General features: G+C 66.0%; 52 protein-coding genes and 1 pseudogene (2 of these 53 only partly in view). 30 read left to right on the top strand and 23 right to left on the bottom strand.

Going from position 1 to position 55,903, the window contains the following annotated elements:
* Both xdhA and AYJ57_RS17290 read right to left on the bottom strand, forming a co-directional pair.
* Nucleotides 1-945, bottom strand: partial view of a xanthine dehydrogenase small subunit gene (gene xdhA / locus AYJ57_RS17295; RefSeq protein WP_066108858.1) — the 5' portion only. 468 nt of this gene lie to the left of the window's left edge; 945 of the gene's 1,413 nt are visible here — the first part of the coding sequence; its start codon is at nt 943-945; its stop codon lies beyond the left edge, outside the window.
* Nucleotides 946-1,185: 240 nt separating this feature from the next.
* Nucleotides 1,186-2,070 carry an alpha/beta hydrolase gene (locus AYJ57_RS17290; protein WP_066108856.1) on the bottom strand — a complete coding sequence of 295 codons (885 nt, stop codon included), beginning with the start codon at nt 2,068-2,070 and terminating at the stop codon, nt 1,186-1,188.
* 239 nt (nt 2,071-2,309) lie between these two features.
* Here AYJ57_RS17290 and dnaE point away from each other — a divergent pair, with 239 nt between their 5' ends.
* On the top strand, nt 2,310-5,807 hold the full coding sequence (dnaE, locus tag AYJ57_RS17285) for a DNA polymerase III subunit alpha (protein ID WP_066108850.1): 3,498 nt from the start codon (nt 2,310-2,312) through the stop codon (nt 5,805-5,807).
* Between the two features lie 151 nt (nt 5,808-5,958).
* On the top strand, nt 5,959-6,732 hold the full coding sequence (locus AYJ57_RS17280; protein WP_066108848.1) for a hypothetical protein: 774 nt from the start codon (nt 5,959-5,961) through the stop codon (nt 6,730-6,732).
* 22 nt (nt 6,733-6,754) lie between these two features.
* Here AYJ57_RS17280 and AYJ57_RS17275 read toward each other — a convergent pair whose 3' ends face one another.
* Nucleotides 6,755-6,961 (bottom strand): SlyX family protein, encoded by a 207-nt coding sequence (locus AYJ57_RS17275; RefSeq protein ID WP_193789530.1) that lies wholly within the window; start codon nt 6,959-6,961, stop codon nt 6,755-6,757.
* Between the two features lie 300 nt (nt 6,962-7,261).
* Here AYJ57_RS17275 and AYJ57_RS25550 point away from each other — a divergent pair.
* A pseudogene (locus AYJ57_RS25550) lies at nt 7,262-7,975 on the top strand (IS5 family transposase).
* Between the two features lie 216 nt (nt 7,976-8,191).
* On the top strand, nt 8,192-9,280 hold the full coding sequence (locus AYJ57_RS17265) for a hypothetical protein (RefSeq protein WP_157374225.1): 1,089 nt from the start codon (nt 8,192-8,194) through the stop codon (nt 9,278-9,280).
* Between the two features lie 84 nt (nt 9,281-9,364).
* Here AYJ57_RS17265 and AYJ57_RS17260 read toward each other — a convergent pair whose 3' ends face one another.
* Nucleotides 9,365-11,032, bottom strand: a complete 1,668-nt coding sequence (locus AYJ57_RS17260) for a thiamine pyrophosphate-dependent enzyme (protein WP_066108841.1) — start codon at nt 11,030-11,032, stop codon at nt 9,365-9,367.
* Between the two features lie 305 nt (nt 11,033-11,337).
* Between AYJ57_RS17260 and AYJ57_RS17255 the strand changes: the two genes are divergently transcribed.
* The 9 genes from AYJ57_RS17255 to AYJ57_RS17215 all read left to right on the top strand — a co-directional run bounded on the left by AYJ57_RS17255 (nt 11,338) and on the right by AYJ57_RS17215 (nt 18,172).
* Nucleotides 11,338-11,709, top strand: coding sequence for a hypothetical protein (locus AYJ57_RS17255; protein ID WP_237220220.1), 372 nt, complete (start codon nt 11,338-11,340; stop codon nt 11,707-11,709).
* Nucleotides 11,706-12,080, top strand: coding sequence for a response regulator (locus AYJ57_RS17250; protein WP_066108838.1), 375 nt, complete (start codon nt 11,706-11,708; stop codon nt 12,078-12,080). Before AYJ57_RS17255 ends, AYJ57_RS17250 begins: the two co-directional genes overlap by 4 nt.
* Before the next feature lie 10 nt (nt 12,081-12,090).
* A complete protein-coding gene (locus AYJ57_RS17245) occupies nt 12,091-14,226 on the top strand; it encodes a chemotaxis protein CheA (protein ID WP_066108835.1) in 2,136 nt (711 codons plus the stop codon).
* Entirely contained in the window at nt 14,219-14,686 is a 468-nt protein-coding gene (locus AYJ57_RS17240) for a chemotaxis protein CheW (protein ID WP_066108833.1), read from the top strand. The genes AYJ57_RS17245 and AYJ57_RS17240 overlap by 8 nt, the downstream gene beginning before the upstream one ends.
* A complete protein-coding gene (locus tag AYJ57_RS17235) occupies nt 14,683-15,549 on the top strand; it encodes a CheR family methyltransferase (RefSeq protein WP_066108830.1) in 867 nt (288 codons plus the stop codon). The genes AYJ57_RS17240 and AYJ57_RS17235 overlap by 4 nt, the downstream gene beginning before the upstream one ends.
* A gap of 9 nt (nt 15,550-15,558) precedes the next feature.
* The gene (locus AYJ57_RS17230) at nt 15,559-15,945 is read left to right on the top strand and encodes a response regulator (RefSeq protein ID WP_066108828.1); all 387 of its coding nucleotides are present in this window, start codon (nt 15,559-15,561) and stop codon (nt 15,943-15,945) included.
* Nucleotides 15,946-15,947: 2 nt separating this feature from the next.
* Nucleotides 15,948-16,307, top strand: coding sequence for a chemotaxis protein (locus AYJ57_RS17225; protein ID WP_066108825.1), 360 nt, complete (start codon nt 15,948-15,950; stop codon nt 16,305-16,307).
* Nucleotides 16,308-16,616: 309 nt separating this feature from the next.
* Entirely contained in the window at nt 16,617-17,651 is a 1,035-nt protein-coding gene (locus tag AYJ57_RS17220) for a CheB methylesterase domain-containing protein (protein ID WP_066108823.1), read from the top strand.
* Entirely contained in the window at nt 17,648-18,172 is a 525-nt protein-coding gene (locus AYJ57_RS17215; RefSeq protein ID WP_066108821.1) for a chemotaxis protein CheD, read from the top strand. Before AYJ57_RS17220 ends, AYJ57_RS17215 begins: the two co-directional genes overlap by 4 nt.
* A 90-nt stretch (nt 18,173-18,262) precedes the next feature.
* Here AYJ57_RS17215 and AYJ57_RS17210 read toward each other — a convergent pair whose 3' ends face one another.
* The 4 genes from AYJ57_RS17210 to AYJ57_RS17195 all read right to left on the bottom strand — a co-directional run bounded on the left by AYJ57_RS17210 (nt 18,263) and on the right by AYJ57_RS17195 (nt 22,289).
* Nucleotides 18,263-18,985, bottom strand: coding sequence for a peptidase (locus AYJ57_RS17210; protein WP_066108816.1), 723 nt, complete (start codon nt 18,983-18,985; stop codon nt 18,263-18,265).
* Between the two features lie 91 nt (nt 18,986-19,076).
* Nucleotides 19,077-19,910 carry a transglutaminase family protein gene (locus AYJ57_RS17205; protein ID WP_066108814.1) on the bottom strand — a complete coding sequence of 278 codons (834 nt, stop codon included), beginning with the start codon at nt 19,908-19,910 and terminating at the stop codon, nt 19,077-19,079.
* Entirely contained in the window at nt 19,907-20,860 is a 954-nt protein-coding gene (locus AYJ57_RS17200; RefSeq protein ID WP_066108812.1) for an alpha-E domain-containing protein, read from the bottom strand. Before AYJ57_RS17200 ends, AYJ57_RS17205 begins: the two co-directional genes overlap by 4 nt.
* A gap of 4 nt (nt 20,861-20,864) precedes the next feature.
* Nucleotides 20,865-22,289: a circularly permuted type 2 ATP-grasp protein gene (locus AYJ57_RS17195; protein ID WP_066108810.1), complete on the bottom strand. Its 1,425-nt coding sequence runs from the start codon at nt 22,287-22,289 to the stop codon at nt 20,865-20,867.
* A 488-nt stretch (nt 22,290-22,777) separates the two neighbouring features.
* Between AYJ57_RS17195 and urtA the strand changes: the two genes are divergently transcribed.
* The 10 genes from urtA to AYJ57_RS17145 all read left to right on the top strand — a co-directional run bounded on the left by urtA (nt 22,778) and on the right by AYJ57_RS17145 (nt 35,319).
* Nucleotides 22,778-24,067: an urea ABC transporter substrate-binding protein gene (gene urtA / locus AYJ57_RS17190; protein WP_066108808.1), complete on the top strand. Its 1,290-nt coding sequence runs from the start codon at nt 22,778-22,780 to the stop codon at nt 24,065-24,067.
* Nucleotides 24,068-24,153: 86 nt separating this feature from the next.
* Nucleotides 24,154-26,112 carry an urea ABC transporter permease subunit UrtB gene (gene urtB / locus AYJ57_RS17185; protein WP_066108805.1) on the top strand — a complete coding sequence of 653 codons (1,959 nt, stop codon included), beginning with the start codon at nt 24,154-24,156 and terminating at the stop codon, nt 26,110-26,112.
* Between the two features lie 214 nt (nt 26,113-26,326).
* Nucleotides 26,327-27,562: an urea ABC transporter permease subunit UrtC gene (urtC, locus tag AYJ57_RS17180; protein ID WP_066108803.1), complete on the top strand. Its 1,236-nt coding sequence runs from the start codon at nt 26,327-26,329 to the stop codon at nt 27,560-27,562.
* Nucleotides 27,559-28,299: an urea ABC transporter ATP-binding protein UrtD gene (gene urtD, locus AYJ57_RS17175; protein ID WP_066108800.1), complete on the top strand. Its 741-nt coding sequence runs from the start codon at nt 27,559-27,561 to the stop codon at nt 28,297-28,299. The genes urtC and urtD overlap by 4 nt, the downstream gene beginning before the upstream one ends.
* 46 nt (nt 28,300-28,345) lie before the next feature.
* Nucleotides 28,346-29,041 carry an urea ABC transporter ATP-binding subunit UrtE gene (gene urtE / locus AYJ57_RS17170; RefSeq protein WP_066108798.1) on the top strand — a complete coding sequence of 232 codons (696 nt, stop codon included), beginning with the start codon at nt 28,346-28,348 and terminating at the stop codon, nt 29,039-29,041.
* Between the two features lie 255 nt (nt 29,042-29,296).
* The gene (locus tag AYJ57_RS17165) at nt 29,297-30,646 is read left to right on the top strand and encodes an ABC transporter substrate-binding protein (RefSeq protein ID WP_066108796.1); all 1,350 of its coding nucleotides are present in this window, start codon (nt 29,297-29,299) and stop codon (nt 30,644-30,646) included.
* A gap of 70 nt (nt 30,647-30,716) precedes the next feature.
* Nucleotides 30,717-31,979: a carbohydrate ABC transporter permease gene (locus AYJ57_RS17160; protein ID WP_066108793.1), complete on the top strand. Its 1,263-nt coding sequence runs from the start codon at nt 30,717-30,719 to the stop codon at nt 31,977-31,979.
* Between the two features lie 97 nt (nt 31,980-32,076).
* Nucleotides 32,077-33,297: a carbohydrate ABC transporter permease gene (locus AYJ57_RS17155; RefSeq protein ID WP_066108791.1), complete on the top strand. Its 1,221-nt coding sequence runs from the start codon at nt 32,077-32,079 to the stop codon at nt 33,295-33,297.
* Nucleotides 33,298-33,357: 60 nt separating this feature from the next.
* Nucleotides 33,358-34,383: an ABC transporter ATP-binding protein gene (locus AYJ57_RS17150; protein ID WP_066108788.1), complete on the top strand. Its 1,026-nt coding sequence runs from the start codon at nt 33,358-33,360 to the stop codon at nt 34,381-34,383.
* A 144-nt stretch (nt 34,384-34,527) separates the two neighbouring features.
* Complete coding sequence (locus tag AYJ57_RS17145) at nt 34,528-35,319, top strand: hypothetical protein (RefSeq protein ID WP_157374223.1); 792 nt, start codon at nt 34,528-34,530, stop codon at nt 35,317-35,319.
* A gap of 10 nt (nt 35,320-35,329) precedes the next feature.
* On the opposite strand, the gene AYJ57_RS17140 is transcribed toward AYJ57_RS17145, so the two are convergent.
* The 4 genes from AYJ57_RS17140 to AYJ57_RS17125 all read right to left on the bottom strand — a co-directional run bounded on the left by AYJ57_RS17140 (nt 35,330) and on the right by AYJ57_RS17125 (nt 39,346).
* Nucleotides 35,330-36,211, bottom strand: a complete 882-nt coding sequence (locus AYJ57_RS17140; protein ID WP_066108784.1) for an alpha/beta hydrolase — start codon at nt 36,209-36,211, stop codon at nt 35,330-35,332.
* A 118-nt stretch (nt 36,212-36,329) separates the two neighbouring features.
* A complete protein-coding gene (locus tag AYJ57_RS17135; protein ID WP_157374221.1) occupies nt 36,330-36,839 on the bottom strand; it encodes a protein-tyrosine phosphatase family protein in 510 nt (169 codons plus the stop codon).
* Nucleotides 36,840-36,843: 4 nt separating this feature from the next.
* The gene (gene ypfJ, locus AYJ57_RS17130; RefSeq protein ID WP_066108779.1) at nt 36,844-37,689 is read right to left on the bottom strand and encodes a KPN_02809 family neutral zinc metallopeptidase; all 846 of its coding nucleotides are present in this window, start codon (nt 37,687-37,689) and stop codon (nt 36,844-36,846) included.
* Nucleotides 37,690-37,804: 115 nt separating this feature from the next.
* Entirely contained in the window at nt 37,805-39,346 is a 1,542-nt protein-coding gene (locus AYJ57_RS17125) for an ankyrin repeat domain-containing protein (RefSeq protein ID WP_237220262.1), read from the bottom strand.
* Between the two features lie 313 nt (nt 39,347-39,659).
* Between AYJ57_RS17125 and AYJ57_RS17120 the strand changes: the two genes are divergently transcribed.
* The 5 genes from AYJ57_RS17120 (at nt 39,660) to AYJ57_RS17100 (ending at nt 44,152) form a co-directional block, all read left to right on the top strand.
* Nucleotides 39,660-41,489 carry a DNA polymerase III subunit gamma/tau gene (locus AYJ57_RS17120; protein WP_066108776.1) on the top strand — a complete coding sequence of 610 codons (1,830 nt, stop codon included), beginning with the start codon at nt 39,660-39,662 and terminating at the stop codon, nt 41,487-41,489.
* Between the two features lie 58 nt (nt 41,490-41,547).
* The gene (locus AYJ57_RS17115) at nt 41,548-41,928 is read left to right on the top strand and encodes a hypothetical protein (RefSeq protein WP_066108770.1); all 381 of its coding nucleotides are present in this window, start codon (nt 41,548-41,550) and stop codon (nt 41,926-41,928) included.
* Between the two features lie 178 nt (nt 41,929-42,106).
* A complete protein-coding gene (locus AYJ57_RS17110) occupies nt 42,107-42,451 on the top strand; it encodes a YbaB/EbfC family nucleoid-associated protein (RefSeq protein ID WP_066108765.1) in 345 nt (114 codons plus the stop codon).
* Nucleotides 42,452-42,555: 104 nt separating this feature from the next.
* Nucleotides 42,556-43,149, top strand: coding sequence for a recombination mediator RecR (gene recR, locus AYJ57_RS17105; RefSeq protein WP_066108763.1), 594 nt, complete (start codon nt 42,556-42,558; stop codon nt 43,147-43,149).
* A 79-nt stretch (nt 43,150-43,228) separates the two neighbouring features.
* Entirely contained in the window at nt 43,229-44,152 is a 924-nt protein-coding gene (locus AYJ57_RS17100; RefSeq protein WP_066108760.1) for a hypothetical protein, read from the top strand.
* 14 nt (nt 44,153-44,166) lie between these two features.
* On the opposite strand, the gene AYJ57_RS17095 is transcribed toward AYJ57_RS17100, so the two are convergent.
* Together AYJ57_RS17095 and AYJ57_RS17090 are read right to left on the bottom strand one after the other, a co-directional pair.
* Nucleotides 44,167-44,436: a hypothetical protein gene (locus AYJ57_RS17095; RefSeq protein WP_066108756.1), complete on the bottom strand. Its 270-nt coding sequence runs from the start codon at nt 44,434-44,436 to the stop codon at nt 44,167-44,169.
* A gap of 218 nt (nt 44,437-44,654) precedes the next feature.
* Nucleotides 44,655-45,425 carry a DUF1013 domain-containing protein gene (locus AYJ57_RS17090; protein ID WP_066108754.1) on the bottom strand — a complete coding sequence of 257 codons (771 nt, stop codon included), beginning with the start codon at nt 45,423-45,425 and terminating at the stop codon, nt 44,655-44,657.
* A 141-nt stretch (nt 45,426-45,566) separates the two neighbouring features.
* Here AYJ57_RS17090 and AYJ57_RS17085 point away from each other — a divergent pair, with 141 nt between their 5' ends.
* Nucleotides 45,567-46,208, top strand: a complete 642-nt coding sequence (locus tag AYJ57_RS17085; RefSeq protein ID WP_066108752.1) for a ribonuclease T2 family protein — start codon at nt 45,567-45,569, stop codon at nt 46,206-46,208.
* A 261-nt stretch (nt 46,209-46,469) separates the two neighbouring features.
* Here the strand turns inward: AYJ57_RS17085 and AYJ57_RS17080 are convergent, their stop codons facing one another.
* Nucleotides 46,470-47,117 (bottom strand): sulfotransferase family 2 domain-containing protein, encoded by a 648-nt coding sequence (locus AYJ57_RS17080; protein ID WP_066108749.1) that lies wholly within the window; start codon nt 47,115-47,117, stop codon nt 46,470-46,472.
* A gap of 243 nt (nt 47,118-47,360) precedes the next feature.
* Here AYJ57_RS17080 and AYJ57_RS17075 point away from each other — a divergent pair, with 243 nt between their 5' ends.
* The gene (locus AYJ57_RS17075) at nt 47,361-48,386 is read left to right on the top strand and encodes a hypothetical protein (protein WP_066108746.1); all 1,026 of its coding nucleotides are present in this window, start codon (nt 47,361-47,363) and stop codon (nt 48,384-48,386) included.
* Nucleotides 48,387-48,480: 94 nt separating this feature from the next.
* On the opposite strand, the gene AYJ57_RS17070 is transcribed toward AYJ57_RS17075, so the two are convergent.
* From AYJ57_RS17070 to mutY, 8 genes are all read right to left on the bottom strand, one after another.
* Nucleotides 48,481-49,794: an SPOR domain-containing protein gene (locus AYJ57_RS17070; protein WP_066108743.1), complete on the bottom strand. Its 1,314-nt coding sequence runs from the start codon at nt 49,792-49,794 to the stop codon at nt 48,481-48,483.
* Nucleotides 49,795-49,862: 68 nt separating this feature from the next.
* A complete protein-coding gene (gene upp / locus AYJ57_RS17065) occupies nt 49,863-50,492 on the bottom strand; it encodes a uracil phosphoribosyltransferase (RefSeq protein ID WP_066108741.1) in 630 nt (209 codons plus the stop codon).
* A complete protein-coding gene (locus AYJ57_RS17060) occupies nt 50,489-51,511 on the bottom strand; it encodes an adenosine deaminase (RefSeq protein ID WP_066108738.1) in 1,023 nt (340 codons plus the stop codon). Before AYJ57_RS17060 ends, upp begins: the two co-directional genes overlap by 4 nt.
* The gene (locus AYJ57_RS17055; protein WP_066108734.1) at nt 51,508-52,716 is read right to left on the bottom strand and encodes a phosphopentomutase; all 1,209 of its coding nucleotides are present in this window, start codon (nt 52,714-52,716) and stop codon (nt 51,508-51,510) included. The genes AYJ57_RS17060 and AYJ57_RS17055 overlap by 4 nt, the downstream gene beginning before the upstream one ends.
* Entirely contained in the window at nt 52,713-54,002 is a 1,290-nt protein-coding gene (locus AYJ57_RS17050; RefSeq protein ID WP_066108732.1) for a thymidine phosphorylase, read from the bottom strand. The genes AYJ57_RS17055 and AYJ57_RS17050 overlap by 4 nt, the downstream gene beginning before the upstream one ends.
* On the bottom strand, nt 54,002-54,394 hold the full coding sequence (locus AYJ57_RS17045) for a cytidine deaminase (protein ID WP_066108729.1): 393 nt from the start codon (nt 54,392-54,394) through the stop codon (nt 54,002-54,004). Before AYJ57_RS17045 ends, AYJ57_RS17050 begins: the two co-directional genes overlap by 1 nt.
* Before the next feature lie 146 nt (nt 54,395-54,540).
* Nucleotides 54,541-55,683: an alkane 1-monooxygenase gene (locus AYJ57_RS17040; protein WP_066110426.1), complete on the bottom strand. Its 1,143-nt coding sequence runs from the start codon at nt 55,681-55,683 to the stop codon at nt 54,541-54,543.
* 180 nt (nt 55,684-55,863) lie between these two features.
* A protein-coding gene (gene mutY, locus AYJ57_RS17035; protein WP_066110425.1) for an A/G-specific adenine glycosylase crosses the window boundary here: on the bottom strand, nt 55,864-55,903 show its 3' portion. It continues 1,007 nt past the right edge of the window; 40 of the gene's 1,047 nt are visible here — the last part of the coding sequence; its start codon lies off the right edge, out of view; the stop codon is at nt 55,864-55,866.

Below are 55,903 nucleotides of genomic sequence, written 5' to 3'. Positions count from 1 at the left end.
CAGATGCAGCGTGGCGCCCAGCGCGATGAGCACCGGCGGGTTGTCCCCGATGGGCGAGCCATTGGCGATATTGCCGCCGATGGTCGCCGCCGCCCGCACCTGCGCCGAGCCATAACGGCGCAGCATCTCGGCGTAGCTGGGGAAATGCTCTTTCATCAGCACCAGCACGCGGTCCATGGTGACCCCGGCGCCGATGCGGATCGTATCGTCGCTGACCTCGATCTGCTGCAGATCGGCGCAGCGGTGCAGGAAGATCACCTGATCAAGCTCGCGCAGCTTCTTGGTGACCCAGAGGCCGACGTCGGTGGCGCCCGCCACCAGTGTGGCATCGGGGGTCTGTTCGTAGAGGCGCGCCAGCTCGTCCGCGCTCTCGGGGGCTGCCACTGCCGGAGGGGGGCCGTCTGCCCCCCGCTCGGCGGTGCCGAGCCCCCCCGAGGATATTTGCGCCAAGAGGAAGTCCCGGTCGGCCATCCAATCCGGCACGGGCGCGCTTTCGGCGGCCTCGGCGGCGCGGATGATCGGCGCGTAGCCGGTGCAGCGGCAGAGGTTGCCCGCCAGCGCGTCATCATGCCCGGTATCGCCGTTGAGATGGGCGGTGGCCATGGAAACCACGAAACCCGGCGTGCAGAAGCCGCATTGCGAGCCGTGGTGATCGACCATCGCCTGCTGCACCGGGTGCGGCGTGCCATCGGGGCCCGCGATGCCCTCGACCGTGCGCAGCGCCTTGCCGTCGAGCTGCGGCAGGAAGAGGATGCAGGCGTTGACCGCACGCGAGCCCTGCGCGTCGGTGACCATCACCGTGCAGGCGCCGCAGTCGCCTTCGTTGCAGCCTTCCTTGGTGCCGCGCAGCCCGCGTTCTTCGCGCAGCCAGTCGAGCGCCGTGCGCGTCGGGCAGACGTCGCGCAGCACGACCTTTTCCCCGTTCAGAAGAAAGGAGATGTCCATGTTGATGACCTGCCGCCTTACCATGATCACATCCCCGCTGCGCGCTCTCGATGCGGCGTAGAAAGCGCGCGGATTATTATCGCTTTGGACGTAAGGCTAGGCGCGGCGCTTCGCGCTTGGCAAGGAAAAACTGCCCGTTTCGCAGGCAACGCCGCGCAAAGCTGCGTTGAATTCCCCCAGAAATCACGGTGATTTGCCGTATTCGCGGGCACTTTGCATAAATTTAAGGCTATGCGTTGATCAGGGGCGCATCAGAAACTCTGTGAGAGTGCGGATCGCCGAGGTCATGCCGAGGATCGAGTTGTGATCGCCCTGCTCGAGAAGGTCCAGCTGTGCTTTGGGCAGGGCCTGCGCGAGTTCGCGGGCGTCGGCGGATGGCGCGGCGAAATCATGCCGCGCATGCAGCACCAGCGCAGGCTCGGTCCGCGCGTCCACCAAAGAGCGCCACGGGGTGTCGGGCCGGTGGGGTCCGCAAAGCTGGCTCACCCGGCGCTCGAAGGCCGCGAGGCAGCGCCCCGAGATGCCATATTGCGAGGCCCCGAGCCGCATCAGCTTCATCAGGTCCACCGGCGTCGAGATCAGCGCGAACCGTGGGCAGGAAAATCCTTCGGCCATGGCGAAGAGCAGCCCGCTGGCCGAAACGCAATGCGCCGCAACCGCGTCATAGGGGCCGTGGCTGTCGCCACATTGGTGGATCGCCCGGACAATCTCGACCAACCCGCAGCGCGTGCGGCCTTCGCGCAGATGGCCGGGCAGCACCAGCAGATCGACTTGCGCCCCGCTGCGGCGCAGGCTGGCCACCAGCCGGACGAACTGCCGCGCGTGCCCGTCATGGCCCGGCACGATCAGCACCCGCCGTGTCGCAGCAGCCTTACCCGACGCAGGGTAGCGCAGCACCGCCATGTCTTTCCCGAGCGGCAGCAGCCGCGCCTCACTGCGGGTCTTTTCGGGATCGAGATAGGATGGGGAACTCATGTAACGGCCAGCAAGGAACCGTCCGGTCAGCCCCGGAAGCAGCCGCGCGGCCAGCGCTAGCGCCTGACGTCTGCGCCCAGTCACCGGCACATCGGGCGCGACGGCGGACGCTGGCTGCGCCTGCGCGCCCTGCACCTCGTAACCTGCCATCGCGTTCTTCACCGTCACTCGTCACTCACTGGGTATCGCGTCAAATTGATTGCGCCAACAGCGGCAGTGTCGCAAATCATTTCGCCCGAAATGAGGCGGGAAGTTTGCGCAAATGTGGGGTTGCATAACCGATTTGAGGCAACGCCTCTGGGAGCGCCTTTGGCACCACCCGGTCAAAGTTCGGCGTCGCGGCCACGGCGGCTCTTTCGCGCGGCGCACGGGCGCAATACTCTGCCGTCATGAGCGATCCCCGATTCATCCACCTCCGCGTCCATACCGAATACTCCCTGCTTGAAGGGGCCGTGCGGCTGAAGAAGCTGCCGGGCCTCTGCGAGGCCATGGAAATGCCCGCCGTGGCGGTGACGGACACCAACAACCTCTTTTCGGCGCTGGAGTTTTCGGTGACCGCCAGCGGCGCTGGCGTGCAGCCGATCATCGGCTGTCAGGTCGATCTGCGCTATGTCGAGCCGGTTCCGGGTGAAAAGCCCAAGAGCCCCGCCCCCATCGTGCTGCTGGCGCAGAACGAGCGCGGCTACGAGAACCTGATGAAGCTCAACTCCTGCCTCTACCTGCGCGGCGACGGGCAGGAGGCGCATGTGACGCTGGAGGAGCTCGAGACCTATGGCGCGGGGCTGATCTGCCTTTCGGGTGGCCCCGACGGCCCCATTGGCCGTCACCTGCGCGAGAACCACCGCGCCGCGGCGCAGACGCTGCTGACCCGGCTGCATCAGATTTACGACGACCGGCTTTATGTGGAGTTGCAGCGCCACCCCGGAGAGAACGGCCTGCCGCCAGAGGAACGCATCGCCGAGCGCGGCCATGTGGAGATGGCCTATGAGATGGGCCTGCCGCTGGTCGCCACCAACGACGTCTATTTCCCCAAGGCCGAGATGTATGAGGCGCATGACGCGCTGATCTGTATTTCCGAGGGGGCCTATGTCGACCAGCAAGAGCCGCGCCGCCGCCTGACGTCGCAGCACTACCTCAAGAGCCCGCAGGAGATGGCGACGCTTTTCGCCGACCTGCCCGAGGCCATCGAGAACACCGTCGAGATCGCCAAGCGCTGCGCCTTCATGGCCTATCGCCGCGATCCGATCTTGCCGAAGTTCGCCGACGACGAGGTCGAGGAACTGCGGCGGCAGGCCAATGAGGGCCTGCAGGCGCGTCTGGCGGTGATCCCGCATGCGGTCTCGGTCGAGGAATACCAGAAGCGGCTCGACTTCGAGCTTGGCATCATCGAGGGCATGGGCTTTCCCGGCTACTTCCTGATCGTTGCCGACTTCATCAAATGGTCCAAGGACAACGACATTCCCATCGGTCCGGGCCGCGGCTCGGGCGCGGGCTCGCTGGTTGCCTATGCGCTGACCATCACCGACCTCGACCCGCTGCGCTACTCGCTGCTGTTCGAGCGCTTCCTCAACCCCGAACGTGTGTCGATGCCCGACTTCGACATCGACTTCTGCATGGACCGGCGCGAGGAAACGATCCGCTACGTGCAGGAGAAATACGGGCGCGACAAAGTGGGGCAGATCATCACCTTCGGCGCGCTGCTGTCCAAGGCCGCCGTGCGCGACGTGGGCCGGGTGCTGCAGATGCCCTATGGGCAGGTCGACCGGCTGTCGAAGATGATCCCCGTAGAGGGCGTCAAACCCGTCTCTATCGAGAAGGCGCTGCAGGATGAGCCGCGGCTGCGTGAAGAGGCCCGCAACGAAGAGGTCGTCGACCGGCTGCTGACCTATGGCCAGCAGGTCGAGGGGCTGCTGCGGAACGCCTCGACCCACGCCGCGGGCGTGGTGATCGGCGACCGGCCGCTGGATCAGCTGGTGCCGCTCTATCAGGATCCGCGCTCGGACATGCCTGCCACCCAGTTCAACATGAAATGGGTGGAACAGGCGGGTCTGGTGAAGTTCGACTTCCTTGGCCTCAAGACGCTGACGGTGATCCAAAACGCGGTGAACCTGATCCTGAAGTCGGGGCGCCCGATCCATGTCGCCGCCGATGGCGCAGAGCTTTACGATCCGCCCGAGGGCGCGGAAAACCAGATGAACCTCATCCCGCTGGATGACGAGAAGACTTACGAGCTCTACTCGGCGGCCAAGACGGTGGCGGTGTTCCAGGTGGAAAGCTCGGGCATGATGGATGCCCTCAAGCGCATGAAGCCCACCTGTATCGAGGACATCGTGGCGCTCGTGGCGCTCTACCGCCCCGGCCCGATGGAGAACATCCCGGTCTATTGCGAAGTCAAGAACGGGCTGCGCGAGATCACCTCGGTGCACCCTTCGATCGACCACATCCTTGCCGAGACGCAGGGCATCATCGTCTATCAGGAACAGGTGATGCAGATCGCGCAGGAGATGGCGGGCTACTCGCTCGGCGGCGCCGACCTGCTGCGCCGCGCCATGGGCAAGAAGATCAAGGAGGCGATGGACGCCGAGCGTCCGAAATTCGAGAAGGGCGCGGCTGAGAACGGCGTCGACAAGAAGAAGGCCACCGAGGTCTTCGACCTTCTGGAGAAATTCGCCAACTACGGTTTCAACAAATCGCACGCGGCGGCCTATGCGGTGGTGTCCTACCAGACCGCTTGGCTGAAGGCGAACCACCCGGTGGAGTTCATGGCAGGCGTCATGAACTGCGATATCCACCTCACCGACAAGCTCGCCGTCTATTTCGACGAGACGAAGAACGGGCTGAAGCTGCCCTATGTGCCGCCCTGCATCAACCGCTCGCAGGCGAGCTTCGACGTGGTCGAGGGCGAGCTGGTCTATGCGCTTGGCGCGCTGAAGAACGTCGGCCTTGATGCCATGCGGCTGGTGGTCGAGGGGCGCGGCGATACCCCCTTCACCACGCTCTTTGACGTGGCGCGGCGGGTCGATCTGAAGCGCGTCGGCAAGCGCCCGATGGAGATGATGGCGCGCGCCGGTGTCTTCGATCAGCTCGACAAGAACCGCCGCCGGGTGTTCGACAGTCTCGATGCGCTGGTCGCCTATTCTGCCGCGATCCACGAGCAGAAGGCGTCGGCGCAGGTCTCGCTGTTCGGCGAGGCCGGGGATGACCTGCCGGAGCCGCGGCTTTCGCCGGTGCCCGACTGGCTGCCCGCAGAGCGGCTGTCGGAAGAGTTCAAGGCCATCGGCTTTTACCTCTCGGGCCACCCTCTTGACGATTACATGCCCGCGCTGAAGCGGCGCGACGTGATGACCCTCGAGGAGGCGACCAACAAGGCGCGCGGCGGTCCGTGCATCGCCAAGCTGGCGGGCGTCGTCGCCGGGCGGCAGGAGCGCAAATCGGCCAAGGGCAACCGCTTTGCCTTTGCGCAGTTGTCGGATCCCACGGGCGCCTATGAGGTGACGCTGTTCTCTGAGACGCTGGAGAAGAGCCGCGAGTTTCTCGAGACCGGCTCGAAGGTGGTGATCACCGTCGAGGCCACGATGGAGAGCGACCAGCTCAAGCTGCTGGCGCGCTCGGTGGGGCCGGTCGAGCAGGTGGTTGCGGGCGCAGGGGCGACTGGGCTGAAGATCTGGATCGAGGGCGCGGGCGCAATCAACCAGATCGCTTCGGTGCTGAGCCGCGCCGCCGAACAGATGCCCAAGGCCGGGCGCGGGCCGATCCGGCTCTGCCTTGCCGACAACGGGCTGCCCGGCGAGGTCGAGATGGACCTGCAGCAGGACTTCCCGGTGACGCCCGAGATCAAGGGCGCGGTGAAATCACTGGGCGGGGTGCTGGCGGTCGAGGACTTCTGAGCCCCGGCCCTCGGCGCAGCGCCGCCGATTTTCCGCGCGGCACAAAGGGTTTGTAGATTTGGCCCCGGCCAAAGGTTAAACGAAGGTTAACGTTTGCGGCGCCGTGATGGCCTCCGAAACACCTTCGCCAGACCTCAGCCGGGAGATCCTCTTGCACCGCCCTGCCCTGACTTCACGCTTCGGAGGCCTTGGCTGCGGCCTTGCACTGGCGGCGCTGGCCGCCTGCAGCGAGACGCGCGACGTGCCGCGCCTGTCCGAGGTCGAGCTGGCCGAGGACGCTGGGGAGAGCGCCGCGCTGCCTTCGGAGGCCGAACTGACCGAAGACGGTGGATTTCTGGAAAGCACACAGACCCCCGCGCGCCGCGCGCAAACGGCGCCGCAGGGCGGGCTGCTTGGCTGGCTCGGCGGCAGGGCCAGCGCTGCAAAGGCGGGCAGCGGGCCGGATGCGCAGCAGGTGCCCTTTGGCACCGCCCTGCCCTACGGCGAGATCGCGCGGGTCTGCGGCGTGCCGGGCCGGCAGCTTGGCGTTCCGGTGGCGCAATACCCCGAGAACCGCCGCGGCTATGTGCTTTATGACAGCCGCCCCGGCACCACCGCGGCGCGGGCGCTTTATATCACCGGCTTCGACGATGGCTGCGCGCGGCAGGTGACCGGCGCGCTGGCGCTCTTTGGCGCGCCGCAGTTGCATGAAGAACTGCGCTATGGGCTGGCGGGACAGACGCTGCCGAGCGGGCCGGTGGAGGGTGCCTATGAGACGGTGAAGGCCGAGGTCTGCCGCGTCTCCAGCGGCAAGCCCTGTGGCCGCGCGATGACCCGGCTGGCGCGCGATACCGCCTTCCTCAGCGTCTATCCGACCTTCGGCAGCGCCTCATATGTGAACATGCTGCTGCACGATGGGCAGGTGGTCGCGCTCGAACGGCACTGAGCCGCGCGGTGTTCAGTCGTGCTTAGTAGTGCGGCGGCCTTTCGTCGCCGATGACCACGCCGCCGCCACCGTCGGTCTCGCGCTCGGCCTCGCGTTCGAGCAGCATCTGCACCCGATATTGCAGCAGGGCGATGTCCTTGTCCTGCCGCGCCACGGTCTCGGACAGATCATCCACCGCGCGCAGAAGATGCGCGATGCGTTCCTGCAGGCTTTCCAGTTCTTGCGACATGGCAGCGCCTCCTTCGGCAAATGGTGGCGGTTTCCTTTCGGCTGCAGATAGGCAGAGAGACCGGCGGAGTCCATGGGCGGGAGGGGCAAGTCACGAAGAGGAAGGGGGCGGCACTTTGCCCCTGTGTGCGGCCGCAAGGCCGAGCAGCTTCGCCCGCGCTTTCGTCATTGCCACGTGGTTTTCCGCACAGGCTTTGGCTGAATGGCCCCGTGTATCGCGGAAGCCTTCTTCGCTAGGCTCGGGACCCACTGATTGCGGCGAAGGGGCACGACTCACCGTACGAAAACAGAGCGGTGATATGTGTCAAATCTCTTCTGGCTGAGCGATGCGCAGATGGCGCGACTGGAGCCATACCACCCGAAGTCCCACAGCAAGCCGCGCGTCGATGATCGGCGTGTCCTGAGTGGGATTATCTTAATCAACTGCAATGGGTTGCGCTGGCGATATGCGCCTAAGGATTATGCCCCCAACAACACGCTCTACAACCGCTGGAACCGTTGGGGGGACAAAGGCATTTTCGCGAAGACGATGACAGGACTCGCTGCCGGACATCGCAAGAAGAAGACCGTGATTATTGACGTTACCCAACCGAAGGCTCACCGAACGTCATCCGGTCTGGGCGCCCAAAAAGGGGGTCGCGGCGACGTGATTACGGACCAAGGGCGGGATGAACACGAAGCTGCAGGCCCTATGAAACAGGCAGGGGCGCGTCCCCTCAACCTGTTCGTCACGGCAGGACAGCTGAGCGACTACGTTGGTGCGCGGGCGCTTTGCGACAGGCATCCAGATGTCGATTCGCTGCTCGGGGCTCACGGCTATGAAGCCGATTGGGGCCAAGGAGAGTCGCAAGACACAAGTCAAAGGGATACGCGCCTTCGCCGCGTGCGCAAGCAGCGCAAGCACCCCGATCAAATGTTATTGGGGCCGGTATTAGCGCAGCAACCGGATTGAGATCATGATCCGCAGGCTCAAGGACTGGAGACGCGTTGCGCCCCGCTATGCCGATGCCCGTAAGTTCTCATTTCGGCCATCGCGCTCGTGGCAACCCTCATCTACTTGTTACGAATCCTGACCCTGACAGGCCAGCACGTGGAACGCTTGCCAACTCGAACGAGCTCACTTAACTTTCTCTGATAAGGCTCATTTTAGCCATCTCCACAGATTTGACTACTGCAACTTATTTTTCAGGACCCCCGTCCCGGCGGCGGCATTGTATCAACCGGAGTTTTCATGCGTCTGAGACTTTTTACCGATCCTGAATACGCCTCCCCCGTAAACCAAATGCACTGCGCGATGCTCATCCCCTTCCTCGGCAAAGAGGAATCGGCGTTCTGGTCCGAGGGCACCAATGTGTTCGACGCCTATAAGGCAAACGGGCCGGGCTATTTCGAACTTGCCGACACGATGGACGACGCACAATTTGCCGTGCTGCCCAGCACATGGCACCGCTACCTTGCCGATGGCACCACCGAAGTTGCCCTGCAATTTGCCCAAAAGGCCGCCGATGCGGGCAAGCAGGTCATCGTCTTTCACGAGCGCGACTTCGACTACAAGTTTCCCGCGCCCAACGCGCTTTTGTTCACGCCGACGGTTGAAGGAAAGCGCCGCTCGAATGAGTTTGGCCTTCCCGCATGGGTTCCCGATCACATGAGCGGCCCCGCCCCTCTGCGCGAGAAGCAGCAGAGCCCGTCGATCGGCTTTTGTGGCCAAGTCACGCGGCCCCGCGTCAAAACACGGGCGATCCAGTTCGCGCGCACCTCGCTCCCGCGACTGTCCGAGCGCCGGATGAGCGGTTATTCGGCGCCTCTGCGCAAGAGTTACCGCTACAAGTTTCTGCGCGCCAAAGCCGTTCAGACGCTGCTCGACACGCCGGGGATCGACACGCAGTTCCTATTGCGCGGCGACTTCTTCGCCGGTGCGAACAAGAAAACCAGCGCAGACGCCAAGACCGAGGCGCGACAGAGTGCGCTGGAGGTCTTCCTCGGCAACCTGCGCGATTGCGACTACAGCCTCTGCGTTCGCGGCGTGGGCAATTACTCCCTGCGCTTTTACGAGATCATGGCAGCCGGGCGGCCGCCGCTCTTCTTCGATACCGGCTGCGTGCTGCCCTACGACGGGTTGATCGACTGGCACAAAGAACTGGTCTGGGTCCCTGAAGATCAGCACGACCGCGCGGGCGAGATCCTTCTGGCCCATCACCGCGGACTCAGCGACGAGGCTTTCGTCGATCAGCAGAAAAGGGTGCGCGAGGTCTGGGAGGAGTGGCTGTCGCCTGACGGGTTCTTCCGCAACTTCTACCGCCACTTTCAGCCCAACTGAGCCCCGACTGAGGACTACGTGGATGCGCATGGAGCCCCGGCAGCGCGAGGCTCCATGCGGTTCTGCAGGCCCGAGCGCCGGGGCTCAGGCTTTGGCGGCCAGCCCCCCGGCACGGATTTCGCTGAGCGTACGATAGGGAGTCAGCGCTTCGGCGGCGATCTCCAGTTCCACAACGGCCCCATGCGGCGCGGCGCGGGCGCGCTCGAAGGCGGCGGCGAAATCTTCGGTGCTGCTCACCCGCTCACCATGCAGACCGTAGGCCCGCCCGAGCGCCGCGAAATCGGGATTGACGATCGAAGTGCCGCTGACCCGCTCGGGGAATTCGCGCTCCTGATGGGCGCGGATCGTCCCATAGGTGCCATTGTTGAGCACCAGCACGATCACCGCAGCCCCGGCCTGACGGGCCGCCGAAAGCTCTTGGCCGGTCATCTGGAAATCGCCGTCCCCGGCAAAGCAGATCACCGTGGATTCGGGCCGCGCCAGCTTTGCCGCCACCGCCGCAGGCACGCCGTAGCCCATGGCCCCCGACTGCGGCGACAACATCCGCATCCCCGGACGGAACCTGAAGAAGCGGGTCGGCCAGACGGTGAAATTGCCCGCGCCATTGGTCAGCACCAGATCGGTCCCCAAGACCTCGCGCATGTGGCGGCAGACGGCCACCATATCGACCGGTCCGGGCTGCGCCGGTGCTTTGTCGATGAAGGCGAGATAGGCCGCGCGCGCCTCGGACCGCCAAGCGGTCCATTTGCCCGAAACATGCGCGGGCAGCGCCTGCACGAAACGGCCGGGATCGGCATGAATGCCCAGAACCGGCTGATAAACCTTACCAATCTCGCGGTCCGAGCCGTGCACATGGATGACCTTCTGCCGCGGCTCGGGCACCTCGAGCAGCGTGTAGCCATCGGTCATATTCTCGCCGAAGCGCGTGCCCAGTGCGAGGATCACATCGGCGTCGCGCAGCAGCGCCTTGACCCCGGCGGTCATACCCACGCCTGCATCGCCGCAGAAGCAGGGCGAGGCGCTGTCGACCTGATCCTGATAGCGGAAAGAGGTGATGATCGGGATGTCGGAGGCCTCGGCAAAGCCCTGCAGCGCGGCGCGCGAGGGACCATCCCAATGCGCGCCCCCAAGCACGATGAGCGGCCGCTGGGCCTGTTGCAGCAACGACATGGTTTCAGCCATCGCGTCCGCCGAAGGCTCGGCAGGAAAGACCTTGGCCGAGCCGCTCAGCGCGGGCGTGTCGGTCTGCGCCATGAGCACATCCTCGGGCAGCGCCACGACCACCGGCCCGGGGCGCCCGGTGGTCGCCGTGATCCATGCGCGGGAGAGAATTTCGGGAATACGTTCAACCTGTTCGATCTCGGTCGCCCATTTCGCCATCGGGCCAAAGACCGCGCGATAGTCCAGTTCCTGAAACGCCTCGCGCTCCTTCATGTCCGTCGCCACCTGCCCCACCAGCAGGATCATCGGCACGCTGTCCTGCATCGCCGTATGCACGCCGATCGAGGCATTGGTCGCGCCGGGACCACGGGTGACCATGCAGATGCCCGGGCTGCCCGTGAGCTTGCCATGCGCCGCCGCCATGAAGGCCGCGCCCCCCTCCTGTCGGCAGAGCACGAAATCGAGCTTGCCGCCGGTGTCATGCATCGCGTCGAGCACCGCCAGATAGCTCTCCCCCGGCACCCCGAAGGCGCGTGTCGCCCCCAGCGCCATCAGGCATTCCACCACCAGTTCTCCACCGTTCCGCGTCATCGTCCCGCTCCCTGCCAGGCTGTGTTTGGAGATTTGTGCGCTCCCGGCCCGGCGGATGCAAGCACGGCCCCGCACAAAGCTGCCCGCCCAGTTTCCCCGCGCGCCAGAACGCTTTGTTAAGACCCGGCCTGTAGTTCTCGATCCTGTTCAGGGGCCCGTGCGGGCACCGGCAGGCCGTGCATCGGGGCAGCCCCCCCTTGCCACGTTGCACGCGCCATACCGGCCTGCACGGGCCCTTGGGCAAAGCTTTGGTGATCAGGCTGCGGGCGGCCCAGGCGCTCCCGTGGGAAAGGACCGAATTCGCGATGACAGAGCTTCACAGCCACGTGCTCGACCCCGCGCGCAACCGCAATGGCGAGGACCCGCTTGTTCCCTTCCTGCTCGGTGCGCGCCATGCTCCGGTCTCGATCTCCGTCCGCGATGTCCTGCGGCTCGATGCGCACCGGCTGCAGATCCTGCTCGTGGCACAGAAGCAATGGGCGGCGGAAAACCTGCCCTTCTCGCTGACCGAGATCACCGAATCCTTCCGCTCCGGGCTGGAGCGGCTCGGTCTCTCGCCCGGCCATTTCGATCCGCCGGGGCACCGCGCTGGCCCTGCCAGCGCCGAAACCACCACTTCCGATTTCGCCGACACATCCACCATGGCCAGCCCGACCGGCAAGGAGGCAGAGCAATGACGACCAAGGTCCTTGCGATCGACGACTCCCGCACGATCCGCAACTTGCTGCGCGTCTCGCTCGAAGGCGCGGGCTTCGAGTTCTATTCGGCCTGTGACGGCGTCGAAGGGGTCGAACAATTCTCCGAAGTCGAACCCGACGTGGTGATCACCGACATCAACATGCCCAATCTCGACGGGTTCGGGGTGATCGAAGAGCTGCGCAATGGCCCTAACCGCACCACCGTCCCGATCATCGTGCTGACCACCGAAAGCGGTGCCGATCTCAAGGCGCGGGCGCGCAGCGCAGGGGCGACCGGCTGGATCGTGAAACCTTTCGACGATGCGTCGCTGGTGTCGGTTCTGCGCCGGCTCACCGGGCATATGGCGTAGGAGCAAAACAATGTCGGGAAATTCGATCCGCGATACGTTCTTCGAGGAATGCGAGGAACTGCTCGAAGCGCTGGTGGAAGGGCTCTCCTCCATGGAGCAGGACCCGGATGACATGGATGTGGTCAATGCCGTCTTCCGCGCCGTGCACTCAATCAAGGGCGGCGCCGGGGCCTTCGCCCTCGACCGGTTGGTCAGCTTTGCGCACACCTTCGAGACGGTGATGGACAAGGTCCGCAGCCACGAGCTCAAAGTCACCGAAGAGCTGATGCATCTCTTCCACCGCTCTGGCGATCAGCTTGCCGATCTGGTCGAGGCGGCGCGCGACGAGCGCGAGCCCAATGCCGAGTCCGAGGCCACGATCCTCAAGGAGTTGGACAGCTACCTCGGCGAGGCCGACAAGGACGACAGCTTCAGCTTCGACGCCGTGACCCTCGCGTTCGAAGCAGCGCCGCTCGACCTCGCCGAGCCGTCCGAGGCGGTGCCCGACGCTGAGAGCGAGGGCGCGTCCCTGCGCCGCTTCCGGATCCACTTCAAGCCAATGCCGGCCCTCTACGCCAATGGCCACGAACCATTGCTGCTCTTTGACGCGCTGGCCGAGCTTGGCGAGGTACAGGTCACGGCGGACCTCTCGGGCCTGCCCGAATTCGACGCCTTCGATCCCAATGGCGCGGTGATGTCCTGGTCCATTCTGCTCGAAACCGCCGAGCCCGAGACGGTGCTCCACGAAATCTTCGAGTTTGTGGAATCCCTATGCGATCTCGACATCCGCGAGACTGACGGCGAAATGCCCGACACCCCCACGCCCGTCCAGTCCAGCGCTCCGTCCGAGGCTGGCCCAGCAGCTCCGCCCGCGCCGGATGCCCGCAACATCCCCGCAGACGCCCCCGAAGCACGGCTGGCCGAGGCGCGTGGCGAGGCGCGCGGACCAAGGCCCACGCTGCGGGTCGATCTCGAACGCGTCGACCGGCTGATCAACACCGTGGGCGAGCTAATCATCAATCAGGCAATGATCTCCCAGCGCATCGAAGAACTGGAACTGCCAGCAGTGGCGCATCTGACCAACGAGTTGGAAGCCTACAAGCTGCTGGCCCGCGACATTCAGGAAGGAGTGATGGCGATCCGCGCTCAGCCGGTGAAGCCGCTTTTCCAGCGCATGTCGCGCATTGTGCGCGAAGCTGCGGAGGCTACGGGCAAGAAGGCCCGGCTGGTGACCGTCGGCGATTCCACCGAAGTCGACAAGACCGTGATCGAAAGGCTCGCCGACCCGCTCACGCATATGGTGCGGAACGCGGTTGATCACGGGCTGGAAAAGGCCGACCGACGTGCAGAGGCGGGCAAAGAAGCGGTGGGTACCATCCGGCTCTCCGCGTCGCACCGATCGGGCAGCGTCTTCATAGAAATCGCCGACGATGGCGCAGGGCTCAATCGCGCCCGAATCCTCGAAAAGGCGATCGAGAAAGGGCTCATCGCGCCCGAGGCTGAATTGTCCGAAGCAGAGATCGACAACCTCCTCTTCCTGCCCGGCTTCTCCACCGCAAGCGAGGTTTCGAACCTCTCGGGGCGCGGCGTCGGAATGGACGTGGTGAAAAACGCGGTCGCTGCGCTCGGCGGACGGGTATCAATAGCCTCCACGCCGGGTGCGGGTACCACATTCACCATCGTTCTTCCCCTCACGCTGGCAGTTATGGACGGCTTCGTGATCTCCGTCGCCGATCAAACGATGGTCATCCCAATCGCCTCGATCATCGAAACCATCCGCCCAAGTCAGCGCGACTTGCACGCTGTCGGGACCAAGGGCGTGGTGATCCTTGTCCGTGGCGCCTATGTGCCTGTGGTCGATGTGGCGTTTAACCTCGGCCTCGCAGCCACGCGAAAAGCCGCGGGGGAAGGGGTACTGCTGCTTGTCAGCACCGAAAGCCAAGGCCTCACCGCGCTGAGGGTCGAGGCGATCCACGACCAGCGGCAAGTCGTCATAAAGAGCCTTGAGAGTAACTACGCCGCGATCCCCGGCGTTTCGGCCGCGACGATCCTCGGCGACGGCAAGATCGCCCTGATCCTCGACCCTGAAGAAGTGGTCAAATTGCAGCCCGCCGCCCCCTATTTCCCCGCGATCACCCCCCCGAAACTGGAGCTTCGCCATGCTTGACGCCGACGAGGGACCGACTGAGACGCAGTTCGAATTCATCACATTTTCTGCTGGAAACCAGAGTTTCTGTCTCGAGATCATGCAAATCCGCGAGATCCGCCGCTGGACCCCGGTCACCAAACTGCCGCACACGCCCGATGATGTGCTCGGCGTGATGAACTTGCGCGGCGCGGTCATCCCAATCTTTGACCTCTCCGCCCGCTTCGGGCTTGGCGAGACCCCGGACAATGAGCGCAATGTGGTCATCGTCGCGGCGGCGGGCGGCACAACGATCGGCCTGCTGGTGGAATCCGTCTCCGAGATCCTGTCGGTGGCAAAATCCTCGATACAGGAAACGCCGGACATGAAATCCGACGCCGCCAGACAAGCCATTCTCGGCGTGATTTCCGTCGGCGAAACCATGGTCCGTGTGGTCAATCTCGACGCGGTACTCGACCAAGACGGGGGGGCCGCCGCATGAGCCTCGCCGCGGCTGCCGAAATGCCGGAGGAGTTCTCTTTCTCCGACGCGGATTTCGAAGCGCTGGCACAACTTGCGCGGGCGGAATTTGGCCTCAGCCTCGCGGTCAGCAAGAAGCCATTGGTCTATTCTCGCCTCGCGCGGCGGCTGCGGGCACGTGGCTTGTCCTCATTTCGCGAGTATATGGCTCTTGTCGACCGCGCAGATGAGGCCGACGAACGGCTCGAACTTGTCTCGGCGCTCACCACCAATGTGACCAGCTTTTTCCGCGAGAAACATCATTTCGACACGCTGCGCGACGTGCTGCTCCCGGAACTCGCCAAACAGAACCGCATCCGCATTTGGTCAGCTGGCTGTTCCTCGGGGCCCGAACCTTTCTCAATCGCGATGACGCTGCTGGACGGGCTCCAATCGCTCCCTGCAGATCTACGAATTCTGGCCACCGACATCGATCCAGCAATTTTGCGCCGCGCACGGCGGGGCAGTTACCTGCGCGAAGATTGCGCGGCGGTGCCCAGCTCCTTTCAGAGCCGTTGGTTGATACCCACGCCCGGCGAGCCCGAGCAGGTCGAGATCAGTCAGGACCTGAAACGTTTGATCAGCTTTGCCGAACTCAACCTCATCTGCGACTGGCCATTCAAAGGACCCTTCGATGCGATCTTCTGCCGAAACGTCGCAATCTATTTCGATCAGGACACTCAACAGCGCCTCTGGACCCGATTTGCCACCATGCTGCGCGCGGGAGGGTTTCTGTTCATTGGCCACTCGGAACGGCTTTCCGGCCCTGCCACCAATGAGTTCGCGACCGCTGGCGTGACCACTTATCGCAAGCGCGCGCTGCCCGCACCGACGCAGCTGACTTAGGAGAACAAGATGAGTTTGAAGGATTCGCTGCGGATCATGGTGGTGGACGATATGGCCACAAGCCGCGGCCTCATCACCCAAGCCCTCGACGAGATTGGGATCAGCAATTACATCACCGAAAACGATGGCAGCAAGGCACTTGCCCGGCTCGCAGCGAGTCCTGTGCACTTGGTGCTTTCCGATTTCAATATGCCCAATATGGATGGACTTGGCCTGCTCAAAGCGGTGCGCCAGAACCGTGCGACCCAGAAAATCGGCTTCATTCTGGTGACCGGCAAACCAACCCCGGACATGGTGACGCAGGCCAAACAGTTGGGGCTCAACAATATGATAAAGAAGCCTTTTACGTCCATAGCCATGAAGCAATGCATCGAAAGCGTGGTGGGGCGGCTCTGAAAATGACCAGTGTCAGCGTTCCCCTCACCGCCCATGAGGCGACATGGCTTCTGTCACGGGAAATTCGCCGCCTGCAGCAACGGCTCGAGCGTCTCGAGCATGGGATGGAGCATCTCTATTCCGACAGTGCGGATGCGCGTCTCGGCTCCGTTGCGATCACCGCCTTTCAAGAGCTGGACGTGCTTGCGCAATCGACTGAGGCTTTGGCGGGCTATGTCGAACGGCTTGCTCGCCAGCTGGACAGTGAAACGACACTCGATCTTCAGGACGCGCTGAGCCGCATTCCCCTGCGCGAACTTGCAGGGAGGCTTGGCGGCACAAAGAACGAAGCACTGACGCCCAATGCTCCGGAAATGTTCTGATGGGTCAGCTCTATTCTGCACTCAGCCGCGAAGGCGCGTCACCCGAACCACTCTGGAATTTGCCGGACCCGGACAAGGTATCCGCGTGGAGAAAACCGGAAGCGACAGGGAAGGCTCGAGCATCGCCGCATACCCGCCCGGAACGCCGACACCGGCGATGCAAAATGCGGACGAATTTGGCTTCCGCGCGCGTTGGGATAGACGACAGGCGTCGCATGTATACCGGAGCGATACCTAGCTGACAGCGGGCGCAACTGCGTGTGACCGGCCGAAACGACCCACCTTTCGAGGCCATGGAGGCCGCAATCGATGCCGAAGATATCCCTGATCGTCGCCCATACCGATTTGGCTCTGCGTCGGCAGATCGCGGCGGGACTGCGCGGCGCGGAGGCCATCGATGTGATCTCTGAAACCCACGATCTGATGACGACATACACCGCCGTGGAAGAGCGTGAGCCCATGGCGGTTCTGATCGGCGAGGGGCTCGCCATGCTGCCTGAGTTTGAGGTCATGCGCGCGCTTTTCGCCACGCTCGACGTGCGCTGGCTGGTGATCAAGGCGTGCAGCGCCCCCCGCCCCGATGCTCCCGCCAGCCCATGGGACAAAAGGTCGGACCTTTTCGCCATCGACCCCGGCATTCTGCCCGACCAGTTGGCTGCCGAACTGCGCACGCTGACGCGCACCACGCGCCGACGTGGGGCCCCCGTGGCCCCGCCGCCCGTCGCTAGCGCAGGGCCGAGAGGCAATCGTTTCATCCTGCTTGGCGCCTCGACCGGCGGCGTCGACGCCTTGCTTACGGTGCTGTCGTCCTTTCCGCAGGACTGCCCGCCGACGTTTATCGTACAACATACGGGCGGCGGTTTTGGCGACAGCCTCACACGGCTTCTGGACAGGCAATGCGCCGCCGAGGTGCGCCCGGCGCGGGACGGCCAAAGGGTGGATCACGGGCAGGTGGTCATCGCGGCGGGCAGCCGCGCGCATCTGCATCTGGCAGGCGGCAAGCCGATGCGGATTGCGCTGCGCGCGGGCGAGCCGATCTCCGGCCACATGCCGTCGGTGGACGCGCTCTTTACCTCCGCCCTGCCCGGCGCGTCGCGGGCGGTGGCGGCGTTGCTCACCGGCATGGGGCGCGACGGCGCGCAGGGGCTCAAGGCGCTGCGCGAGGCGGGTGCGACCACCATCGCTCAGGACGAGGCGAGCTGCATCGTTTACGGCATGCCCCGCGCCGCGCGCGAGTTGGGCGCGGCGCAATCGACCTTGCCCCTCCCCGAGATCGGCCCCGCGCTTCTGCGCGCCTGCGCGGCGGATGCCCCCAGCCACTGTGGAAGGAGATCCGCGCCATGACCGAGAGTGCCGAAAAGCTGGTGAACGTCATCCAGGGCGAGTACCGGATTTCCTCCGCCCCAACCGAGGTTCTGTCGACGGTTCTGGGATCCTGCGTCGCCGTCTGCCTCACTGACCCCGAGGCCAGAGTGGGCGGGATGAACCATTTCCTCCTGCCGGAGCGTGCCGGGAAGGAAGGAGAGAACGTGCGCTACGGGGCGTATTCGATGGAACTTCTGATCAACGGGCTGCTGAAACGCGGGGCGCGCAAGGCACGGCTCACGGCGAAGCTCTTTGGGGGCGCCAATATGCTGAGCCAACTGCGCGACATTGGTGCCTCGAACGTGCGCTTTGCCAAGGAGTTTCTGCAGAACGAGGCGATCCCTCTGGCCTCGGAAAGCACCGGGGGAACGTCGGCGCGGCGCATCCGCTTTTGGGCGACGGACGGGCGCGTCCGGCAGTTCATCGTGCCCGGCGAGATCGAGGCGGTCGCGCCGATCACGCCGCCCAAGCCACCGCAGACGGAGATCACCCTGTTCTGAGAACCGGCGCACATGCAATCGCCCCCCGCTCCAGCCGGAACCCACGCTCCAGCCGGCACGCACCTAGGCCCGCCCCAACCGCGGCGAGGGTCAGACCGCGTCGATTTCCTGAAAGGCGTTGCGCAGCGCCTCGGACCAGTCGTGGCTCATCTTCTGAAACGCCTCATCGGTGGGCTCGATCCGCCGCCGAAGGGTGACCGCCAGCGCGTCGCGCTCGATCACCGCAAAATCAAGCGGCATGCCCACGCTGAGGTTCGAGCGCAGCGTCGAATCCATCGACAGCAGCACCGCCTTCTCGGCGTCGGCGAGCGTGGTCTCGGAGGAGATCACACGGTCGAGGATCGGCTTGCCGTATTTATGCTCGCCGATCTGCAGGAAGGGCGTGTCGGGCGTCGCTTCGATGAAATTGCCCTCGGGATAGACGAGGAACATGCGCATCGGTCCGCCCTTGCGCTGGCCGGCCACAATCATCGAGGCGGTGGCGTTCTGGTTCATCCGCTCCATCTTGCCCGACACCTCGGAGGTCACGTCAGACAGGGTGGCCCCAACGATCTCGGCCACCTGCAGCATGCCACTGGCGCGCAGGATGGAGCGTTCCGAGTCGGGGTCGTCATTGGCCTCGTTCAGGCGCGCGATGACGGTCTGGGTGATCGACAGCGATCCGGCGGTCATGATCCCGATCGCCCGCTCGCCGGGAGCCTCGAACAGGAACATTTTGCGGTAGGTCGCGATATTGTCGAGCCCCGCATTGGTGCGCGTGTCGGACAGCAGGACAACGCCCGCATCCAGCAGCAATCCGACGCAATATGTCATCTGTCCCTGAGTCCCTTGAAGGCTAGCAGCGCACTGATATAGCCCCACTACCCTAGCGTCGCAATCCTGAACGAACGGATAGGTCGCGCGCTTATTGCTGCTGCTGTTGCTGGCCCGCGGTCACCACGACCTCGACCTCCAACTCCTCCTCGGGCGTGCCGCCCTGCACGAGCCCTCGGATCGGCGCGGCGTCGAGCGCATCATAGCCCGAGCCGAGCCGCACGTAGCGGTCATCGGGGCAGCATTCATTGGCGGCGTCGAAGCCGACCCAGCCCAGTTCGGGCACCCAGATCTCGGCCCAGGCATGGCTGGCCTCATGCGGGCTGCCATCCTCGTTCGCCTGCAGATAACCGGTCACATAGCGCGCGGGCATATCCGCCGCATGCGCCACCGAGATCAGCGCATGGGCGTGGTCCTGACACACGCCGACGCCCCCCGCCAGCGCCTCGGCGGCGGTGGTATGCGGCTGCGTCTCGCCCGGTTTATAGGCAATGGCGCCCGAAACGGCGCGGCTCAGCGCATGGGCACGGTCGAGCGCGCTTGCGCCCTCCATCCCCTTCAGTGCCACGGCAGAGAGCATCTTCAGCTCGGCATCGGCTTCGACCTGCCGCGTCGGGCGCAGATAGGCCGAAGGCGGCACCCGCTCGCGATGATCGCGCAGAACGCCGAACAGATCGGTCGTCTCGACCTCGCCCAGCACTTCGACCGTCAGTTCAGTCAGCGGGCCACGCCATGTGGCAAGGCGGATCATGTCACCGCCGCCATCGACGAATTCCGCGCCGGTCTGCGCGCCTTCGGAGGTGACCTCCCACGACAGGATGCGTTGGCCCGCGCTCGACGCAGGCCAGAGTTTTTGCGACTGCACGATGCCGCGCACCGGCTGATCAAAGCGGTAACGGGTGATATGGCGGACGGAAAGTCTCATGCCGGCATCCCACTCAGGTAGACATTGTGCACGGTGGTCGCGACCTCGGCGTTGCGGGTCATGAACCGGGCAAGGAATTCGTGCAGCCCCTCTTCAAAGATATCGTCCACCGTCGCATTGCGCAAATCGTCCAGCAGCTTATGCGCCACCTCCTGCGCCTCGGTGCCGTTTTGGTAGTTCTCGGCCAGATCGTCGAGATGCTCGCAATACCATTGCACGCAGGCCCGCAGCGAGCGCGGGAAGCGCCGGTTGAGGATCAGCAGATGCGCGATCTTGGCGGCGGTGATCTCGCCCTGATAGCTCCAATTGAAGGCGCGCTGCGCTGTCATCGACTGCAGCAGCAGCGCCCATTGGCTCTGGTCGAGCCCCGAGCCGACGTAATTCACCGAAGGCAGCAGCACGTAGTATTTCACGTCGATCAGCCGGGCCGTGTTGTCAGCCCGCTCGATGGTCGTGCCGATGCCCATGAAGTCGTAACCGTCGTTGCGTAGCTGCGTCGACATGAAGGCGCCGCGGATCAACTGGCAGGCGCGCAGCGTCCATTCGCAAAGATCGGTGACCATCAGCTTGCTGCGCTCGGTGCGCTGAAGCTGTCTGAGTTCCTGAAACGACGAGTTGATCGCATCCCACGCAGGCGCGGTCAGCGCGGTGCGCACGACACGGGCATTCTCGCGCGCCGCGGCAAGGCAGGAGAACACCGAACTGGGGTTGTCGGCATCGAAGAACAGAAAGGTCTCGATATTGCGCTGATTGGTGTCCTTGTACTTCTCGATGAAGGGCTCGAGCGCACCCTTGGCCAGAAGCACGGCCTCCCAGTCGTTGCGATAGCCGCCGGTGGCGTTGGGCAGCAGCGCGTTGCGCGCGCCAACCTCCAGCAGGCGGGCGGTGGTTTCGGCGCGCTCGATGTAGCGCGCCATCCAGTAAAGGTGATCTGCAGTCCGGCTCAGCATGTCGTCACTCCGCCAATACCCAGGTGTCCTTGACCCCGCCGCCCTGCGACGAGTTCACCACGAGCGAGCCTTCGGTCAGCGCCACGCGGGTCAGGCCGCCGGGCACCAGCTCGATGTTCTCGCCGACAAGGCAATAGGGGCGCAGGTCGACGTGACGCGGCGCGATCCCCTCTTCGACGAACGTGGGACAGGCCGAGAGCGCCAGCGTCGGCTGGGCGATGTAATTCTCGGGGTTCTTGCGGATTTTCGCGGCAAAGGACTCGATGGTCGATTTGTCGGATTTCGGCCCGACAAGCATGCCATAGCCGCCCGAGCCATGCACTTCCTTGACCACAAGCTCCGACAGGTTCTCGAGCACGTATTTGCAGTCGTCTGCCTTGGCGCATTGCCATGTGGGCACGTTCTCGAGGATCGGTTCCTCGCCGAGATAAAAGCGGATCATCTCGGGCACATAGGTGTAGATCGCCTTGTCGTCGGCCACGCCCGCGCCGGGAGCCGAGCAGATGGTCACGCCGCCCGAGCGGTAGACGCTCATCAGCCCCGGCACGCCCAGCATGGAATCGGGCTTGAAGCACAGCGGATCGATGAAGGCATCGTCGATCCGGCGATAGATCACGTCGACCTTCTTGGGGCCCTCGGTGGTCTTCATCCAGACGAAATCGCCCTCGACGAACAGGTCCTGCCCTTCGACCAGTTCCACGCCCATCAGGTCGGCAAGGAAGCTGTGCTCGTAATAGGCCGAGTTGAACTGCCCCGGGGTGAGGATCACCACATTCGGCTCGCCTTGGCATTTCTGCGGCGCGACCGAAGCCAACGTCTTTTTCAGCAGGCCAGCATATCCATCGACCGGACGGATGCGGCTTTCCATGAACAGCTGCGGGAACATGCGCATCATGATCTCGCGGTTCTGCAGCATGTAGCTCACGCCCGAGGGCGTCCGGCAGTTGTCTTCCAGAACGTAGAACTGATCGGGTCCGGTGCGCACCAGATCGACGCCGACAATGTGGCTGAACACGCCGCGCGGCGGACGGAAGCCGATGGCCGCCTTCTCGAAGGCTTCGTTATTGGTGACCAGATGTTCGGGGATACGGCCGGCCCGGATGATTTCGCGGCGGTCGTAGACATCAGCCAGAAAGGCGTTCAGCGCCGCGGCCCGCTGCCGCACGCCGTGATCGAGTTTGCGCCACTCCAGCGCGGTCAGCACACGCGGGAACATGTCGAACGGGATCAGCCGCTCGGGGTCCCCGCCTTCGCCATAAACGGCAAAGGTGATCCCGACCCGCCTGAACAGCGCCTCGGCCTCGCTTTGTTTGAGGCTGCGCAGTTCGGCCGGCATGGACCGATACCATTTCTCCAGATTCTGATAGGCCGGGCGAACATCGTCGCCGCTCAACATCTCATTGAAAATCGCTGGCTTCGTGGCGCTCATAATAATCCCTTCGCTCTGAGGCTCACGTTCCATGTTTCGCGACCGGAGGAAAAGCCCCTCATGTCGAAAAACAATCTTGGCACCGATTTGGTTGCCCAAAAAAAGAGCGATTTCGCCATGTCGAATCCGATCTTGTGAGTATTCACCTCAGTTTAGCCGGAGTTTGCCGGAAAATGGCGCTGAATGCGCATTCATTGCGCACAAAAATTAGACACACATCAATCACGCCGCCTCGAAATTAATCACGGCGCCGTGAGCCGTGGCTCCCCAACGGAAAGCAAGTGGCGCGCTGCCCGGCCTTAGGTATCCGAAGGGGGCGCCGCAAAACGGCGCATCAGCAACGGGGAGCCGCGGCGGTCAAAGTCCGGAACAGGGCAGCCGCCAGCGGCACAACGATAATCGAAGCGGAGGAGGACCCGCCCAGATCACCGGCCACAAGAGCCGTTCCGTGCGGGGCCCGAAGAGACCGCTCTCTAGGGATGTAGAACATGATCAAAGCAATGAAATTTTCCAGCGTGGCAGCTCTTGCCATGATCTCGGCCGGTGCGGTTTCGGCGCAGGACGCCGACTGCCCGATCAAAGTGGGTGTGCTGCACTCGCTCTCCGGCACCATGGCAATTTCGGAAACCACGCTGAAAGACACCATGCTGATGCTGATCGACAAGCAGAACCAGGCCGGCGGCCTGCTGGGCTGCGAGCTTGAAGCCGTGGTGAAAGATCCCGCCTCCGATTGGCCGCTTTTTGCGGAAAAGGCGCGCGAGCTGATCTCCAACGACGAGGTCGACGTGATCTTCGGCTCCTGGACCTCGGCCTCGCGCAAGGCCGTGCTGCCGGTGATCGAAGAGCTCAACGCGCTCTACTTCTACCCCGTTCAGTACGAGGGCGAGGAAAGCTCGAAAAACGTCTTCTACACCGGCGCCGCCCCGAACCAGCAGGCGATCCCGGCCACCGATTACTTCCTCGACGAGCTTGGCGTCGAGAAGTTCGCTCTTCTGGGCACCGACTATGTCTATCCGCGCACCACGAACCGCATCCTCGAGGCTTACCTCAAGGATAAGGGCATCGCCGAGGAAGACATCTTCATCAACTACACCCCCTTCGGCCACTCCGACTGGTCGACCATCGTGTCCGACGTGGTCGCGCTTGGCGCTGACGGCAAGCAGGTCGGCGTGATCTCGACCATCAACGGTGACGCCAACATCGGCTTCTACAAGGAACTGGCGGCGCAGGGCGTCTCGGCGGACGACATCCCCGTGGTGGCCTTCTCGGTCGGTGAAGAAGAGCTTTCGGGCCTCGACACCTCGAACCTGGTCGGCCACCTCGCCGCGTGGAACTACTTCATGACCGCCGAAACCGACGCCAACGCCGAGTTCATCGACGAGTGGCACGCGTTCATCGGCGACGACAGCCGCGTCACCAACGACCCGATGGAAGCCCATTACATCGGCTTCAACATGTGGGTGAACGCGGTAGAAGCGGCCGAAACCACCGATGTCGACGCCGTGCGCGAGGCGATGTGGGGCCAAGAGTACCCGAACCTGACCGGCGGCACCGCTGTGATGGGCGTAAACCACCACCTGTCGAAGCCGGTGCTGATCGGCGAAATCCGCGCCGACGGCCAGTTCGACATCATCTCGGAAACCGATCCGGTTCCGGGCGATGCATGGACCGACTTCCTGCCCGACTCCGCGGTTCTGAAGTCCGATTGGAAAGATCTCGAGTGCGGTATGTACAACACCGAGACCGAAACCTGCGTGCAGATCCAGTCGAACTACTGATCTGAACTCCTCCCCGCGGGCGCGCCTCACTCTGCGCGCCCGCGCCTTCGTTCCGACTATTCCGTAGCTTTATCCGGGGGCCGTCCATGCCGCGCGCGCTTCTGCCTGCCCTTGCGCTCCTGCTTTGCCTGATCACCGCGCCGCTCGCGGCGCTGGCGCAGCAGACGGGCCTCACGGCAATCCTGCAGCAATATTCCGACGAGGTGGCCAAGCCCGGTCGTCAGACCGTCGGCGATCTCATCGGCGCGCTCGTCGGCTCCGGCGACCCCGCCGTTCCAGCCTTCCTGCAGGCCTGGGCCGACCGCGAGGTCTATCAGCGCGAAAGCGACGGGCAGTTCTATTATGCCACCAAGGACGGCGACGGCTTTGCGCTGACCGATGTGGCGACCGGCGAAAGCGCGGGCACCGCCCCTAGCGGCGAGCTGGATCAGATCCGCCCCAATGGCGGCGTGCGCCGGGTCATCGCCAGCGCGCTGGTGCAGTTCCAGCTGTCCGACCCCGAGATCTCCAACCGCATCGCCGCGCTCGACTCCATTGCCCGCAGCCCCTCCGCCGATCAGATCGAGCCGCTGCGCGCCTCCATCGAAACCGAGGAGGACCCCGGAGTTCTGGCCCGCAAGAAGCGTCTCGACGGGATGCTCACCGCCAGCTTCGGCGCCACGCCCGAGGCCCGCATCGCCGCCATCGAAGCGCTGTCTTCCGAGCTGAGCGTGGACGTGCGCGCGGTGCTCAACCAGATCCTCACCACCCGCTCCGGCGTCGCCGAGACCCTGCCCGAGGGGGCCAATATCGCCCGCGAGCTGACCCCCGGCGCGGACCTGACCGAGGCCGAGGCCTATGCCCGCCTCGTGAGCGCCGATCTGGCGCGGCCGGTGCAGAGCCGCGAGCAGATCAAAGCCGCGCTCACCGCCAATATCGACGGCGGCACCGTCGCGGGTGTGCCGGTGGGCCAGCTTGGCACCGAGGCCGGGCGCGAGCGCGCCTATGCCGCGCTGGCCGAGGCCGGCACCGTGCCGCCCCGCGTCACCGAAGAGGACCGCGAGACCGCCCTCGCCTCCCACGTATTCTATGAGGAATACACCGAAGCCGATCCGACCATCACCGCCGCCGCCGAGGACGCGCTGAAAAGCGTGCGCACCCGCGTCGGCATGTGGCAGGCGCTGGACTTTGGCCTCGACTCGCTGTCGCTCGCCTCGATCTACTTCCTCGCCGCCATCGGCCTTGCCATCACCTTCGGCGTCATGGGGGTCATCAACATGGCCCATGGCGAGTTCATCATGATGGGCGCCTATACCGGCTACGTGGTGCAGCAGATCATCCCCGATTACACGCTGTCGCTGATCGTCGCGCTGCCGCTGGCCTTCGTGATCACCTTCGCCGCGGGCGTTGCGATGGAGCGGCTGGTGATCCGCTGGCTCTATCACCGCCCGCTCGAGACGCTGCTCGCCACCTTCGGCATCTCCATCGCGCTGCAGCAGCTTGCGAAGAACATCTTCGGCACGCAGGCCCGCCCGCTCACCTCGCCGCATTGGCTCGACGGCGCGTGGATCATCAACGACGTCGCCGGCATCGCCAATATCCGCATCGCGATCTTCGTGCTGGCGCTGGTGTTCCTGTGCCTGATCCTGTTCATCCTGAACAAGACCCGCATCGGCCTCGAGGTCCGCGCGGTCACCCAGAACCCCGGCATGGCCGCCTCCATGGGCATCAACCCCGACAAGATCAACATGCTGACCTTCGGCCTCGGCTCGGGCATCGCCGGCATCGCGGGCATCGCCATCGGCCTGTATGCGCAGGTCACCTCGGAGATGGGCGCCAATTACATCGTGCAGAGCTTCATGACCGTGGTCGTGGGCGGCGTCGGCAATGTCTGGGGCACGCTCGCGGGCGCCGCGCTGATCGGCATCCTGCAAAAGGGCATCGAATGGATGAACCCCAGCAATACGCTGGCGGCGCAGACCTATATGATCCTCTTCATCATCCTCTTCATCCAGTTCCGGCCAAAGGGCATCGTCGCCCTCAAGGGCCGCGCGGCGGGAGATTGATCATGGACAAATCCCACAACTGTCTCACCTCTGGCCAGCGCCGGGCCGCCTCCGGCGGGAGTATTTGCGGAAAGATGAAAGCCCACATGCGCCCTGCTCTTCCTCTTGGCGAAAATATCCCGGGGGAGAGCCGCGCAGCGGCGCGGGGGCGGAGCCCCCAAACGGGGGACGGCGGGCGGAGTCTCCTCTCCCTCGCGACCAAAGGAGCCTTCGCATGACCAGCTTCTTCGCGCAGAACAAATCCGTCGCATGGTTCCTGCTGGCCCTCGCGCTGTTCGTTGTGCTGGTGACCGTGCTGGCACCTGCAACCGGCACCGGGTTCCTGTCGACCTCTTTCGTCAAGACGCTGGGCAAGACGCTGTGCCTGATGCTCGTCGCCGTGGCGATGGATGTGGTCTGGGGCTACACCGGCATCCTAAGCCTTGGGCATATGGCGTTCTTCGGGCTCGGCGGTTACATGATCGGCATGTGGCTGATGTACGCCCGGACCGAGCTGATCATCGCTGAAAGCCTCCGCGCCGCGCCGATCCCGCCCACCCCCGAAGAGATCCATGACGCCATCGGCCAGCAGATTTTCGGCGTGGTGGGCAGCGCCGATTTCCCGTGGCTCTGGGGTTTTGCCCATAGTCTGACGCTGCAACTGCTGCTCGTGGTGCTGGTGCCGGGCGTGCTGGCGCTGGTCTTTGGCTGGCTGGCGTTCCGCAGCCGGGTCACCGGGGTTTACCTGTCGATCCTGACGCAGGCCATGACGCTGGCGCTGTCGCTTTATCTCTTCCAGAACGAGGCCGGGCTGCGCGGCAACAACGGGCTATCGGGCCTGCAGAACCTGCCGGGACTCGACGCGGTGCCGCAGTCGACCATCTCGATCTGGTTCTTCTGGGCCTCGGCGGCGGCGCTCGGGTTTGGCTATCTGCTCTTTGCCTGGGTGGTCTCGGGCAAGATGGGATCGGTGATCCGCGGCATCCGCGACAATGAGAACCGGGTGCGCTTCCTCGGCTACCATGTGGAGAGCTACAAGCTCTTCATCTTCACGCTCACCGGCATCGTCTCGGGGCTCGCGGGCGCGCTCTATTATCCGCAGGCGGGCATCATCAACCCCGCCGAGATCGCCCCCATCGCCTCGATCTACCTCGCGGTCTGGGTCGCCATCGGCGGGCGCGGGCGGCTCTACGGCGCGGCGCTTGGCGCGGCTGTGGTGTCGCTGCTGTCGAGCTGGTTCACCGGCGGCGGCGCGCCCAACATCAATCTCGGCTTCTACACGATCAACTGGACCGACTGGTGGCTGGTGCTGCTGGGGCTCAGCTTCGTGGCGGTCACACTGCTGGCGCCCAAGGGCATCGGCGGGCTGTTCGACCTGTTCACCCGCCGCCATCCGGTGCCCGAACGGGTTGGTGACTTCGGGCCCGACATGGGCGCGCATCGCACCGTCGAGGGGGAGGAAGAGAAATGAAGACCCTGCTCGAGATGTCCGGCGTCTCCGTCAGCTTCGACGGCTTCAAGGCGATCAACAACCTCAGCTTCCGCATCGGCGAGCCGGAACTGCGCGCCATCATCGGCCCCAATGGGGCTGGCAAGACCACCTTCATGGACATCATTACCGGCAAGACCCGCCCCGACGAGGGCCGCGTGCTCTGGGGCGAGAAATCCGTGTCGCTGCTGAAGATGAGCGAAAGCCAGATCGCCCGCTCGGGCGTGGGACGCAAGTTTCAGAAGCCCACGGTGTTCGAGGCGCAGACCGTGCGCGAGAACCTCGCCATGGCGCTGAAGAATAAGCGCGGGCCTTTCGATGTGCTGTTCTACAGCAAGACCAAAGCCGGAGCGGAGCGGATCGAGAGCATCGCCGAGGAGATCGGCCTCACCGACCAGCTTGGCCGGGTCTCGGGCGAGCTCAGCCACGGACAGAAACAATGGCTCGAGATCGGCATGCTGCTGGCGCAGGACCCGCGGCTGCTGCTGGTTGACGAGCCCGCGGCGGGGATGACCCCCGCCGAGCGCGAGCACACCACCGACCTGCTGCGCCGCGCCGCGCAGAAACATGCGGTGGTGGTGGTCGAGCACGACATGGAATTCGTGCGGCGGCTGGATTGCAAGGTGACGGTGCTTTGTGAAGGCTCGGTGCTGGCCGAGGGCTCGCTGGACCATGTGACCGCCAATCAGGACGTCATCGACGTTTATCTGGGACGATGAAGACGCTCGCAGACCTGCGAGAGATTTGCGGATGGAGTGAGATGCCATGCTGAAAGTCGACAACCTCACCCTGCATTATGGGCAGAGCCAGATCCTCCACGGCATCAGCCTCGCGGCAGAGCCGGGCAAGGTCACCGCGGTGATGGGCACCAATGGCGTGGGCAAGACCTCGCTGCTTAAGGCCATCGCCGGGCGCCACCCCTACTCGGGCGGCGCGATCAGCCTCGACGGCAAGCCGCTCGATCACCTCAACGCCTATCAGGCGGCGCGCGCGGGCATCGCCTATGTGCCGCAGGGGCGCGAGATCTTCCCGCTGATGACCGTGCAGGAGAACCTCGAGTCGGGCTTTGCCTGTCTCGACCGCTCCGAGCGCGGCGTGCCGGCGCATATCTTCGAGCTGTTCCCGATCCTCAAGGACTTCCTACAGCGGCGCGGCGGCGATCTGTCGGGCGGCCAGCAGCAGCAGCTCGCCATCGCCCGCGCGCTGATCACCCGGCCCCGCGTGCTGCTTCTCGACGAGCCGACCGAGGGCATCCAGCCCAATATCATCCAGCAGATCGGCCGTGTCATCGCGCAGCTGCGCGATCAGGGCGACATGGCGGTGGTTCTGGTCGAGCAGTATTTCGATTTCACCTGGGGGCTGGCCGACAGTTTCTATGCGGTCACCCGGGGCGAAGTGTCGCTCTCTGGACAGTCCGGCGAGATCGATCGCGAGGCATTGCTCGAAAAAGTCTCTATCTGACCCAAAACCCCCCTAAGTTGCTGCGTTGCGGCGTCTTTTTTCCTTGCCTAAAGCGCTTTGAGCGCCAAGTCTCCGGGCAGGAGATTGTTGACATGCATACGTTGGTGAAGGGGTTTTTGAGGGAGGAGCATCTGCTGCGCCGCGGCGCGATTGCGCGCGAACGGCTCTCCCAAAGATTGCAAACCATATGCCCGGCTCACTTTTTCGGGCCGCCCCTTCTGCCCGCGGGTTAAAAACCGACAACAGGAGGACACCATGACATCCATCAAACGCCGGATTCTCGGCGGCACCGCTTTGGCGATGGTGCTGACCGCCGGAATGGCACAGGCCGACACGATCCGGTTCTGGACCATCGAAGAACAGCCCGAACGCCTTGCCAAGCAGGAAGCCATGGCAAAAGCCTTCACCGAAGAGACCGGCCATGAGGTCGAGGTCATCCCGGTCACCGAAAGCGAAATGGGCACCCGCGCCACCGCTGCCTATGCCGCCGGTGACATGCCCGATGTGATCTACCACCCGCTGTCCTACGCCCTGCCCTGGGCCGAAGCGGGCATTCTCGATCCCGACGCCGCCACAGACATCATCGAGGAGCTGGGCGGCGCCACTTTCGCCCCCGGCGCGCTGCAGATGGCCGAGTTCGACGGCGGTTTCGCCTCGGTCCCCGCCGACGGCTGGACGCAGATGATCATCTACCGCAAGGACCTCTTCGAAGAGGCCGGGCTCGAGCCGCCGACCAGCTATGCCGCAGTGGAAGCGGCGATCGAAAAGCTGCACAACCCGCCCGAGATGTACGGTTTCGTCGCCGCCACCAAGGTCGACGAGGCCTTCATGAGCCAGGTGCTGGAGCATGTCTTCCTCGCCAATGGCGTCTCTCCGGTGGGCTCCGACGGCTTTGCCGAGCTTGATGAAGCGGCAACCACCGAAGTTCTGGATTTCTACAAGGCGATCGCCAAGGCCTCGCCGCCGGGCGATCTCTACTGGGATCAGGCCCGCACGATCTATTTCTCGGGCAACACCGCGATGACCATCTGGTCGCCCTTCATCCTCGACGAGCTTGCGGGGCTGCGCGACAGCGCGCCGCCGACGATCACCGATGATCCGACCTCGGCGGAACTCGCTGGCAAGACCGGCATCGTCACCAACTTCTCGGGCCCCTCGAACCCCGATGGCGCCGCCTTTGCCGAGCTGAACTTCCTTGGCGTGACCGGCGATGCCAACACCGATGTCGCCGAGGAATTCGTCAGATTCTCGATGGACGCGGGCTATCTCGACACGCTGGCGATCGCGCCAGAGGGCAAATTCCCCGTCCGCCGCGGCACCGACGACGACCCCGAGATGTTCGTCACCGAATGGTCGAAACTGCCCGTCGGCGTCGACCGTCAGGCCTCGCTTGTCGATCTTTACGGTGAAGAGACCGTGGACGAGCTTGTTGCCGGCCTCGACGTGGCGCAGCGCTGGGGGGCCGATGTGGGCCAGATGGCGCTGGCCTCGAAGATGGTCAACAGCCAAGCGGTGAACCGCGTGGTCCGCGCCTATATCGACGATGAGATCGACGCCGCCGAGGCGGTCAGCCAGCTCAACGACGAGCTGAGCGCGATCCAGTAAACATCCCATATGGCGGGGCGCCCTTCCGGCGCCCCGCTTCCTTTTCCGACGTGCAAGACCGGAGGGTGCCATGACGGAACCCGTTCCACCTGACATGGCCCGCCCGCCCAAGGGCATGGGCCCCCTCGCCCGCCGCGAGGCGCGGCTGGCCTGGGGCCTGCTGTTCCCGACGCTCGCCGCAGTGGCGCTGGTGGTCATCCTGCCGCTGCTTGCGGTGTTCTGGATTGCCTTCAAGCCCATCGGCCTCGCCGAGCTGCGCCCACCCGCGCCGGTGGTGCGCGAGGACATCCGCGGCGATCTCGACGAGGGCGATCCGGACGCGTACCTGCGCTACCGGCTGCGCAACTCCTCGCAGGATCAGGCGATCACCGGCGTCACCCTGACCGACACATGGCCCGAAGGCCTGAATGCCACCGAGATGGACCCGCGCTGCACGCTCGAGGGCAGCACGCTGACCTGCGATCTCGGCGACTGGGAGGGCGGCTTCCGCGACCAGATCCGCATTCCCGTCGCCGCCGAGCCCTCCTATTTCGACGGCCCCGACGTGGAAGCCAGCGAGCCCGTCATCACCGGCCGCGCGAACAACGTGCTGACCTCCTTCTCCAGCTTCACGCTGGAAAACTTCGCCCGCATCTTCCAAGGCTCGGAGTTCTGGTCGGTGCTTGGCGTCACGCTTTTCTACACCGTCTTCGGCACCGCCGGCGCGCTGATCCTCGGGCTCTTCGCGGCGATGCTGCTCGACAAGAGCTTTCGCGGGCAAGGCATCCTGCGCGGGCTCTACCTCTTTCCCTATGTCGCGCCGGTGATCGCCGTGGCCTTCGCGTGGATCCTGCTGTTCGACCCTTACTCGGGCTCGGCCAATGCGCTTTTGATGCAGATGGGCGTGACCTCGCAGGCGATCAACTTCTTCGGCGAGCGGCCCTTGGCGCTGATCATGGTGACGCTCTTCGAGATCTGGCGCTACTTCCCGCTGTCGTTCCTCTTCATCCTCGCGCGGATGCAGTCGATCGACACCGACATGTATGAGGCCGCCGATATGGACGGCGCCTCACCCTTCCAGAAGTTCCGCTACCTGTCGCTGCCGCAGCTTCTGGGCATCCTGTCGGTGCTGTTCCTGCTGCGCTTCATCTGGACCTTCAACAAGTTCGACGACATCTTCCTGCTCACCGGCGGCAACGCCGGGACCCGGGTGCTGACGGTCAACGTCTACGAGCAGGCCTTTGCCCTGTCGAACATCGGCGCGGGGGCTGCGGTGGCGGTGGTGATCTTCCTGTCGCTGATCCTCTTCTCGCTGTTCTTCTTCCGCGTGATGAGCCGGGAGGAAGGGCTGTGATGTGTCGTAAAACGCCCATGCGAAGGGGCGCTGCCCCTCTTGGCCTTCGGCCAATTCACCCCGGGATATTTACGCCAAGAGGAAGCAGGGGGACGCCATGAAAGCGATGCGCTTTGGATATGTGACCGGGCCCGTGCTGGGAGCGCTCTGGTGCTTCGTCATCGCCACCACCGTGGCGGTCGCCATGAGCTTTGCCACCGGCGCCGGGTTCCGCCCGGTCTGGCTTTCGCTGCCGCTGGGGGCGCTGATGGGGCTGGCCTGTCTGCGCTGGGGCGGTGTGGCGCGGCCCGTGCTGCCCGCGGCGCTCGGCGCGGCGATGCTGGCGCTGGCGGCGCTAACCGGGCTCGCGCCGCTCGCCATCGCGCCAGAAGCCTCGGCCGCGGCGCGCTGGACCGGGCTCTTGGCGGCGGTTCTCTTTACCGCGCTGGGGCTGTGGAAGATCCTCGACAAGACCCCCGAGGGCGCGCTCACCCGCCATGTCTTCGAGGCGGCGGTGATCCGGTTCCTCACTGGCTTTGGCTATATCTTCTTCACCGCGATCGTGCTCATCCCGTTCTACGTGATGGTGATGACCTCGCTGAAGAACCAAGCCGCGCTGGTGCAGAACCCGCTCGATTTCTCACTCGACCTGAGCCAGGGCTGGGGCCTCTTCCGGTCTTACGTCGAACTGATGCGGGATTATAATTTCGGCTCGTATCTCTGGACGTCTTTCTACGTCTCGGTGCTGACGGTGCTGATCACCCTCGCCTTCGCCATCCCCGGTGCCTATGCCGTGGCGCGGCTGCGCTTCCGCGGGCAAAAGCTGTTCTCGCGCTCGATCCTGCTGATCTACATGGTGCCGATGATCGTGCTGGCGCTGCCGATCTACATCGCCTTTTCGATGACCGGGCTGCGCAACACCATCTTTGGCATCGTGCTGATCTACCCGGTCACCACCATCCCCGTGGCGCTCTACATGCTGCAGGGCTACTTCCGCGGCCTGCCTTCGGAGGTCGAGGAGGCCGGGCTGATGGACGGGCTGTCGCGGCTCAAGGTGATCTGGAAGATCACCCTGCCGCTGTCGCTGCCGGCGCTGGCCTCGGTGTCGCTTTATGTCTTCATGATCGCATGGAACGAGTTCCTGCTGGCCTTCATGCTGCTCGATGACCCGAACAAATTCACCCTGACCCGTGGCATCGCCTCGCTGAACTCTTCCGAGGTGCCGCGCCAGCATCTGATGGCGGGCTCGGTGATCGCCACCGTGCCGATCATGGTGCTGTTCCTCGGGCTCGAACGCTTCATGACCAAGGGGCTCACCGCCGGGTCGGTGAAAGGATGATCGCGCCGCAGGGCGCAGGCGCGGCGGCATCGCCCGCGCGCAGGTTTGGAAAGGACTGACATGGCTGGGATCGAACTGAACTCCGTCGAGAAATGGTACGGCGACGCGCAGGTGATCAAGGGCGTCGACCTTGCCATCGACGAGGGCGAATTCATCATCTTCGTCGGCCCCTCGGGCTGCGGGAAATCCACCCTGCTGCGGATGATCGCCGGGCTCGAGGAGACGTCGCGCGGGCAGATCGTCATCGGCGGGCGCGACGCCACCGCCGAGCCACCGGCGCAACGCGGGCTGGCGATGGTGTTCCAGAGCTACGCGCTCTACCCGCATATGTCGGTGCGCGAGAACATGGGCTTCTCGCTCAAGGCCGCGGGCGCCAGCAAGGACGAGATCACCTCCAAGGTCGATGAGGCGGCGCGGGTTCTGAAGCTCGAGCCGCTGCTGGAACGGCGGCCCAAGGACCTCTCGGGCGGCCAGCGCCAGCGCGTCGCCATCGGACGCTCGATCGTGCGCGACCCCACAGCCTTCCTCTTCGACGAGCCGCTGTCGAACCTCGACGCCGCGCTGCGGGTCGAGATGCGCTATGAGATCGCCAAACTGCATCAGGCGCTCGGCTCGACGATGATCTATGTCACCCATGATCAGGTCGAGGCGATGACGCTGGCCGACCGCATCGTGGTGCTGGAAGGGGGGCGGGTCAGTCAGGTCGGCAGCCCGCGCGAGCTTTACGAGCGGCCCGGCAATCTCTTCGTGGCGCAGTTCATCGGCTCGCCGAAGATGAACGTGTTTGCCGCGACGACGCCCGGTCTGCGCCTCGCCGCGCCGATGCCCGCAGGCGCCGAGCAGATCGGCATCCGCCCCGAGCATATCACCCTGACCGAACCCGGCAGCGGACAGATCGACGGCACGGTGGACGTGCTCGAATACCTCGGCGCCGACACCTATGTGATCGCCGATTGCGGCGAAGCGGGCAAGCTGACGGTGCGGGCGCAGGGCGACACCGGCCTCGCCCCCGGCGCGCGCTGCGGCCTCGCCTTCGATCCCGCGCAGATCCGTGCCTTCGATTCCGCGGGCCTCGCCCTGCGCTGAGCCGCCCGCTTCTTCTCTTTCAAAATACGCCGGGGGAGTCGCGCATCGCGCGGCGGGGGCAGCGCCCCCACCCTATGGCCACGCCGTGCAAAGGAGGGGGGTGCGCGGGCCCTCCCCTTCCACGACCGCGCCTTCCATGTCATTGTGAGCAAAGAGCCATTCCAGCCGAAAGCCGCGCCGATGCACCGGATCGCCTGCCTTGTTGCCCTGCTGACCCTGCCGCTGCTACCCGGCGGCGCTGCGCCCGTCGCGGCGCAGGTCTCGCCGCAGAACATCGACGCCGCGCAAAGCGCCGAGCGGCCTTTCCGCTGGCCCTCACGTCCCGGCTGGACCCCGGACCGGCCCCATCGCCCGGGCCGACCCGACTGGCCGCAGCGCCCCGGATGGTCCGGCGGCGGCTACGGCCCAGCCTATGGCGGGGGCTTTGGGCTGTCGCTCGATCTTGGCGCCAACCTGCCCGGCGCCGATGGATCGGTGCGCGAGCCGGTGATGACCATCGAGCGGGGCAGCCCGGCCGGAACCCGGCAGATCCGCAACTCTCCCGGCGCGCCAGTCGTCAGTGCGCCGCCCGCCACCGCCTCCCGCGTCACGCAGCCGCCGATGGTCGAGCGCGCCCCCGTGGCGACGCCGAGTACCGCGCCCGGCCAAGCCCTTCAGGGCGTGGGCGAGATGAATGGCGGCGGCGCGGCCTTGGGGCAGGTGCTCAGTTCCGACGGCGAGAATTACGTGCTGCTGCTGACCCTGCCCGAGACCCGCGTCACCTGTCTCGGCCAACTCGACGGCCCGCCCGCGATCTTCCCGAGCATGGGCTCGGCGCTGGCCTGCACCGACGGGGCGCAGGGCAACGCGCTCTTCGCCACGCCCGAGGAAGGCACCGGCAGCAGTGCCAGCTTCACGCTCGACGGCGGGCGCGGAGGGTATCTGGTGTTTCCCTGAGCAAGACCGCTCACGCCTCCGCCAGCGCGCAACAGCGCGGGAAGGACGCCGCGAAGGTCGCGCCGTGGCCCAGCCCTTTCAGCACCTCCAGTTGCACGCGCAGGTCGGGCCGCTGCGCCAACCGCTCGGCCATCGCCATCGTGTCGGGATTGGGCCGCGGCTCGGGCAGATCGGGCGTTCCCGAGCGGTGCTCATTGTCGCCGAGCATCATGAGAACCTCCGCCCTGCCACGCTCCAATTGCGGCGCCTCGGCGGCCATCGCCTGCAATGCGCCTCCGCCGAAGCCGGTGGATGGGCTGATCGGCATGTAGGCGCGGAAAGCCCCGGGCGCAGACAGCAGCGTCGCCAGCGCGAAAACACCGCCATAGGAGTGCCCCCACAAAGAGCGCCGCGCCGGATCGAGCGGGGCATGCGCCGCAAGCGCCGCGGCCAGCGGCCCCAGCAGGCGGGCGCGGAACGCCGCCTGCCCGCCAAACTCCCAATCTCGCCCGCGGCCATGTTTTGGCGTCTCGAGAGGTGTGGGCGTGTAGTCCCGGGCGCGCGCCGCGCCGTCGAAACCTTCTTCGATGGGATATCCGATGCCGACCACCGCCAGCCCCGGATGCGCTGTCAGCTGCGCCGCGCTCAAGCGGCTGAAGGCGGCGTTGCCGTCGAGCATCCACAGCGAGGGCCAGCCACCCGAGGGCGCCGCGCCGCGCGGCGCCGCGATGAACAGGCGATATCCCAGCCCTTCGGCGGTGACGTCAAATTGTGCAAGCGCGTGGCTGTTTGGCGGCGCGTCGAAAAGCGGAAAGCTGACCGGGGGCTGCCGCCGCTGCGCCAGCGCGGGGGTCGCAGCGAGCCCCGCAAGGGCGGTCAATGATGTGGTAAAGCGTCTGCGGCTGAGGTCCATGCGCCATCTCCTGAACGATCCGGGAAGGGTCGGGCTGGCGTGGGCTGGCTCCTTTACCTGCGATGTAGCCGGGCGCGGACGGCGTTGCAATGCGCTGGCGCAGCGGCGCTCTGCAGCTTCAGTCCATATGGCGCAGGAAGAGCGCCGCGCCGCGCGGCGCCTGCATGGCCCAGTCCATCTGCGCCTCGGTCTCCACCGCGCAGGGCCGCAGGTGGCGCAGCCGTGCCAGCGCCTCGTCCGGGGCCTCGCCCGCCTCGATCATCAGCCGCAGCGCCACCATCCCCGAGCGGCCGCAGCCACCGCGGCAATGCACCAGCACGCGCCCGCCCCCCGCCAGCGCCCGCAGCACCTGCGCGCTGACCTCCGGCCAGCGGGCGCGCATGCCCTCGGGCGGCGTGCCGAAGTCGGGGATCGGCAGATGCACCCAGCGCGTGCCGTGATCCTGCACCTGCGTGCCGAGCAGGCCCGCGCCCGCGGCCTGCAGTTCGGCCTCGGTGACGAGGGTGATCACCATCGCCGGGCGCCATTCGGTCACATGCGCCACATCCCCCGGCAAATTGCCCCCCGCCCCCGGCATCGGCGAGATGGCAAGGATGCCCTCCGAGACCGGGAGCGCGTAGATGATCATCGGCTCAGATGTCATCGCTCGAGAATGTGTCGCAGGCCGCGATGTTCCCGGCCTCATAGCCGCGCGCGAACCAGCCCGAGCGCTGCGCGCTGGTGCCATGGGTGAACGTATGCGGCTGCGGCACCCGCCCGGCGCGCTTCTGCAACAGATCGTCGCCGATCATCCGCGCGGCGTTCAGCGCCTCCTCCACGTCGCCCGGCTCGAGGATGCCATCCACATGGCTGCCCCAGACCCCCGACAGGCAGTCGGCCTGCAACTCCAGCCGCACGGTCAGCGCTTTGGCCTGCACCTCACTGGCCCGTTGGCGCAGCTTTTCGACCTCGGGCAGGATCCCCAGAAGGTTCTGCACATGGTGCGCCACCTCATGGGCGATCACATAGGCGGCGGCGAAATCGCCCTCGGCGCCAAGCCGCTGTTCCATCGTGGCGAAAAACTCGGTGTCGAGATAGGCCTGCTGATCCAGCGGGCAGTAGAACGGCCCGGTGGCCCCGCTTGCACCGCCGCAGGGCGAGGCGGTCTGGCCCGAGAACAGCACCAACACCGGCGGGCGGTAGTCGATCCCCGCCTGCTCTGGCAGAACCTGTCCCCAGACCTGCTCGGTGGTGGCGAGCACCTGCGCGGCAAACTCCCCGGCCAGCTGTTCCTGCGGCGTAAGCTCGCGCGGTTCGGACGAGGTCTGCATCGTGCTGTCGTTGAGCAGCGGCGTGACGTCGACACCGGCGAAATAGCCGATCGCCAGAACCACGAGCAGCGCAATACCGCCAAGCCCGCCGCCTACGGCAACGCGCCCGCCGCCGGACCGGCGGCGGTCTTCGACATTGCTGCTGCGGCGCACACCTCTCAGTCGCATGATAAAATTCCTTGTATGAAAAAATGCCTGCCGGCAGCGCCGATGATAGGCGCTGCCGGGGCTTTAGGGAACAAATTTCCCGCATATGGCGAGCCCTAAAGGCCGACCTTTCAGTTCAGACGAGCTGCCCGGGATGCGCCTCGGCCCACGCGGCCAGCGCCGCAGCCAGATCGCTCCGCCCGACCATCGCCAGCGCCTTGCGCGGCAGCGCGACGCCATGGTCCAGCAGCAGCGTCAGGCAGGCGAGGTGATCCCGTCCCGGCCCTTCCGGCGCATGGTCCGCACCATGCAGCAGCGCGCCGAGCAGCGTGCCGCCGTGGTGGTTCACATGGCCGAGGTCGGGCCGCAGCGACAGGAAATAGCCAAGCAGCTCTGGGTGACCGCCCCATGCCGCGGCCTGAACCGGCGGCACACCATCCAGCGCATCCGGCGCGTCATAGGGCAGGCCAAGCGCAACCAACGCCTTGATCTGTCCCAGCCGCTCCGGACGGTCCGCCAGATCGCGCATCAGCCCGTCATAGGCGGGCGGCAGCGCGGCAGGGTCGATGAAGGCACCGGGGGTGGTGCGCCCCTGCGCCGCCTCAGCCATCAACGCCTCTTCGCGAGACAGCGGCCTTTGCAGCCCGCGCGCCTCCAGCGCCTCGGCCAAGGGCGCGCAGCCCATCACCCGCGCATAGGCGTAGGGCGTGCTCCAGCGCCACTCGCGCGCCGGATCGGCCCCCGCCTCCAGCAGCAGATCGATCATCCGGCGGTCGCAGCCGCGCCGCGCGCCGTGGTGCAGGGCCGGGATCGGCGCGGCGGTGTCATTCGGGTCGGCCCCATGCGCAAGCAACAGCTGCACCGCCCCGTGGTCGTGAAAATCCAGCGCCCGCAGCAGCGCGTTTGTGCCCCGAGGATCGGCACCATGGTCCAGCAGCAGCGCCAGCCCTTCGCCGCCCCCCGGCTCCACCGAGTGATAGAGCGACTCGCCATCATTGGCCGAGGCCCCCTGCTCCAGCAGCCAGCCCGCCAATTCGATGTTCCGCCCGTGGCAGAGCGCCCCGTAGAGCGCCGAATGGCGTGCGCCGCCCGGCACTTCTTCGGCATCGTTGACATCGGCACCCTGAGCGACCAGCAGCCGGGCGATCTGCAGCGCGGCAGCCTTGGCCTCGGGCTGGCGCGTCTGCCAGCGTGAAAAGGCCAGATGCAGCAGCGCGCTGCGCGGACCGAAACGCGCGGTCGCCAAGTCCGGGCGCCCCGCCAGTGCCGCCTCGACAGAGGGCAGATCGCACAGCGCGCACTTCAGGCCGAAATGCCCCTCCGCAAGGTCCGGCGTCTCGGCCAACAGCCTCTCCACCACCGGCATCTGCCCGTGATAGAGCGCGATCTTCAGCCGCTGGATACGCGCCGCGCGGTCCAGCCCTTGGGTTTCCGCCGCAAGCTTGAGCTTGGGCCAGCTTTCAAAGCCGCGCTCACGCGCCACGACCTGCAGGAAATCGGCGCGTTTGAGCAGCCGGTCGTCGCCGCGCGGCGGTGCGTCGCGCAACCGTTCGCGCGCGGCGCGGTCGCCCGCTTCATAGGATTTATGCAGGCGGCGCGCCTCGCGGCGCAGATCGTCGATGGATGGGGTCGGCCCAGAAAAGGGGTCGGGAAAGAGCATGCCGGTGTCCTCCGTCATCGCCCGATGGTCCGCTGGTCCGGGCAGGAGTGAAACCGAATGATTTGAGATCGGCTCGCAAAGGCAGGTGCGGGCGCTTTCCGCGGACCGGGCGGCCCCCTGCCGGCGGGCCTGCCGCGGTCATAGCAGAGCGGTGGGGTTTGGGGAAGTGGGCACTACGGGCGGCAAGTTTGGGTGGCAAAGGACTGTGCAAGGAACTGTGGCGCGGGTCCGACGGATCGCGGCCTTGTGGACGCCCATCCCCGACGGCCCGCTTTACCTCCTCCCTCCCCCGCCTTACCTTGGCCGCGACCGAAGGAGCGCCACGGATTCCATGACTGACGACAGCCCCAAGTATCAGGTTCTCGCCCGCAAGTACCGCCCCGAGACCTTTGCCGATCTCGTCGGGCAGGATGCCATGGTGCGCACCCTGAAAAACGCCTTCAAGGCCGACCGCATCGCGCAGGCCTTCATCATGACCGGCATCCGCGGCACCGGGAAGACCACCACCGCCCGGATCATCGCCAAGGGCATGAACTGCGTCGGCCCCGACGGCACCGGCGGCCCCACCACAGAGCCCTGCGGCCAGTGCGAGCATTGCCGCGCGATCATGGAAGGCCGCCATGTGGACGTGCTGGAGATGGACGCGGCCTCCAACACCGGCGTCGGCGACATCCGCGAGATCATCGACAGCGTGCACTACCGGGCGGCCTCGGCGCGCTACAAGATTTACATTATCGACGAGGTGCACATGCTCTCGAACAGCGCGTTCAACGCGCTGCTCAAGACGCTGGAAGAGCCGCCCGCGCATGTGAAATTCATCTTCGCCACCACCGAGATCCGCAAGGTGCCGGTGACGGTGCTCTCGCGCTGCCAGCGGTTCGATCTGCGCCGCATCGAGCCCGAGGTGATGATCGACCTGCTCCGCAAGATCGCCAGCCGTGAAAGCGCCGAGATCACCGATGATGCGCTGGCGCTGATCACCCGTGCCGCCGAAGGCTCGGCGCGCGACGCCACGTCCCTGCTCGATCAGGCGATCAGCCACGGCGCGGGCGAGACCACCGCCGATCAGGTCCGCGCCATGCTCGGCCTCGCCGACCGTGGCCGCGTGATGGATCTCTTCGAGAAGATCATGCATGGCGACGCGCCGGGCGCGCTGACCGAACTGTCCGAGCAATATGCCGAAGGCGCCGACCCGATGGCGGTGCTGCGCGATCTGGCAGAGCTGACCCATTGGATCTCGGTGGTGAAGATCACCCCCGAGGCCGCCGAGGACCCCACCGTCGGCCCCGACGAGCGCGCCCGCGGCGCGGCGCTGGCGCAAAACCTCGGGATGCGCCCGCTCACCCGCATGTGGCAAATGCTGCTGAAAGCGCTCGAAGAGGTGGCGCAGGCGCCCAACGCGATGATGGCTGCCGAGATGGCGGTGATCCGGCTGACCCATGTGGCCGAGTTGCCTTCGCCCGAGGAACTGCTGCGCAAGCTGCAGGACACGCCCCCGCCGCCGCCTCCGGGCCCCGGCGGTGGTGGCTATGCCCATGCGCCCGCGGGCGGCTCTCCCGCGCAGGGCGGCAGCACGCAGGCCTATGGCAGCGCGGCGCAGCCCACCCATCCCGGCCCCGCCGGCCCCAGTGCGATTTCCGGCGCAATGTCGGGTGCGATGTCCGGCGCCATGTCTGGCACGAGTTACGGCAACGCCGTCCCCGCCGTGGCCCAGAACAATGCACTCGCCCGCTATCCCACCTTCGAGCATGTGCTCGAGCTGATCCGCGCCAACCGCGACGTGAAGCTGCTGGTCGAGGTCGAGGGCGGCGTGCGCCTTGCCGCCTATCAGCCGGGGCGCATCGAGTTCACCCCCGCCGCCAAGGCGTCGCCCGATCTGGCGCAGCGGCTCGGCACCGCGCTGCAGCGCTTCACCGGGGCGCGCTGGGGGGTCTCGCTGGTCAATGGCTGCGAGACGCCGACCATTGTCGAGAAACGCGATGCCGCCGAGCTGGCGCTGCGCGCGGAGGCCGAGCAGCACCCGCTGGTGCAAGCCGCCATTGCCGCCTTCCCCAAGGCCAAAATCGTCGAGATCCGCACCCCGGAGGCCGAGCAGCAGCAGGCCGCCGTCGAGGCTCTGCCCGAGGTCGAGGACGAATGGGATCCCTTCGAGGAAGACTGAGCCGGGAACATCCGCGGCGCTTCCGGGTTTGACCTTTGTCACACCCGGAGGACCCGCGATGAATTTCGACACCAGCAAAGCCACTGACCTCGCCCATAAGGCCAGCCTGCCCGCTCTACGCGCGCGCGTGAACGACGCGCTGCCCGCCAGCCGCCGCGAGCGCCTTGCCCCGATGCTCTTTGCCGGCGGCCTGCTGGCGATTGGCGCGGCTCTGCTGAAGGCCAAGCCGCGCATCGGCCATGTGCCCGAGCCGCGCCAGTTCGGCGACCTGCCGCGCCGCTCGAAGGCCCGCCGCGCGGCGCTCACCAGTCGTGATCACGTGGCCGCCTTCGCGCCCACCAATGTCACCGACTCGCTCGGTCGCTCGCTGATGATCGGCGGCGCCGCGCTGCTGCTCACCCGGCTGCTCGACGAGGCCGCGGGCCGCGACGGCAAGTAAGGATCGGCGCCCGCCACGCCGGTTGCCAAGATGCTTTCATCTTTCCGCAAATACTCACGGCGCGATGTCTCGAGCCCGCGCCCGCCCTTCATTGTTCCGCAAATACGCAAGCCCCGCCCTTGTCGCCTGCCGGTGTCATCCGTATCTAGAGAACCAAGCCTCAGACAGGAGAGATCAGATGTTCAAAGGATTGGGCGGTCTTGGCGATATGACCAAGATGATGAAGGCCGCGCAGGAGATGCAGGGCAAGATGGCCGAGCTGCAGGAAGGCCTGCACACCACGATGGTCACCGGCGAATCTGGCGCGGGCCTCGTCAAGGCGACCGCCACCGCCAAGGGCGAGCTCAAGGGGCTCGACATCGATCCCTCGATCTTCAACAGCGACGACAAGGAAGTGGTCGAGGACCTCATCCTTGCCGCGGTCAAGGACGCGCAAGCCAAGGCGCAGGAGCGCGCCGAGCAGGAGATGCGCAAGCTCACCGAAGAGATGGGCCTGCCCGCCGACATGAAGATGCCGTTCTAAGGCGCCTGCCGCAGGCTCCGCGTCTGGCCGGACAGAGTGGAGCGCCGCAAGGCGCTTTGCGATATCCATCAGATGCGGGCCGCGGCACAGAAGGTCCCTCCCCCATGCCCGACCGCAGCGAGATCGACGCGCTGATCGAGATGATGGCCCGCCTGCCAGGCCTCGGGCCGCGTTCGGCGCGGCGCACGGTGTTGCATCTCATCCGCAAACGCGAGCTGCAGCTGACGCCGCTGGCCGAGCTGATGAGCCGGGTCGCCGCCACCGCCCGCGAGTGCCTCAACTGCGGCAATGTCGGCACCGAAGAGATCTGCCCGATCTGCGCCGACGAGCGCCGCGGCAACGGCCAGCTTTGCGTGGTCGAGGACGTGGGCGATCTTTGGGCCATGGAGCGCGGCGGCAGCTTCAAGGGGCGCTATCACGTGCTGGGTGGCACGCTCTCGGCGCTCGACCGCGTCGGCCCCGAGGAGCTGCGCATCCCGCAGCTTGTGGCGCGGGTGGAGAGCGAAGGGATTACCGAGGTGATCCTCGCGCTCAACGCCACCGTCGATGGACAGACCACCGCCCATTACATCGCCGACCAGCTTGAGACCCGCGTCGCGCTCAGCTCGCTGGCGCAGGGCGTGCCGATCGGTGGCGAGCTCGATTATCTCGACGACGGCACGATCACCGCAGCGCTCAACGCCCGTCGCAAGCTCTGAGTGCCTGCCCACCCCAGCGTAACGCGTCTGTGAAAGCTGCCATCTGGGCGGGCGCCCGCTTTGGCGCTACAGCGCTGCCATGACCCGCGCATCCTCCCTCCCGCTCGCCCTTCCCCTCGCTTTCGTCTCCAGCCTCATGCTCGCCCTGCCCGCCGCACAGGCGCAGGAAACCGCCTCGCTGTCGCAGATGGACCTGCTGTCGCGCGAGATCGGCCTTGGCATCGGCCATAGCGCGCTCGATGCGCAGCAGCCCGGCGCGTTCACCTCGGGCTATGCCGCCGGTGGCAGCACCAACCCCGACGATGCGCAGGGCTCGGATTACAACAGTCGTGGCGCCGTGCTGGGCTATGGGTTCGGCAGCAGCCTGTCGGCCTTCATGGGCTACGCGCAGGGCGCTTCGGAGGTGGATGGCGATCTTGGCGAGGCGCGCATCCGTTCGTATTTCCTTGGTGCGGGCTATGCCGGGGCGACGCATGGCGTCTACTATGCTGCGGCGCTCTACATGGGGCGCACGCACAACAAGCTGTCCAGCCCGTCCTCGGTCAGCGGCAGCACCGACCACAATGGCCGCCTGCTGGGGCTGAGCCTGCGCGGCGAGACGATGCTGAAACAGGGCGAAGCACCGGGCACCGGCATCGACCTCGTGGTGTCCGGCGACGTGCTGCGCCATGCCACAGGCAATTACACGCTGCACCACATCGATGCAGAGGTGGAGAACCGCGTCACCTATGCCACCTCGATGCGCCTTGAGATGGGCGCGCCGATGCGGGCCAAGGGCGGCCTGCTGCGCCCCTACGCTGCCTATGTGGTGAACGGCGGCGACCAGCCAGACCTCGATTTCGCCGCGGGCGGCAGCCTTGGCGCCACCGATCTGCTGAGCGAGGATCAAGTGGCCGTCGGGCTTGGCTTCGAGGGCGGCTGCGGCTTTGGCGCGCGCATCGAGGCGGCCTCGGACTTCGACGGCACCGAGGCGCTGAACGCGCGGCTCACCTATCGCTTCTGAGCCGCGCCGGGTGCTTACGCCAAGGCTTCGGCGGCGCCCCCTTCCCGGTCCTGCACCCGTGCCACCGCGTAGTCCGAGGCCTCCGCCGCCGCGTCGACAGCGCCGCAGCCTTCCAGCCATTCGCCCAGGCGGAACCAGCCCGCAGCCCAGCCCGGCACGATCTGCATCACGCCCATCAGCACCTCGACCGCACCGGCCATATCGCCGAGATGCGCGAGTGTCTCGGCAAAGCCCGCGCGGCGCTCGGCCGCGGGATCACCACAGGGAAAAGCGGTTCCCAGCATCACTTGTCTGTTCCAAGGGGCCCGCTCATTTGCCGGAAATGGCCACGCGGCGGGCGACACGCTGCACCTCTGAAGGGTGCATCGCCGCGGGCGATACGCCTCGGACAAGGCGGCGTCAATCGCTGCCGTGAGGGCCGCGCGACCGCCCACCACCGCAAAAGAAAAGGCCCGCCGCAATCACTTGCGGCGGGCCTTTCAAAATCCTCGCGAGACGCGGATCAGCCGCGCGGGTCCTCGCTGTCATCCTCGTCGTCGTCATCGTTCGACGGCAGGTTGAAGAAACTGTCGGCATCCGAGAAATCGCTCGGGCCCTTGTCTTCTTCCTCGTCGTCCTCGCCGCGCGGATCGGAGAGCGTGAAGGTCTCGAGACCTTCGATCGCCGAGGGCAGGCGCGGCTCGGCGTCCATGCCGAGGCTCTGCTCGGTCGACACCAGCTTGCGGCGCTCGTCGTCGGTCATCACCTCGTCGCGGTTCTTCGCGGCCTTGGCAACGGCGGCATCAAGCTCGGACTGGCGGCACAGACCCAGAGCAACCGGGTCGATCGGCTGCATGTTCTGGATGTTCCAGTGAGTGCGCTCGCGGATCGACTGGATCGTCGGCTTGGTGGTGCCCACCAGCTTGGAGATCTGGCCGTCGGTCAGCTCGGGGTGGAACTTCACCAGCCACAGGATCGCGTTCGGACGGTCCTGACGCTTCGACAGCGGGGTGTAGCGCGGGCCACGGCGCTTGTCTTCGTCGACAGCGGCGGGGTTGTACTTCAGCTTCAGCTTGGCGAGCGGATTCTTCTCGGCTTTGTCGATGTCGATCTGCTCGATCTGGTTGTTGGCGACCGGGTCAAAGCCCTTCACGCCGCCGGCCACGTCACCGTCGGCGATGCCTTGGATTTCCAGTTCGTGCATGCCGGTGAAATCGGCAATCTGCTTGAAAGTCAGGGTGGTGTTGTCGACGAGCCAGACAGCGGTCGCCTTGGGATGCAGCAGTTTTGCCATGGGTCATCTCCTACGTAAATCTTCTCCCCTCCCCCAAGGCGTTGGCCTCGGGAGGTCCCGGATTACTTCTCCAGGACGGGTTTCCGTTGTCGGGGAACTTCGGGCCTATATAGTCGCGCGCAACCCAAGAGGAAAGAGAAAATGCGTGCCCTGCTGATCCTGCTCGCCTGTGCCGTTCTCGCCGGAGCCGCCAGCCCCGCCCGTGCGGATGGCGAACGCGCGGGCCGTTTCGACTATTACGTGCTGTCGCTGAGCTGGTCGCCGACGTGGTGCGCGCTCGAGGGCGAAGCGCGCAACTCACCGCAATGCGACCGCGCGCTTGGCTGGGTGCTGCACGGGCTCTGGCCGCAATACGAGCGCGGCTACCCCTCTTATTGCGACACATCGGTGCGCGCCCCGAGCCGCGCCGAGACCGCTGCCATGGCCGACATCATGGGCACGCCCGGTCTGGCTTGGTACCAGTGGAAAAAGCACGGGTCCTGCGCCGGGCTGCCCGCCGAGGCGTATTTCGCCCTCGCCCGCCGCGCTTATGAGGCGGTCAAACGTCCCGAGGTTCTGCGGCGTCTGGAAGATCCGGTCACCCTGCCCGCGCAGGTGATCGAAGAGGCATTCCTGAAGGCCAACCCGGGGCTGGAGCCCGACATGCTGACCATCACCTGCCAAGCGGGGCGCATCCAAGAAGCGCGGCTGTGCCTGTCAAAAGACCTCGATCCCGTGCCCTGCGGCCGCGATGTCGTTAAGGATTGCAGCCTGAAGGACGCTTTGCTCGACCCGATCCGCTAAAGCCGGACGCGGGCCAAAAAAAACCAGAGGGCGGGCCGGGAATACTGCGATCAAATGCTTGCCAGCATACAGAAAACGGAAACGACCGTCAGTAAGACCCACCCTCTGGCGCGGCCCATACATGCTTCCGCTCCGGGCCACGTGGCCAGTCAAATCCTGCCGGAATTAAGAAAAGGTTAACAAAACCGCCCCCTGCCCATTAATGGACATTATTTTTCTCGAAGGCGGCGGATTGGCCGAAATTCCATCGCTTGGTCCCCGTCAGTCGAAGCGATAGCCAAAGCGCGCGATGTCTTCGGCACAGCTTTCCGCAACATGCTGCGCCAGCTGATCCGAGTAGTAACCGCGATAGTCGCGCCGCCGGTCCGAGGCATTGTCCCACGGCAGATCGAGCGCGAAGCCCAGATGCGCCTCGAAGGGCGCGAGGTCCTCGCCAAGATGCTCCAGCCGTATCCAGATATCGCCGCGATCGGTGCCCGCCGCGTCGCGCAGATAGCGCGAGCTGGGCCAGCCGCGCAGGCTGGCGCTGGTCTGCGGATGCAGCAGGAACGCCGGGAAGTCCAAGCCCTGCGCCAGCGCCACCGCCGGATGCGCGAACGCCTGCGTCTGCAGCCAGTGATAATAGCTCACCATCCGGTCCCACGGATTGCGCACCAGCGCAACGCGCCGCATCTGGGCGATCTCTTCCGGGGTCACGATGCCGTCGATATCGGCCAGCGTGGAATGCTTCCAGAGCCGCCCGCGCGCCACCAGCCCGCGCAGCCGCCCGCGGCGTTTCTGCGCCTTCGGCGTGTCGCCGATCAGGATATCGTCGCGATGCGCCCGCGCCTCCAGCGCCCGCGCCAGAGAGGTGCCCCCGGTCTTGGGGATATGCACGAAAATATAGCCACGGCCACGCGAGATGATCATGCCCCGACCCTAGCGCCGCCCGCCGCGCAGGACCATTCGCAAGCGCCCCTCACAGCGCGTCTTTTTCGCCACCGTGGCCGCGCCGCCTGCGCTTGCGAAGGCCTTGGCGCGCGCAGGCGATTGCCCCTGAGCGGGGAGCTTGGTAATCAGATGCGAACCCGAGGCTGAGCAGCCCCGAGACGGCCCAGAGAAAGCCCGCGAGAAAAACCTTTTGAGAAGACCGCGCCCGAGACCGCCCCACGCATGACCGCCCTCAAGGAGTATCAACGCCTCGAAGCCACCGCGCTTTGGCGGCCCGAGCCAGAGGCTCAGCGGCGCGAGGTGATCCTGTCGATGGGCGATGCCACGCTGACCGTGTCGGATATCTCCGGGCGGGCGCTGTCGCATTGGTCGATGGCCGCTGTGGTGCGCGCCAACAAGGGCCGCTCTCCGGCGCTCTACCACCCCGATGGCGATCCCGGCGAGACGCTGGAGCTGGCCGAGGACGAGGCGACGATGATTGACGCCATCGACCGGGTGCTGCGTGACATCGAACGGCGCCGCCCGAAACCCGGCAAGCTGCGGCTGCGGTTGATCGGCGGCGTGGCGGTTCTGGTGCTGGCCGGTGCGCTGCTGTGGCTGCCCGGCGCTTTGCTCAACCATGCCGAACGCGTGGTGCCCCGCGCCAAGCGGGTCGAGATCGGTCAGGCGCTGCTGACGCAGATCGCCCGCGTCTCGGGCCGCCCCTGCACCAGCGCCGAGGCGGCGCGCCCGCTGCGCCATCTGGCCGCACGCGTGCTGGGAGATGCCCGCCGCAACGATCTGGTGGTGCTGCGCGACGGTGTGCGCGACACGGCGCATCTGCCCGGCGGGCTGATCCTCGTCTCTGGCAGTCTGCTCGAAGACTATGAGGACCCGGACGTGGCGGCGGGCTATATCCTCGCCGAGTCGCTGCGCGCCAAGCAGACCGATCCGCTGGGTGAATTGCTGGGTCACGCCGGGCTCTGGCCGAGCCTGCGCCTGCTAACCACCGGCTCGATGCCCGAAGGCGCGCTGGAAAGCTACGCCGAAGACCTGCTGACCCGCCCGCACGCCCCGCTGCCGCAAAACGTGCTGCTCGACGGCTTCGCGAAGATCGAGCTGCGCAGCTCGCCCTACGCCTATGCGCAGGACATCACCGGCGAGAGCGTTCTGGGGCTGGTCGAGGCCGATCCGCGCGCCAAGGAAGGCAGCGCGCCAGTGGTCAGCGACGCCGACTGGGTGCGCCTGCAGGGCATCTGCGGCGGCTGAGCAGGCGGCAAAGCGGCGCTGTTCCCTCCGGCGCTTGGGCAGGGATCCCCGGCGGGTCTTTTTGCGTATTTTTAAAGAGAAGAAGAGGCGGGGCTCAGCGCAGATAGGCCTCGCGGTAGCCGGTGGCGTGGACTTGCGCCAGCGCGCGGCTGGCGGCGCGGGCATCGCTGTAGGGACCGACGCGCAGGCGGCGCATCTCGTCCGAGCCGCGCTGGAGCATCTGCACCGGCAGGCCAGCAGCCTGCAGGCGGCGGCGCGCCTCGGCGGCCTTGTCGCCGGTGGTGAAGGCGCCGATCTCGACAAACTTGGGGCTCGCGGCAGTCGCGGAAGCGCTGTCGGAGGCTGCGGCGGTGAGTGTGGTTGCGCCGCTGCTGCGCGGGGCCTGCACCAGAACAAGATCGGGATCGCCTTCGAAGCGCACGCGCGGCGCGCGCGCCGTCACGCGGGTTCCGGCGGTCGAGGCGCGCGGCACGGTCTGGGTCCAGATGCGCTGGCTGTCATAATAGCCCTCGACGGTCTGCAGCGCGCGATGAGGGTTGAGCCGGTCATCCTCCCACGCCGGGCGGTAGCCCGCGGGCAGCACGGTGCGCTCTGCCGGGCCTTCCTCATAGACGTGGCGCGGCACGATGCGGGTGCTGCCGGGCACCATCAGAGCGCCCTCTTCCCAGCTGCCCCTGCCGCCGCCGTGGTTGTAATAGACGTTCTTGCCCGGTCCGGGCGCCTCGCCGCGGCGCACCTCGGTGACATAGGGTGCGGTCTGCGGGCCACAGCGCACGCGCCGTCCATTGCTTGTGATCTCGCCCGAGAAGCCCGACGGGCAGGCCCCGCCGACCAGCTTGCTGCCGGGGGCCACCGGCGCCGGAGCACGGCTCGGCGCAGGTACGGTGGCAACCACGCGCGGCGCGGGCGCGGCGGGCGGCTTCGAGGCCGGGGCCTTGACCACGGGAGCCGGGGCGCTGGCGGGTTTCGAGGCGACCGTGGCCATGGGCTGCGCCGAGGTGGTGCGGGTGGTGCGGACCGGAGCGGGGGTCGGGGCAGCCGCCGTCGCGACCGGCTTTGCGGCAGGCTTTGTGACCGGCGCGGGTTCGGGGGCCGATTGGGCTGCAGGCGCTTCGACGGTGCGTGTCGCGGTGCGGGCGCTGGCCCCGAGGCTCGGCGCGTAGCCGCAGACCGGATCGCCAGCGCGGCTGACCCGTGGCACCCAGATCACCGCATCATCAAAGCCCGCGCGCACGAAGACACAGCCCTTGCTGTCCACATATTGCGCGGCCTCATAGCTGGCCGGCGGCACCTCCGCCGGCTCGCTGATGGTATCGATCCGCTGCGCCAGCGTGGGCGCGGCGGACAGGGCGCTGAGAGCTAGGGTGGCGGGACCCGCCAGAATGTTGGCCAGCACTTTGAAACGCATGTCGTCCCCCGGAAACTACCCCCTCAGCTTTGCATGAAGCCCCCAAAGCTGTAAAGCGTTGAGAGGGCTTATTTTGTGCCGAACATGCGATCGCCCGCATCCCCTAGTCCCGGAACGATATAGCCCTTCTCGTTGAGCTTCTCGTCCAAGGCCGCGGTGATGATCGGCACATCGGGATGCGCCTCTTCCATCCGCTTGACGCCTTCGGGCGAGGCCAGAAGGCACAGGAAGATGACATTCTTGGCACCCGCCTGCTTCAAAAGGTCGATCGCGGCGACCGAGGAATTGCCCGTGGCCAGCATCGGATCGACGGCGATCACCGTGCGGTCTTCGAGGTTCTTGGGCACCTTGAAGTAATATTGCACCGGCTCGAGCGTTTCCTCGTCGCGGTAGAGCCCGACAAAGCCGACGCGGGCCGCAGGGATCAGCTCGAGAATGCCGTCGAGCAGGCCGTTGCCGGCGCGCAGGATCGACACCAGCGCCAGTTTCTTGCCCTCGATCGTGGGGGCGGCCATCTCGCACATCGGGGTTTCGATCTGCTTGGTGGTCACTGGCAGCTCGCGGGTGACCTCATAGGCCAGCAGCAGGGAAATCTCGCGCAGCAGCTGGCGGAAAGAGGCGGTCGACGTATCCTTCTCGCGCATCAGGGTCAGTTTGTGCTGCACCAGCGGGTGATCGACAACGGTCAGGTGTTTCATGCGCTCTCCAGTCTTTTCAGCAGCGCCTCGCGCGTGTCGGCCGAGCAGAAGGCCGCATTGGCAGAGGTCTTGGCAATCTCGGTGAAGTCCTCTTCCTCCCAACCGAAGGTGCGTGCAAGGTTTTCATACTCCTGCACCATGGTGGAATGAAAAAAGGGTGGATCGTCGGTGGAAATGGTCACCTTGGCGCCGCGCGCGCGCAGCTTCTGGATCGGATGCGCCGAGAGCTTGGGGTAAACGCCAAGCTGGACGTTCGAGCCCGGGCAGACCTCCAGCGTGATGCCCTTTTCGGCGATCAAATCGACCAGCGCCAGATCCTCGATGGCGCGCACCCCATGGCCGATGCGCTCGACCCCAAGATGCTCGATGGCGTTGCGCACCTCTTGCGGGCCGCGCCATTCGCCCGCGTGGGTGGTGAGCCGCAGCCCCGCCTCGCGCGCCATGTCGAAACTATAGGCAAAGTCGCGCTGCTCGCCTTTGTTCTCGTCGCCGCCCATGCCAAAGCCGGTGATCCACTCGCCCGCCGTCTCGGCCGCGCAGAGCGCGGATTTCTTGGCAACCTCCGGCCCGAAGTGGCGCACGCAGGTGACGATGCCGCGCAGGGTGATGCCCATGTCGCGCTCGGCTGCATCCGCCGCTTCCTGCATGGCGTGCAGATACTCGCGCCATGCGCCCAGATCGCCGCCGCCGCAAAAGTCGGGCGAGATGAAGGTCTCGGCGTAGATCACCCCGTTCTGCGCGCATTCCTCTAGCACGGCGCGGGTCAGCCGGGCGTAATCCTCGGGCGATCGGAGCACCGAGGTCGCGGCCTCATAGGTCTGCAGGAAATGCACGAAGTCGCGGTACTCATAGGTGCCATCCTCGGCAAAGACCCCGTCGAGGCGCACCTTCTTTTCCTGCGCCAGCCCGCGGATGAAGGCTGGCGGCGCGGCGCCCTCGATATGCAGGTGCAACTCCACCTTCGGCAGCGCCTTGATCCGGTGCAGGCTCTCCTCGTCGTGGTCTCTGGGGTCTCTCAAAGGAAGCTCCTTCCCGGTCCTTGCGCGGGCACCTCAAGGTGCGCCGCGATGCTGGCTGCCACATCGGCAAATTCGATCCGCCCGATCTGCCCTGCCCCGCGCCCATATACAAGTACCGGAACCCGCTCGCGCGTGTGGTCCGTGCCAACCCACGTAGGGTCATTGCCGTGATCGGCGGTGATCAGCAGCAGATCCCCCTCGCGCAGGCGCGGCAGCAGCCTGCCAAGCTCGGCGTCGAACCATTCGAGCGCGCGGGCGTAGCCAGAGACATCGCGCCGGTGTCCGTAAAGACTGTCAAACTCGACGAAATTGGCGAAGGTGAGCGAGCCCTCCTCGGCGCCGTCAACGAGATCGCCTAGGTGCCGCATGAGCGTGGCGTCATCGCCTTTGCGCAGCTCGTCGATACCCTGCATCGAGAAGATGTCGCCGATCTTGCCCACCGCATAGACGCGCCGCCCGGCCTCCTGCACCCAATTGGTGAGGATCGGCTCGGGCGGGGTGATCGCGTAATCATGCCGGTTGGTCGTGCGCTTGTAGCTGCCGGGGCTGCCGACGAAGGGCCGCGCGATGACCCGGCCGACCTTCATCTGGTGCAGCGTCGGCGCGATTGCCTCGCAAAGCGCCAGCAGGCGATCCAGCCCGAAGCTCTCTTCATGCGCGGCGATCTGAAAGACGCTGTCGGCGGAAGTGTAGCAGATCGGCCAGCCGCTGCGCTGGTGCTCTGCGCCATACTCTTCGAGCATCACCGTGCCCGAGCCGTGGCAATTGCCCAGCGTGCCCGCGACCCCGGCGATCTTGCAGACCTCTGCCAGCAGTTCCGCCGGAAAGACCGGCGCTGCTTCGGGGAAATAGTGCCAGTCCCATGGCACTGGCAGACCCGCCAGTTCCCAATGGCCCGAGGGCGTGTCCTTGCCCTTCGAGCACTCGCTCGCCGCGCCCCAGAGCGCCGAAGGCTCCGCTTCCAGCCCCGGCACCTCGTCGCCGCTCGCCAGACGGGTTGCTGCGCCCAGCCCCAGCGCATCCAACACCGGCACATGCAGCGGACCGCTGCGCCCCTCTTCCGCCCGGCCTGCGGCGCAGGCCTGCGCGATATGCGCCAGCGTGTTGGCTCCCTTGTCGGGGACACCTGCGTTGAAATAACCCGCCGCATCCGGCGCGCCGCCGATGCCCACCGAATCCATCACCACCAGAAATGCCCGCATCAGGCGATCCTTTCCCGCACCATAGGCGCCACGTCCGGCGCATCGCCAAGACGGATCGCCGCCGTCACCGCCGCAGCCGCCGCCTCTGCCGCCGCGCGGCTGGCGGCATGGACCCGCGCCAAGGGCTGCCCCGTCTCGACCCGCTGGCCGAGCCGCAGCACATCCGACAGGCCGACGGCGGGATCGACGCGGTCCGTCTCAACCTCGCGCCCACCGCCAAGATGCACCACGGCAAGCCCCAGCGCCTCACCATCCATCGCCGCAACATGGCCCGTCTCGGGCGCGGGCACATCCAGCACCACCGGCGCTGCCGGAAGCAGATCGCGCCAGTGCTCGACAAAATCCGAAGGCCCGCCCAGCCCCGCGATCATGCGCCCAAAGCGCTCTGCCGCCGCGCCGCTCGTTACGGTCTCGCGCAGGCGCGCCGCGCCGCCCTCGATCCCGGCGCTGGCCAAGAGCTCGGCCCCCAGCGCCACCGACAGATCGAGCAGCGGCCCGCCCGCGCCCTCGGTCAGCACCTGCATGACGCAGCGCACTTCCAGCGCATTGCCAAGCGCATCGGCCAGTGGCTGATCCATATCGGTGATCAGCGCCGTGGTCGGGCAACCCGCCGCATTCGCGGTGCCGACCAGTGAGCGTGCCAGCGCCCGCGCCTCCTCCATGGTCTTCATGAAGGCGCCCGAACCGACTTTCACGTCGAGCACCAAGCCCTCGAGCCCCGCCGCCAGCTTCTTCGACAGGATCGAGGCGGTGATGAGATCGAGGCTCTCCACCGTCGCGCTCACGTCGCGGATGGCGTAGAGCCGCTTGTCGGCGGGCGCGATGCCTTCCGAGGCCGAGACGATGGCGCAGCCGGCCTCGCGCAGCACCCCGCGCAGCCGCTCCTCCGAAGGCGCGGTGTCATAGCCGGGGATCGCCTCGAGCTTGTCGAGCGTGCCGCCGGTATGGCCCAGCCCACGCCCCGAGATCATCGGCACATAGACCCCGCAGGCCGCCAGAATCGGCGCCAGCACGAGGCTGACGCAATCGCCCACGCCGCCGGTGGAATGCTTGTCGAGCACCGGCCCCGGCAGATCCCAGCGCAGCACATGGCCGCTGTCGCGCATCGCCAGCGTCAGCGCCGCGCGCGCCTCCTCCGACAGCCCGCGCAGGCAGACCCCCATGGCAAAGGCCCCGGCCTGCGCATCGCTCACCGCGCCGCTCGCCAGCCCTTCGGCGAACCAGCGCAGCGCTGCGCCAGAGGGCTCTTCTCCGCGTCGCAGTGCCGCGATGACCGTCCGCGCGTCCATCAGGCGCGGTCCATATGCCCCGTGCCGAAGGCGCCGGGCAGCAGTTCACCCACGGTGGTCTCCAGCGTTGCGCCATCGGTGGTGGCCAGCGTCACCTTGGCGTGGGTCTTGCCAAACTCGGCCAGTTTCTGCCGGCAGCCGCCACAGGGCGGCAGCGGGTGTTCGCAATCGGCGATGACATAGGCCTCGACGATCTCCGTCTCGCCCGCCGCGACCATGGCCGCGATCGCCCCGGCCTCGGCGCAGGTGCCCTCGGGATAGGCGACATTCTCGACGTTGCAGCCGGCGTAGATTTTCCCCGAGGGTGCCAGCATCGCCGCCCCCACCTTGAATTTCGAATAGGGAACATAGGCGTTTTCACGCACCGCGCGGGCGGCTTTCTCGAGCGACATATCGCACCTCTTGTGGTCTTTCGCCGCCCATGTTGCGGGCCGCCCGGAGCGATTGCAATCCCCGCGCCTGCCCGCCCCCTTCGTCTAGAGAAAAATATCCCACGGGGGTCCGGGGGTGTGAAACCCCCGGCGGCGCTACAACCCGGTCAGGCCGAACCTTTCGGCAAGGGCGTGCGCGCCTTGTTGTAGTCCGACCAATCCTCGATCTGCGGATACCATTGCCGCCGCCACGCCTTTACTTTGGGGTTCATCACCCGCCGCCAGACCGGAGGCACCATCGCCGCCATGGTCATCACCGGATAGCCGTAGGGCAGCTGCGGCGCCTCGGTCTCGGCGTAGTTCTGCAGCAACGGAAAGCGCCGGTCGGGCTTGTAGTGGTGGTCCGAGTGGCGCTGCAGGTTGATCAGCAGCCAGTTGGTCGCCGTATGCGCCGAGTTCCACGAATGGTGCGGCTTCACGTGCTCGTAGCGCCCGCCCCCGAGGTACTCGCGGGTCAGCGCGTAATGCTCGACGTAATTGGTCAGCTCCAGCTGCCAGATCGCCACGCCCGCCTGCACGAGGAACAGCGCCAGCCCGCCCCAACCGCCGACGATCAGCGCCAGCGCTAGCATGGCAAGCTGCAGCCCGAGATAGAGCCAGAACGGGTTGCGCCGGTGCCACCACGGCAGGCCGCGGCGGGCCAGCAGTTTCTTCTCGGCGCGGAAGGCCGAAACCGGGCATTCGCGCAGCACCCGCGGGTAGTAGCGGTGAAAGCCCTCGTTGTAGCGCGCGGTGACCGGATCGCGCGGCGTGCCGACCCAGACGTGATGCACCAACAGGTGCTCCGAGCGGAAATGCGAATAAAGCACCATGGCCAGCAGCCAGTCCCCGAGCCGCCGCTCGAGGTTGTTGCGCTGGTGCAAAAGCTCATGCGAGTAGACGATCCCCACCGTGCCGGTCATCACCCCGGTGCCGAAGAAGACGCCGAATTTCTCCAAGGTGGTCAGCGCGTCGTTGCCCGAGACGTACCAGATCAGCGCAAACAACGTGACGAATTGCACCGGCGCCCAGAGCATCACGCCGGCGCGGTACCAAAGCAGCGCCCGCTCTTCGGTCTGCGGATCGGCGTTCTCGGTGTTCAGCCCCAGCGCCGCATCCAGCGCCGAGAAGAGATACCATGTGGCCAAGGGCGGCAGCAGCACCCAAAGCCCGCCGTTCAGCGCGCCCAGCCAGACCAGAACAGGCAGGATATAGACCAGCCAGAACGGCGCGGCGGCCGTCCAGCGCGCGAATTTCTCTGCAGCGATCATGCACTCGTCCCCAACGTCTGCCCCAAACATCGCCTCTGGCTGGCGCAGGTCGCGTGCTGAGGGTCTTGCGCCGCAGCTTGTCCCGATCCGGCGGCTCCGGTCAATGCGACCCAAGGGCCGGGGCGGCGTGACGTTGCCGCACAGCCTCAGCCAAAGGGCAGCCTCAGACAGAGGTCGGGGTCAATTGGAGGTCAGGGCGAAGGCCTTGCGCATCACCGTG

The organism is Salipiger sp. CCB-MM3, assembly GCF_001687105.1.
Classification (GTDB): Bacteria; Pseudomonadota; Alphaproteobacteria; order Rhodobacterales; family Rhodobacteraceae; genus Salipiger.
Note: the sequence above shows the minus strand (reverse complement) of the source record. Positions and strands in the feature narration are given on the sequence as shown.

Coding starts and splice junctions, on each gene's coding strand:
- recR (WP_066108763.1), top strand. CDS start 42,556: ATGCCCGACCGCAGCGAGATCGACGCGCTGATCGAGATGATGGCCCGC.
- AYJ57_RS17235 (WP_066108830.1), top strand. CDS start 14,683: ATGAGCCTCGCCGCGGCTGCCGAAATGCCGGAGGAGTTCTCTTTCTCC.
- urtB (WP_066108805.1), top strand. CDS start 24,154: ATGCCGCGCGCGCTTCTGCCTGCCCTTGCGCTCCTGCTTTGCCTGATC.
- AYJ57_RS17095 (WP_066108756.1), bottom strand. CDS start 44,436: ATGCTGGGAACCGCTTTTCCCTGTGGTGATCCCGCGGCCGAGCGCCGC.
- AYJ57_RS17220 (WP_066108823.1), top strand. CDS start 16,617: ATGCCGAAGATATCCCTGATCGTCGCCCATACCGATTTGGCTCTGCGT.
- dnaE (WP_066108850.1), top strand. CDS start 2,310: ATGAGCGATCCCCGATTCATCCACCTCCGCGTCCATACCGAATACTCC.
- AYJ57_RS17225 (WP_066108825.1), top strand. CDS start 15,948: ATGACCAGTGTCAGCGTTCCCCTCACCGCCCATGAGGCGACATGGCTT.
- AYJ57_RS17200 (WP_066108812.1), bottom strand. CDS start 20,860: ATGCTGAGCCGGACTGCAGATCACCTTTACTGGATGGCGCGCTACATC.
- urtA (WP_066108808.1), top strand. CDS start 22,778: ATGATCAAAGCAATGAAATTTTCCAGCGTGGCAGCTCTTGCCATGATC.
- upp (WP_066108741.1), bottom strand. CDS start 50,492: ATGAAACACCTGACCGTTGTCGATCACCCGCTGGTGCAGCACAAACTG.
- AYJ57_RS17040 (WP_066110426.1), bottom strand. CDS start 55,683: ATGATCGCTGCAGAGAAATTCGCGCGCTGGACGGCCGCCGCGCCGTTC.
- urtC (WP_066108803.1), top strand. CDS start 26,327: ATGACCAGCTTCTTCGCGCAGAACAAATCCGTCGCATGGTTCCTGCTG.
- AYJ57_RS17115 (WP_066108770.1), top strand. CDS start 41,548: ATGAATTTCGACACCAGCAAAGCCACTGACCTCGCCCATAAGGCCAGC.
- AYJ57_RS17230 (WP_066108828.1), top strand. CDS start 15,559: ATGAGTTTGAAGGATTCGCTGCGGATCATGGTGGTGGACGATATGGCC.
- AYJ57_RS17245 (WP_066108835.1), top strand. CDS start 12,091: ATGTCGGGAAATTCGATCCGCGATACGTTCTTCGAGGAATGCGAGGAA.
- AYJ57_RS17075 (WP_066108746.1), top strand. CDS start 47,361: ATGACCGCCCTCAAGGAGTATCAACGCCTCGAAGCCACCGCGCTTTGG.
- AYJ57_RS17250 (WP_066108838.1), top strand. CDS start 11,706: ATGACGACCAAGGTCCTTGCGATCGACGACTCCCGCACGATCCGCAAC.
- AYJ57_RS17290 (WP_066108856.1), bottom strand. CDS start 2,070: ATGGCAGGTTACGAGGTGCAGGGCGCGCAGGCGCAGCCAGCGTCCGCC.
- AYJ57_RS17140 (WP_066108784.1), bottom strand. CDS start 36,211: ATGGACCTCAGCCGCAGACGCTTTACCACATCATTGACCGCCCTTGCG.
- AYJ57_RS17165 (WP_066108796.1), top strand. CDS start 29,297: ATGACATCCATCAAACGCCGGATTCTCGGCGGCACCGCTTTGGCGATG.
- AYJ57_RS17125 (WP_237220262.1), bottom strand. CDS start 39,346: ATGACGGAGGACACCGGCATGCTCTTTCCCGACCCCTTTTCTGGGCCG.
- AYJ57_RS17050 (WP_066108732.1), bottom strand. CDS start 54,002: ATGGACGCGCGGACGGTCATCGCGGCACTGCGACGCGGAGAAGAGCCC.
- AYJ57_RS17215 (WP_066108821.1), top strand. CDS start 17,648: ATGACCGAGAGTGCCGAAAAGCTGGTGAACGTCATCCAGGGCGAGTAC.
- AYJ57_RS17255 (WP_237220220.1), top strand. CDS start 11,338: ATGACAGAGCTTCACAGCCACGTGCTCGACCCCGCGCGCAACCGCAAT.
- AYJ57_RS17195 (WP_066108810.1), bottom strand. CDS start 22,289: ATGAGCGCCACGAAGCCAGCGATTTTCAATGAGATGTTGAGCGGCGAC.
- AYJ57_RS17265 (WP_157374225.1), top strand. CDS start 8,192: ATGCGTCTGAGACTTTTTACCGATCCTGAATACGCCTCCCCCGTAAAC.
- urtD (WP_066108800.1), top strand. CDS start 27,559: ATGAAGACCCTGCTCGAGATGTCCGGCGTCTCCGTCAGCTTCGACGGC.
- AYJ57_RS17090 (WP_066108754.1), bottom strand. CDS start 45,425: ATGGCAAAACTGCTGCATCCCAAGGCGACCGCTGTCTGGCTCGTCGAC.
- AYJ57_RS17205 (WP_066108814.1), bottom strand. CDS start 19,910: ATGAGACTTTCCGTCCGCCATATCACCCGTTACCGCTTTGATCAGCCG.
- AYJ57_RS17260 (WP_066108841.1), bottom strand. CDS start 11,032: ATGACGCGGAACGGTGGAGAACTGGTGGTGGAATGCCTGATGGCGCTG.
- AYJ57_RS17275 (WP_193789530.1), bottom strand. CDS start 6,961: ATGTCGCAAGAACTGGAAAGCCTGCAGGAACGCATCGCGCATCTTCTG.
- AYJ57_RS17110 (WP_066108765.1), top strand. CDS start 42,107: ATGTTCAAAGGATTGGGCGGTCTTGGCGATATGACCAAGATGATGAAG.
- AYJ57_RS17045 (WP_066108729.1), bottom strand. CDS start 54,394: ATGTCGCTCGAGAAAGCCGCCCGCGCGGTGCGTGAAAACGCCTATGTT.
- AYJ57_RS17155 (WP_066108791.1), top strand. CDS start 32,077: ATGAAAGCGATGCGCTTTGGATATGTGACCGGGCCCGTGCTGGGAGCG.
- AYJ57_RS17080 (WP_066108749.1), bottom strand. CDS start 47,117: ATGATCATCTCGCGTGGCCGTGGCTATATTTTCGTGCATATCCCCAAG.
- AYJ57_RS17240 (WP_066108833.1), top strand. CDS start 14,219: ATGCTTGACGCCGACGAGGGACCGACTGAGACGCAGTTCGAATTCATC.
- AYJ57_RS17120 (WP_066108776.1), top strand. CDS start 39,660: ATGACTGACGACAGCCCCAAGTATCAGGTTCTCGCCCGCAAGTACCGC.
- AYJ57_RS17135 (WP_157374221.1), bottom strand. CDS start 36,839: ATGATCATCTACGCGCTCCCGGTCTCGGAGGGCATCCTTGCCATCTCG.
- AYJ57_RS17150 (WP_066108788.1), top strand. CDS start 33,358: ATGGCTGGGATCGAACTGAACTCCGTCGAGAAATGGTACGGCGACGCG.
- AYJ57_RS17210 (WP_066108816.1), bottom strand. CDS start 18,985: ATGACATATTGCGTCGGATTGCTGCTGGATGCGGGCGTTGTCCTGCTG.
- AYJ57_RS17160 (WP_066108793.1), top strand. CDS start 30,717: ATGACGGAACCCGTTCCACCTGACATGGCCCGCCCGCCCAAGGGCATG.
- AYJ57_RS17070 (WP_066108743.1), bottom strand. CDS start 49,794: ATGCGTTTCAAAGTGCTGGCCAACATTCTGGCGGGTCCCGCCACCCTA.
- AYJ57_RS17085 (WP_066108752.1), top strand. CDS start 45,567: ATGCGTGCCCTGCTGATCCTGCTCGCCTGTGCCGTTCTCGCCGGAGCC.
- AYJ57_RS17100 (WP_066108760.1), top strand. CDS start 43,229: ATGACCCGCGCATCCTCCCTCCCGCTCGCCCTTCCCCTCGCTTTCGTC.
- urtE (WP_066108798.1), top strand. CDS start 28,346: ATGCTGAAAGTCGACAACCTCACCCTGCATTATGGGCAGAGCCAGATC.
- ypfJ (WP_066108779.1), bottom strand. CDS start 37,689: ATGCGACTGAGAGGTGTGCGCCGCAGCAGCAATGTCGAAGACCGCCGC.